This window comes from Flavobacterium sp. ENC (assembly GCF_020991415.1).
In the GTDB taxonomy this organism is placed as follows: Bacteria; Bacteroidota; Bacteroidia; order Flavobacteriales; family Flavobacteriaceae; genus Flavobacterium.
In genome coordinates this window covers 230,686-288,356 of the sequence record NZ_JAJMOY010000006.1, presented here as the reverse complement: position 1 = coordinate 288,356, position 57,671 = coordinate 230,686, and the positions used below count along the sequence as shown (strand labels likewise).

The 57,671-nt window shown below is 40.5% G+C and carries 33 protein-coding genes (2 of these 33 only partly in view); 20 read left to right on the top strand and 13 right to left on the bottom strand.

From position 1 onward, the window contains the following. The 4 genes from LPB89_RS17195 to LPB89_RS17180 all read left to right on the top strand — a co-directional run. A protein-coding gene (locus LPB89_RS17195; RefSeq protein ID WP_230702920.1) for a hypothetical protein crosses the window boundary here: on the top strand, nucleotides 1-822 show its 3' portion. 279 nt of this gene lie to the left of the window's left edge; the window shows 822 of its 1,101 coding nt (coding positions 280-1,101); the start codon falls outside the window, past its left edge; it ends in the stop codon at nucleotides 820-822. Nucleotides 823-841: 19 nt separating this feature from the next. Beyond that, nucleotides 842-1,468: a hypothetical protein gene (locus LPB89_RS17190; protein WP_230702919.1), complete on the top strand. Its 627-nt coding sequence runs from the start codon at nucleotides 842-844 to the stop codon at nucleotides 1,466-1,468. A 59-nt stretch (nucleotides 1,469-1,527) separates the two neighbouring features. After that, nucleotides 1,528-1,872: a helix-turn-helix domain-containing protein gene (locus LPB89_RS17185; protein WP_230702918.1), complete on the top strand. Its 345-nt coding sequence runs from the start codon at nucleotides 1,528-1,530 to the stop codon at nucleotides 1,870-1,872. Between the two features lie 78 nt (nucleotides 1,873-1,950). Then, the gene (locus tag LPB89_RS17180) at nucleotides 1,951-2,967 is read left to right on the top strand and encodes an LLM class flavin-dependent oxidoreductase (RefSeq protein ID WP_127336828.1); all 1,017 of its coding nucleotides are present in this window, start codon (nucleotides 1,951-1,953) and stop codon (nucleotides 2,965-2,967) included. A gap of 23 nt (nucleotides 2,968-2,990) precedes the next feature. On the opposite strand, the gene LPB89_RS17175 is transcribed toward LPB89_RS17180, so the two are convergent. The 4 genes from LPB89_RS17175 to LPB89_RS17160 all read right to left on the bottom strand — a co-directional run bounded on the left by LPB89_RS17175 (nucleotide 2,991) and on the right by LPB89_RS17160 (nucleotide 10,882). Beyond that, complete coding sequence (locus LPB89_RS17175) at nucleotides 2,991-4,592, bottom strand: Na+/H+ antiporter (RefSeq protein ID WP_230702917.1); 1,602 nt, start codon at nucleotides 4,590-4,592, stop codon at nucleotides 2,991-2,993. Between the two features lie 525 nt (nucleotides 4,593-5,117). Continuing rightward, nucleotides 5,118-6,524 carry an efflux transporter outer membrane subunit gene (locus LPB89_RS17170; protein WP_230702916.1) on the bottom strand — a complete coding sequence of 469 codons (1,407 nt, stop codon included), beginning with the start codon at nucleotides 6,522-6,524 and terminating at the stop codon, nucleotides 5,118-5,120. 20 nt (nucleotides 6,525-6,544) lie between these two features. After that, nucleotides 6,545-9,709 (bottom strand): efflux RND transporter permease subunit, encoded by a 3,165-nt coding sequence (locus tag LPB89_RS17165; RefSeq protein WP_230702915.1) that lies wholly within the window; start codon nucleotides 9,707-9,709, stop codon nucleotides 6,545-6,547. Nucleotides 9,710-9,718: 9 nt separating this feature from the next. After that, on the bottom strand, nucleotides 9,719-10,882 hold the full coding sequence (locus LPB89_RS17160; protein ID WP_230702914.1) for an efflux RND transporter periplasmic adaptor subunit: 1,164 nt from the start codon (nucleotides 10,880-10,882) through the stop codon (nucleotides 9,719-9,721). Nucleotides 10,883-11,146: 264 nt separating this feature from the next. Between LPB89_RS17160 and LPB89_RS17155 the strand changes: the two genes are divergently transcribed. The 3 genes from LPB89_RS17155 to LPB89_RS17145 all read left to right on the top strand — a co-directional run bounded on the left by LPB89_RS17155 (nucleotide 11,147) and on the right by LPB89_RS17145 (nucleotide 16,160). After that, nucleotides 11,147-12,196 carry a sensor histidine kinase gene (locus LPB89_RS17155; protein WP_230702913.1) on the top strand — a complete coding sequence of 350 codons (1,050 nt, stop codon included), beginning with the start codon at nucleotides 11,147-11,149 and terminating at the stop codon, nucleotides 12,194-12,196. Beyond that, entirely contained in the window at nucleotides 12,193-12,918 is a 726-nt protein-coding gene (locus LPB89_RS17150; RefSeq protein ID WP_230702912.1) for a LytTR family DNA-binding domain-containing protein, read from the top strand. Before LPB89_RS17155 ends, LPB89_RS17150 begins: the two co-directional genes overlap by 4 nt. 320 nt (nucleotides 12,919-13,238) lie before the next feature. Continuing rightward, nucleotides 13,239-16,160, top strand: coding sequence for a PQQ-dependent sugar dehydrogenase (locus LPB89_RS17145; RefSeq protein WP_230702911.1), 2,922 nt, complete (start codon nucleotides 13,239-13,241; stop codon nucleotides 16,158-16,160). 647 nt (nucleotides 16,161-16,807) lie between these two features. Here the strand turns inward: LPB89_RS17145 and LPB89_RS17140 are convergent. Beyond that, nucleotides 16,808-19,234, bottom strand: a complete 2,427-nt coding sequence (locus LPB89_RS17140) for a TonB-dependent receptor (protein WP_230702910.1) — start codon at nucleotides 19,232-19,234, stop codon at nucleotides 16,808-16,810. 358 nt (nucleotides 19,235-19,592) lie between these two features. Here LPB89_RS17140 and LPB89_RS17135 point away from each other — a divergent pair, with 358 nt between their 5' ends. From LPB89_RS17135 to LPB89_RS17115, 5 genes are all read left to right on the top strand, one after another. Then, nucleotides 19,593-19,943: a hypothetical protein gene (locus tag LPB89_RS17135; RefSeq protein ID WP_230702909.1), complete on the top strand. Its 351-nt coding sequence runs from the start codon at nucleotides 19,593-19,595 to the stop codon at nucleotides 19,941-19,943. 270 nt (nucleotides 19,944-20,213) lie between these two features. Further along, a complete protein-coding gene (locus tag LPB89_RS17130; RefSeq protein ID WP_230702908.1) occupies nucleotides 20,214-20,909 on the top strand; it encodes an ABC transporter ATP-binding protein in 696 nt (231 codons plus the stop codon). Nucleotides 20,910-20,920: 11 nt separating this feature from the next. After that, nucleotides 20,921-23,374: a TonB-dependent siderophore receptor gene (locus LPB89_RS17125; protein ID WP_230702907.1), complete on the top strand. Its 2,454-nt coding sequence runs from the start codon at nucleotides 20,921-20,923 to the stop codon at nucleotides 23,372-23,374. Nucleotides 23,375-23,379: 5 nt separating this feature from the next. Continuing rightward, complete coding sequence (locus LPB89_RS17120; RefSeq protein WP_230702906.1) at nucleotides 23,380-24,831, top strand: DUF3526 domain-containing protein; 1,452 nt, start codon at nucleotides 23,380-23,382, stop codon at nucleotides 24,829-24,831. Nucleotide 24,832: 1 nt separating this feature from the next. After that, nucleotides 24,833-26,188 carry a DUF3526 domain-containing protein gene (locus LPB89_RS17115; RefSeq protein WP_230702905.1) on the top strand — a complete coding sequence of 452 codons (1,356 nt, stop codon included), beginning with the start codon at nucleotides 24,833-24,835 and terminating at the stop codon, nucleotides 26,186-26,188. A gap of 52 nt (nucleotides 26,189-26,240) precedes the next feature. Here the strand turns inward: LPB89_RS17115 and LPB89_RS17110 are convergent, their stop codons facing one another. The 7 genes from LPB89_RS17110 to LPB89_RS17080 all read right to left on the bottom strand — a co-directional run bounded on the left by LPB89_RS17110 (nucleotide 26,241) and on the right by LPB89_RS17080 (nucleotide 43,380). Further along, a complete protein-coding gene (locus LPB89_RS17110; protein ID WP_230702904.1) occupies nucleotides 26,241-29,009 on the bottom strand; it encodes an RICIN domain-containing protein in 2,769 nt (922 codons plus the stop codon). Between the two features lie 570 nt (nucleotides 29,010-29,579). Then, nucleotides 29,580-31,220, bottom strand: coding sequence for a glycosyl hydrolase family 18 protein (locus LPB89_RS17105; RefSeq protein ID WP_230702903.1), 1,641 nt, complete (start codon nucleotides 31,218-31,220; stop codon nucleotides 29,580-29,582). Nucleotides 31,221-31,371: 151 nt separating this feature from the next. Beyond that, nucleotides 31,372-34,035 carry a beta-1,3-glucanase family protein gene (locus LPB89_RS17100; RefSeq protein ID WP_230702902.1) on the bottom strand — a complete coding sequence of 888 codons (2,664 nt, stop codon included), beginning with the start codon at nucleotides 34,033-34,035 and terminating at the stop codon, nucleotides 31,372-31,374. Nucleotides 34,036-34,368: 333 nt separating this feature from the next. After that, nucleotides 34,369-38,337, bottom strand: coding sequence for a family 16 glycosylhydrolase (locus tag LPB89_RS17095; RefSeq protein ID WP_230702901.1), 3,969 nt, complete (start codon nucleotides 38,335-38,337; stop codon nucleotides 34,369-34,371). A gap of 218 nt (nucleotides 38,338-38,555) precedes the next feature. Further along, nucleotides 38,556-41,465 carry a triple tyrosine motif-containing protein gene (locus tag LPB89_RS17090; protein ID WP_230702900.1) on the bottom strand — a complete coding sequence of 970 codons (2,910 nt, stop codon included), beginning with the start codon at nucleotides 41,463-41,465 and terminating at the stop codon, nucleotides 38,556-38,558. A gap of 733 nt (nucleotides 41,466-42,198) precedes the next feature. Continuing rightward, entirely contained in the window at nucleotides 42,199-42,837 is a 639-nt protein-coding gene (locus LPB89_RS17085) for an HAD family phosphatase (protein ID WP_230702899.1), read from the bottom strand. Nucleotides 42,838-42,903: 66 nt separating this feature from the next. Then, nucleotides 42,904-43,380, bottom strand: coding sequence for an NUDIX domain-containing protein (locus LPB89_RS17080; RefSeq protein ID WP_230702898.1), 477 nt, complete (start codon nucleotides 43,378-43,380; stop codon nucleotides 42,904-42,906). A 203-nt stretch (nucleotides 43,381-43,583) separates the two neighbouring features. On the opposite strand from LPB89_RS17080, the gene LPB89_RS17075 reads away from it, so the two are divergent. Next, nucleotides 43,584-44,750 (top strand): DUF4861 family protein, encoded by a 1,167-nt coding sequence (locus LPB89_RS17075; protein WP_230702897.1) that lies wholly within the window; start codon nucleotides 43,584-43,586, stop codon nucleotides 44,748-44,750. 41 nt (nucleotides 44,751-44,791) lie between these two features. Here the strand turns inward: LPB89_RS17075 and LPB89_RS17070 are convergent, their stop codons facing one another. Continuing rightward, a complete protein-coding gene (locus LPB89_RS17070; RefSeq protein WP_230702896.1) occupies nucleotides 44,792-45,883 on the bottom strand; it encodes a LacI family DNA-binding transcriptional regulator in 1,092 nt (363 codons plus the stop codon). A 137-nt stretch (nucleotides 45,884-46,020) separates the two neighbouring features. On the opposite strand from LPB89_RS17070, the gene LPB89_RS17065 reads away from it, so the two are divergent. The 7 genes from LPB89_RS17065 to LPB89_RS17035 form a co-directional block, all read left to right on the top strand. Then, nucleotides 46,021-46,470: a YhcH/YjgK/YiaL family protein gene (locus LPB89_RS17065; protein ID WP_230702895.1), complete on the top strand. Its 450-nt coding sequence runs from the start codon at nucleotides 46,021-46,023 to the stop codon at nucleotides 46,468-46,470. A 3-nt stretch (nucleotides 46,471-46,473) separates the two neighbouring features. Beyond that, nucleotides 46,474-47,139, top strand: coding sequence for a bifunctional 4-hydroxy-2-oxoglutarate aldolase/2-dehydro-3-deoxy-phosphogluconate aldolase (locus LPB89_RS17060; RefSeq protein WP_230702894.1), 666 nt, complete (start codon nucleotides 46,474-46,476; stop codon nucleotides 47,137-47,139). A gap of 17 nt (nucleotides 47,140-47,156) precedes the next feature. Continuing rightward, nucleotides 47,157-47,969, top strand: a complete 813-nt coding sequence (locus LPB89_RS17055) for an SDR family oxidoreductase (RefSeq protein WP_230702893.1) — start codon at nucleotides 47,157-47,159, stop codon at nucleotides 47,967-47,969. 25 nt (nucleotides 47,970-47,994) lie between these two features. Next, nucleotides 47,995-49,179, top strand: coding sequence for a mannonate dehydratase (gene uxuA, locus LPB89_RS17050; RefSeq protein ID WP_230702892.1), 1,185 nt, complete (start codon nucleotides 47,995-47,997; stop codon nucleotides 49,177-49,179). Between the two features lie 564 nt (nucleotides 49,180-49,743). After that, entirely contained in the window at nucleotides 49,744-51,381 is a 1,638-nt protein-coding gene (locus tag LPB89_RS17045; protein WP_230702891.1) for a glycoside hydrolase family 55 protein, read from the top strand. A 176-nt stretch (nucleotides 51,382-51,557) separates the two neighbouring features. Next, complete coding sequence (locus LPB89_RS17040) at nucleotides 51,558-55,652, top strand: two-component regulator propeller domain-containing protein (RefSeq protein ID WP_230702890.1); 4,095 nt, start codon at nucleotides 51,558-51,560, stop codon at nucleotides 55,650-55,652. A 212-nt stretch (nucleotides 55,653-55,864) separates the two neighbouring features. Continuing rightward, nucleotides 55,865-57,671 carry the 5' portion of a TonB-dependent receptor gene (locus LPB89_RS17035; protein ID WP_230702889.1) on the top strand. Its footprint extends 1,196 nt past the window's final position, so the window shows 1,807 of its 3,003 coding nt (coding positions 1-1,807); it begins with the start codon at nucleotides 55,865-55,867; its stop codon lies beyond the right edge, outside the window.

The following is a 57,671-nucleotide window of genomic DNA, read 5'->3' as shown; positions in this document are numbered from 1 at the left end:
ACAATTGATAGTATTACTAAAAAAAGATATTGGATTGGGGAAATTAATAATGTAGAAGTAATCGATGATAATCATGCGCAAAAAATAAAGAACAGATACATTGAGAATAATTGGCATAATGAAATGCAATCTCAAATAATTGATTGCGGAGCAAATGCAAAAGGTTTTTCTGAGTGGAATGGCGTTGATTTATTTAATATAAAATTTTCACCTAGAGATATCAATTTTAATAGTGCATATTTTGAATTACCAAAAAACAGTAAAATCTATGAATTATCGCGCTATACTTTTGCCAATTATAGAGAAGAGTTTAGAACAGATAAACTAGATAACAGTTTTACCTTTATCTCAGATTCAGAAAAAAAACCTAAAAATAATGAAGATGCAATTATAAAAAATTCTCATTATAATAGAACACCAAAAGCAATCGAAGTTACTTACGTACATAAAGCTATTTGCGATGGATTAAAAACAATTTTAAAATCACAATACGGATCTGAAAATATAAGTACAGAGTTAGATACTGGATATTCAAATAATAGAATTGATTTAGTGATTAAAAATAATAATGAATATATTTTCTATGAAATTAAAGCATATAATTCAACCAGAACTTCAATCAGAGAAGCAATTGGTCAATTAATAGAATATTGTTTTTGGATAGATAAGGAAAATGCAAATAAATTAATTATTGTTTCGCAAAAACTTGGAGATTTAGATGATGCTAAAAATTATATCAAACATATAAGGAAAAAGTTATCAATTCCTATATATTTTCAAACTTATGATTTATCAACTAAAGAACTTTCCGAAGAATATTAATTAACTATCTTATTTACAAATGACTCAAGAAGAATTTGTCGAAAAAATACATTTATACACTCAAAATGCTAAAAACTTAATCGAAGGTGACGGAGGTTATAATATTCAAAGAGGAATGGCTCATGTAACTTCTGGTTACGTCGAAGATTTATTTGCACTCTATTTAGCTACAAAAATTAACAGATTGGATTTACAATATTTAGTGGATAAAGTAACTTCAATACGTTTTAGTAAAAATGGAAAAGCTACTACATTTAAACCAGATTTATCTATTATAAATTCTGAAAATGTTTTGACTCATTATTTTGATTTAAAAACAAATTTAGGTTGGAATAGGGATTTAGCATCTTACTTAAAAACCAAAAACGAATTTATTAATAAAATTAAAGGTAAAAATGCCTGGATTCATTTTGATAAAGACAATGTTCAGGGAATTAAAATATCTGAAAAGCTGAAATATAAAATGGTTGTTGTTTATGGATGGAATATCAATAGAGAGCAAATGGCGCAAAATATTAGAATAGCAAAAGAGTATGAAAATGTAGAGCTCTTTGTCTTAAATAATTTAGATGAAAATAAGATCCTCGCAATTGAAAACGAAGATTTTGAAAGATTACACACAGAAACATTAAATCTTTGCAACTAATAAATCAATCATAAATCTCGATTATTGTATTTTTGTTATTGTTTAAAAGAAATAACTCAATGCAAAGAAACCAGAAAGAAGAAGTCCAGGCCCTGCAGGACACCATCTACGTCTTAGGTGGAAAATGGAAACTGCCGATCATCAATTCGATTTGTAATGGCAATCATCGGTTTACGGAGATTCAGCAGAGTATTCCGGGGATTACGTCGCGTATGTTGTCGAAGGAATTAAAGGATATGGAACTTAATAATCTGGTCCAGAGAATAGAAGACCGTGATGCCAAAGTGGCTATCCTTTACGAGTCCACTCCGTACTGCCAATCGTTCGGGCCAATTATAACCGAAATGATCAATTGGGGAAAATCCCACCGTGAGTACATCAAAAAGCAACAGGAAAAAGCCTGACATTTTTATCAAAATTTTAGGGTTTTCAAAACAATTTCGTAACCGTAAAAAGGCTGAATTTAGTATCTTTACGTCATGATCGAAATAGGAATAGACAGTTTTGCGTCGGCGATGTACGGCGATAACAACACACTTAGCAGTGTAGAGGCCATGGAGCAACTGCTTCAGCGAATTGAGTTTGCCGATCAGGTCGGACTTGACGTTTTCGGAATTGGCGAACACCACAAAAAAGAATTTTTAGATTCGGCTACGGCTGTAATACTGAGTGCCGCTGCAGCACGGACGAAACAAATCAGGCTTACGAGTGCCGTGAGCGTCCTGAGCGCCGCAGATCCGGTGCGGGTGTACCAAAGTTTTGCAACGCTGGACCTGATTTCCAAAGGAAGGGCTGAAATTGTCGTAGGCCGTGGCTCTTCGATTGAAGCCTATCCACTCTTCGGATTTGAACTGAACGATTACGATAAACTTTTCAAGGAAAAACTCGAACTGTTACTGCAGGTCCGCGATAATGAATTTGTCACCTGGTCCGGAAAATTCCGTGCCCCTTTGAATAATTTACCCGTTTATCCGAGAGCGATACAGGAAAAATTACCCGTTTGGCTGGGTGTTGGCGGAAGCCCGGAATCGTTTGTCAGAGCCGGAACTTTAGGTTTGCCTTTGATGGTGGCCGTGATTGGCGGACAAACACACCGTTTTCGCCCTTTAATCGATTTGTACCGCGAAGCCGGACAAGCCAACGGTTTTAAACCCGAAGAACTAAAAGTCGGTTTACATTCGCCCGGTTATGTTTCAGCCACAAACGAAAGTGCTGTAGCAGAATATTATCCCGGTTATGCCGAACTCTGGACCAAATTAGGACTGGAACGTGGCTGGCCGCCCGTAACAAAAGAAAAATTCGATTACCTGACCGATGAAAAAGGAGTACTTGTTCTTGGAAATCCCGAGCAGGTAGCTGAGAAAATTTTACGCCACAGCGATGCACTGGGCGGAATTTCGAGATTTACTTTCCAGATGGACAATGCGGGACTTACGCATTCACAATTAATGAACGCCATCGAACTTATAGGCACAAAAGTAAAACCTCTGATTCAGTAAGACATCAGAGGTTTTGTTTATCATTAGTTTTCATACATTTCCATCCACAGGCGGGTTTCTTCTAGATCGAGTTCTTTTTCGATTTTACGGAAAATTTCCTCGTTTACGGAACCTTTTTTGTGCATGACTTCGAGTTTGGAACGCTCTACATTGAGCAGATCAATTTGTAATTTGGTAAAATCATTGAAGATTTCGCCGCCCATGACTTTTCCTTTTCCGAAGAAATTGGCCGGTAATTCGGTTTTCTGCAAACGGTTGAATTTTACCTCGTATTTGCTTTTGATATTGTGCAGCAGATCATCATTCAACAGTGAAAAATTATCTTCGATATGGGCAATTGTTTCCGAAACAATTATATTGCGGATTCCGTATTCTTCTGCCAAAATGGAATAAGGTTCTAATTTTAATTTACGGATCAACCAAGGCAGTGTAAGCCCCTGAATGACTAATGTAGATAAGATCACGCAGAATACCAGATAAATGACCAGATTCCGTAGCGGAAACGCTTCCGTATCATTGATGGTTAACGGCAAAGCCAGAGCAGCAGCCATCGAAACCACCCCGCGCATTCCCGACCATCCGAAAACAATCATGTTGCGGTAATCAAATTCTTCTTTCTCGCGGATTCTTTTACTTAAAAACCTCGGAACCAGCGTGGCCGGAACCACCCACAAAAACCGGACGACAATCACCACAATACTGACCGAAGCACCCCAAATGAACAAAGACATTCCCGAGTAATGGCCTATTCCTTCTATAATAGCACGCAGCTGAAGTCCGATTAAGATAAATATCAAACCGTTTAAAATATTAGTCAGCACGCTCCAGATCGTGTTGGTTATAATGCGGCTTTCGTGCGTGAAAATCGTACCAGATCGTGCCGAAAGATACAACCCTGTTGTCACGACAGCCAGAACACCCGAACATTCAAAATGCTCTGCAATTAAATAAGAGGAAAAAGGCGTCAGTAAAGTAAGCGTTGCTTCAATAATATCGTCACAGACAAATTTTTTATGAATAATACTCATGACATAACCTACTCCTAAACCAATCGCAATCCCCAACGTCGACATGATAAAGAAATTCAGTCCGGCCTGCCAAAGCACAAAATTCCCGGCTGTAATCGCGGTAAGCGCATATTTATAGGCTACAAGTCCGCTGGCATCGTTTAGCAGACTTTCACCTTCGAGAATCGCAATAAGCCTTGGGTGTAAACCCAATCCTTTGGTGATGGCCGTTGCAGAAACCGCATCGGGCGGAGAAACAATGGCACCAAGCAAAAAGGCCAGCGGCCATGAAATATCATCGATCAGCCAGTGTGCCGCAATGGCAACGGCAACCGTGGTAAAAAGAACCAAACCGACAGCCGCAAGCGTGATCGGACGCACCGCCTGCTTAAAATCAGACCAGCTCGTATACCAGGCAGCATGATATAAAAGCGGCGGCAAAAATATAATAAAAACCACGTTGGGATTTAAGGCAATTACAGGAAGTCCCGGTATAATACTAATGGTAACTCCACAAAGTACCAGCACGATTGGAACGGGAAAATTATATCTTTTGCTCAAAAGGCTCAGGAAGGCAACCCCGAACAACAACATGATTATTACTGTAATATTCTCCATTTCAACTTGTTTTTGGCTTTGTTTTTAAAATTGGCGATTGGTTTATCTGGGGTACTAATATAGTAACTCGCAGGTTTAATTCAAAACTGGTGTCAGGGGAGCGGAGTCGAAGCCCTTTTCATGCAAAAAAGCCTTCGACGACACGTGGGTGCCCTTCGACTTCGCTCAGGGTGACAATAATTTCTATAAGAATAAAGATGTCTAATTCAAACGTAGTGTCAGGGGGAGCGTAGTCGAAGCCCTTTTCATTTATAAAAGCCTTCGACTTCGCTCAGGGTGACAATAATTTCTATAAGAATAAAAATGTCTAATTCAAACCTAGTGTCAGGCTGAGCGTAGTCGAAGCCCTTTTCATTTATAAAAGCCTTCGACTCCGCTCAGGGTGACAATAATTTCTATAAGAATAAAGATGTCTAATTCAAAACTGGTGTCAGGGGGAGTGGAGTCGAAGACTAAAAAAAAAACGCCTCAAAAAATTGAGACGTTTTTTAACCAAAAATTAATTAACGACGGCGCTCCGGAAAATTATTTCCATCCGCCACCTAAAGCACGGTACAGGTTAACCAGCGCTTGTAACTTCTGCAGATTGTCATTTACACCGCTTAATTGCGCCGACAACAGATTTTGTTCCGAAGTCAATACATCTGTATAATTCGTTGCAGAACTGTATTCTAAAAGCTGTTGTGTATAATCGACTGCTTTTTCTAATGATTCAATTTGTCTGGCTCTCGATTCCTGTTTTTCAACTGCCATCTGATAGGCGTACAGGGAATTTGAAACTTCCTGACCCGCTACCAAAAGCTTTTGCTGGAAATTATTCAGTGCCTGTAACTGTTTCGATTGTGCCGTTGTCAGTCTGGCTTTGTTTAAACCCTGATTGAAAAGCGGCTGTGTCAATCCTCCAATAATAGAGTAAAAAACAGAGTTACTGAAAAAATCTTTCAATTCTAAATTCGAAAAACCGCCACTTGCCGTAAGCGTCAGACTCGGGTAAAAATAAGTCCTTGCCAGATTAGTAGTTTCGAAAGCCGTTCTGAAATTAAACTCGGCCTGACGGACATCAGGACGGTTTTCCAGTAACTGGGACGATACACCCACTTTAATATTTTCAGGAATTACCTGATCGGCCAAAACCCCTCTTTCGATAGTTCCGGGTCCCTGTCCCATCAAAATGTTCAGGGCGTTTTCGGTTTCGCGAATGCTTTGCTTTAAATCCGGAATGAGCACTTCTGCGGCATAACGGTTGGCTTCACTCTGCACCACAGCGGCACCGGTGACGATGGCCCCTTCTTTCAGGGATTTGATCGTTTCTACGTTTTTAATACGGCTTTCCAGTGTTTTTTCGGTAATCTCCAGCTGTTTGTCCAAAGACAATAACAGGAAATAATTATTGGCAATATCCGAAATCAATTGGGTCTGAACCGCTTGTTTGGCGGCATCTGTAGCCAGATAGGTCGCCAGCGCAGCTCTTTTGGAACTGCTCAGTTTTCCCCAGATATCGGCTTCCCAGGAGGTACTCACACCCAGTTTGTAGGTCGTGGTCAACGTATTGATATTGATTCCCGGTGGGAAGTTAAGACCTGCTTCCGATTGTTTGTTACGTGTTACATTCGCATCCAGGTTTAAGGTCGGATAATACGCCAGTTTGCTCTGACGTAAAGTCGCCTGTGCCTGAATGATATTTTCGATCGCATTTTTCAGGTTCAGGTTCTGATCGAGTCCTTTCTGAATCAAAGCGTTAAGTTTTGCATCTTTAAAAACACTCTGCCACGGCATCGCTGCCAGTGATGTGGTATCGGCCGAAGTCTCATCACGAAACAACTTTTCGGTCGAGACACTTGCGGGGCGTTCGTATTTTTTGGTCACGGAACACGCACTTAAAATCGCGGCTGCCAGTACCAGAAGTATATATTTATTTGAACTGTGAGTCATCTTTTTTCTTAATTTAATTATTACTCCTTGTGAGCGTCTAATAGTGGTTCTTCCTCGTCATCATCTTCGTCATAGCCTTCTTTGGCCGGACCACTTACTTTTTCCTGTAACGTCTGGAAAACGATAAACAAGACCGGAATAACGAATACTCCTAAGATGGTTCCGATTAACATTCCCCCAACAGCTCCTGTTCCGATGGATTTATTCCCCACGGCACCGGCTCCTGAAGCAAACATCAAAGGCACAAGTCCTAAAATAAAGGCAAAAGAGGTCATTAGAATTGGTCGCAGACGCGCTACGGCTCCTTCAACGGCGGCCTGAACAATCGGCAATCCTTTTCTTCTTCGCTCTAAGGCAAACTCCACAATCAAAATTCCGTTCTTGGCCAGCAATCCGATCAGCATGATTAAGGAAATCTGCAGGTAAATATTACTGTTTAATTTGAATATAATCGAGAATAAGTAAGCACCTGCCAATCCAAACGGAATGGAGAATAATACCGCAAACGGTAAAATATAACTTTCGTATTGTGCACTTAACAGGAAGTAAACAAACACCAGACACAGAATAAAAATGAAAATTGTTTCACTTCCTGAAGCCAATTCCTCACGGGTTAATCCGGAGAATTCATAGCCGTAACCTGCCGGTAGATTTTCGGCCGCTACTTCCTGAATCGCCTTAATCGCGTCTCCCGAACTAAAGCCCGGATTTGGCGCACCCGTAATGGCAATCGACGTAAATAAGTTAAACCTTGAAATGGCTTCCGGTCCGAAAACCCTGGTCATTTTTACAAATTCCGTTATCGGCGCCATGGTTCCGGAACTGTTTCTGACAAAGATCTTGTTCAGTCCTTCTGTATTGGTACGGAATTCCGGGGAAGCCTGGATCATTACACGGTATTGTTTTCCGAATTTATTAAAGTTCGAAGCATACAATCCACCGTAATAGCCCTGCATCGTGGACAGAATCGAATTGACGGTCACTCCTGCATCTTTCGCTTTGGCCAAATTAATTTCCATCATATATTGTGGAAAGCCGGGATTAAAAGGTGTTGTTGCATATTGTATTTCAGGACGTTTGGATAACTTTTCCAGGAATTCCGTATTCACTTTAAAGAATTCTGCTGTCGTATGCCCTCCTTTATCCTGCAATTGAAATTCGAATCCGCCACTTTGTCCAAATCCCTGAATCGTTGGCGGAGAAATGAAGAAGATATTGGCTTCGCGAATACCGCTTGTTTTGGCAAAAAGCTGACCAATAACGTCATTGACACTTAAGTCACGTTTGTCCCAGGTTTCCAGTTTTACAATAACCATACTGTAGGCACTACCCGCTCCTGCGGTAAAGTTCTGTCCTACAATACGAAGCGTATTCTTCACTCCCGGAATGGTTTTCGCAATACTGTCGACTTTCTTGGCGATCACGTCGGAACGTTCCATAGAAGCCGATGGCGGCAAACTAATGTTGGCAAAAACAGTTCCCTGATCTTCCGCGGGAACGAAAGCGGACGGTGTGGTTTTCATCATATAAAATAAGGCTGCACCTGCAATAATAATCGCCGCTAATACAATCCATTTTTTTACGGAAAGGAAACTAACCGAACGTTTGTAGCGTTCCGTTACATTGTCGAATGCAACGTTAAACGAAGTATAAAATCGCTGAATAAAACTTTTATGTTTGTGATCGTCAGCATGTGGTTTTAAAAGTAAAGCACACAAAGCCGGACTTAAAGTCAATGCATTAATAGCCGAAAGGATAATTGCTACCGCTAAGGTGATACCAAACTGTTTGTAGAAAACTCCTGTTGATCCGTTGATAAACGTCACTGGAATAAATACGGCCGCCATAACCAGCGTAATTGAGATAATCGCACCTGAAATTTCGTTCATTGCGTCAATCGTTGCTTTTTTAGACGATTTATAGCCATGATCGAGCTTGGCATGCACCGCCTCGACGACGACAATCGCATCATCGACCACAATACCAATCGCCAGTACCATCGCAAAAAGCGTTAACAGGTTTATGGTAAACCCAAATAAATTCAGGAAGAAAAATGTACCTACAATCGCCACCGGAACGGCAATCGCCGGAATCAGTGTGGATCTGAAATCCTGAAGGAAAATAAAAACCACAATAAAAACCAGGATAAAGGCTTCGATCAGGGTGTGGATTACCTTTTCGATAGAAGCATCCAGATTTTCGTTAACGTCAACCAGAATGGTATATTTTACTCCTTTTGGGAAGTTCTTTGCCGCTTCTTCAATCAGTTTTTTGGAATTGTTGATGACATCACGTGCATTCGATCCCGGAGTCTGGCTGATGGCCATCGCTGCTGATTCTACACCGTTTGTTTTAATTGTTGATGTATAACTAAGCGATCCCAACTCCACTTTCGCGACATCTTTCAGGCGTAACATTTGTCCGTTTCCAACCGATTTGATGATGATATCGCCAAATTCCGTGGCACTGGTCAGACGTCCTTTGTATTTAATTACATATTGAAAAGCCTGATTCCCGTTCTCCCCGAATTTACCCGGTGCCGCTTCGATATTTTGTTCGGCCAAAGCAGCCGAAACATCGCTTGGAATCAGTTTGTATTGTTGCATGACATCGGGTTTCAGCCAGATTCTCATGGAGTAATCTTTCGCCCCGAAAACCGTTACGTCTCCCACCCCAACCACACGCTGGATTTGTGGTACCAGGTTGATCTTGGCATAATTCTGAAGAAAGGTCTGATCGTAGGCTTTATTGTCACTGTATAAAGAGAAAATCAGCAGGTTACTACTCTGACTCTTTGTTACCGTTACCCCCGCCTGAGTTACCTCTACCGGCAATAAACTGGTGGCTCTGGAAACCCTGTTCTGAACGTTTACCGCTGCTAAATCGGGGTTTGTCCCTACTTTAAAAAAGATTTTTATGGACGCATTTCCGTCGTTGGTCGCTGAAGAAGTCATGTACGTCATGTTTTCTACACCGTTGATTTGTTCTTCGAGCGGAATTACAATACTTTTAAGTACCACATCTGCATTGGCACCGGTGTAACTCGCCGAAACGTTTACGGTGGGCGGCGCGATATCCGGATATTGGGAAATAGGGAGCTCAATAAGCCCTAAAACCCCCAGAATGACAATAATAACCGATATTACTGTCGAAAGTACAGGTCTTTGTATGAATATTTTAAACATTTTATTTTCTTATTTTAAGTCAGCGTAAACTGTTTCTGCACTTACATTATGGGTTTTAATCTGAGATCCGTCTTTAAGAGCGGCTACGCCTTCCAAAACAATCTGATCGCCGGGTTTTAGTCCGCTCGTTACCACATAATAATTTCCGGCAGCACTGTTCTCTAATACTGTAATATTGGTGTTTTTCGTTTTCCCGTCTTTTCCGACTACGACTGCAAAAAGTTTGTCCTGAAGTTCAAAAGTAGCACTCTGCGGAATTAACAATCCCTCGTTTATGGCTTTCGGAATTCGTACGGTTACACTGCTTCCGCTTCTGATAATTCCCTGTGGATTTGGAAAACGGGCCCTGATGTTTACCGAACCTGTTTCTGTATTGATCAATCCGTTTATGGTTTCAATACTCCCTTTCTTATCATAGGTCGAACCGTCTGAAAGCAATAAGGAAACGGCCGGTAGTTTTTTGATTTTCTGTGCCAGCGATACGCCTGAATCGGTATCCGTAAAATTCAAAAGCATTTTTTCATTCATGGCAAAATACGCATACACATTGCCGATACTGGAAACCGTCGTTAGAGGTTCCGCCGTATTGGAACTTACCAGGCTTCCCAAACGAAACGGAATGGAACCCACCACACCGTTTACCGGACTTGTTACCGTGGTATACCCTAGATTGGTTTTGGCATTGACCAGACTGGCATTGGCCTGGGCTAAAGTTGCCATGGCTGATTCGTAGTTGAACTGGGCAGATTCTAATTCGTATTTGCTGATAATTCCTTTTTCTACTAATGGTTTTACTTTTTGTACCGCTAATTTTGCTGTACTCACCGCTGCCTGAGCGCTTTTTATGCTGGCTGCTGCCGTACGGACTTGTTGTTCGTATTCGGGAGCACTGATTTTAAATAAGGTTTGTCCGGTTTTTACAACCGCACCTTCGTCAACATATATTTTCTCAATATAGCCTTCTACTCTTGGACGGATTTCTATATTTTCCTGTCCCTGAATACTTGCCGGATAGTCTGTATTTAATGTTGCTGATTTTGACTCTAAAACGAGTGTTTTATATTCTTTAACTGGCTGTGCTTCTCCGGCCTGGGCTGGCTTATCACTTTTATTACCACATGATGCGATAAAAACGGATACTGCGAGAATGCTTAAAAAGGATTGCTTATTCATTGGAAATAATAGGTAAATTATCGATTATACAAAACAAAGGAACTAAAATATAACATGTAAAAAATGACCAATAGACGGAGAGCAGTAAACTATCGATAGACACAACATAACACCCGATGGAAATTATAAAAAACTAAACAAGCGTTTAAATTCTGTCTCATCGGCTCTAAAATGGTTTTGAAAGATTCTGATTCTCTATTGAGCGATTGGTTAAAAATAGTATTGATATAAAATGTAATATTGTCTTAAAAATAATAAATTAAAATGAAAACAAACTTCTTTAGACCCTATTTATTTCCCGGAATACATATTCTCAGCTGGTTTTTACTGGGGTTTATCATGCTGTTTTACACGCCTTTAAGCTGGAATATTACCATGCCGACGTTCTTTTGGCTGTGGCAGGCGATCGTACTTTTCTTTATGATTGTTATTTTTTATTCGAATGCGAAAATAGTGGTTCCGAAAACCATTATCAAAGGCAATCTGGCCTCCTATCTCGTCTGGGCTTTTGCAGTCATCTTTGCCATGCAGGTGATCGCTTATTTTTATACGTCGCAAACGGATCTTCATAATAAAATTGCCGCTCTTTTGGGATTCAAGAAATATAGGAGTGACTATTTTGACAATTGGGTATTTACTTTTACCCTTCTGGTTTTGGGAATCAGCACCAGCTGGGCAATGTTACAGTACTGGCAGAAAGCCGCACAGCACAAACAAAAGCTGGAGCAGGACAAAACGATGGCGGAACTGGCGATGTTAAAAGCACAGATTAATCCGCATTTTTTCTTCAATTCCCTGAATAGTATTTATTCCCTGACGTACAGCAATATTGAGGATTCGCGCAATGCGCTTCATACCCTGAGCCGCATGATGCGTTACCTGTTGTACAGCACCGAAGGAGAGAGAACGACATTGCTGAAAGAAGTCGATTTTATGAAAGATTTTATTGCCTTAATGCGGCTTCGTGCCAATAGCAAATTAACTATCGTAACCCATATGCCGGAACAACTCACGGATTATCCGATTGTTCCGATGCTTTTGCTGCCGCTGGTTGAAAATGCATTCAAACATGGGGTACATGCGACGGATAAAAGCGAAATTATCATTACCTTGAAGCAGAAAGAAACCGATCTTGAGTTTAAAGTCGTGAATACTTTTTTCGAAAAAACAGCAAACTCCGATCCGGGAGGAATTGGTTTAACGAATACAAAACGAAGGTTACAGCTTATTTATCCGAACCGCCACTGGATGGATTGCGGTATCAACCAGGACGGTAAATATGAAGTAAACCTCAAAATAACTTTAGAAAAATGACCATACTAAAATGTATAGCAGTAGATGACGAACCTCTGGCGTTACGGCTGGTAGAAACTTTTATCGAACAAACCCCGTTTCTGCAATTAACAAGCAGCTGCGACAATGCCGTGGAAGCCATGAGTGTCATTCGGGAGAAACAGCCTGATCTGGTTTTTTTAGACATCAACATGCCGAACTTAACGGGTATGGAACTCGCCAGGCTTTTACAGGAACAGCCGGGAACGACTCCAAAAATTGTTTTCACAACCGCTTACAATCATTACGCAATCGAAGGTTACCGGGTGAATGCCGTCGATTATCTTTTAAAACCTTTTAGCTACGAAGAATTTTTAAGAGCCGCCAACAAGGTATTGGAATTATGCGAAGAAACCTCCCATCTGCCTACGGTTATTGACGATGAATTCATTTTCTTAAAGGTAGAATACCAATGGATACGGGTCAGCCTGAAGGATGTTTTGTATATTGAAAGTTTAAAAGACTATGTAAAAGTACATCTGGAAGCCCCGCAAAAAGCGTTGTTATCCTTAATTTCCCTAAAAGCATTAGAAGAAAAATTACCTTCTTCCAAATTCATGCGAATACACCGTTCCTACATTGCCTCCCTGGATAAAATAAGCGCCATCAGTAAAAACTCCATCTTTATCGACAAAGCAGAAATAACCGTTGGAGAACAGTATAAGGAAACCTTTAAGGCAATCGTAGATAAGTGGATTAAGTAGTTGTGAGTTATGAGTTATGAGTTGTGAGTTTTTAGTCGCAGTGTTCAGTCGCAGTTGTAGTCTCAGTATTCAGTCTCAGTCACAGTTTTCAGTCGCAGTGTACAGTTTCAGTTTGAATTTTCATATCTCCCCTCTTTACTCTTTATTCTTTATTCTTTATTCTCACAACTCATAACTCACAACTCATAACTCACAACTCATAACTCATAACTCACAACTCCTAACCCATAACTCCCAAAAAAATCTCATACCTAAATTAAGTTTAGTACGTAAAAAAATGTTAAATTTGACTACCCACATCACTAAACCTATCAACAATTATGAGAAAAAAATTATGTTTTAGCTTAGAAAATGTACGATTAAAGGCCACGTTCCTCTCTATTTTCTTTTTATTTATCTCCTGGCAGGGTAACTGTCAGTACATCACCGAAACCCTTGCTCCTACGGCAGTTATTAAGGAAGGGCTTTCTTTAGAACAAGCTTCGGACGGGCGGATTTTTATTGCGGAAAGAGCCGGTATCGTAAAAGTATTCCAGAATAATGCCGTCTCAACGGTTTTTACCGTAACCACGGTTACCGACAACGAACAAGGCTTACTGGGCCTTACCTTACATCCGGATTTTGCCACAAACGGTTACATCTATGTCTTCTATGCCATCAATGACGGAGCGGTGATCAGACACCGAATCGAACGTGTTCAGATCGATAATACCAATCAGGTGGTAGCCCGACAGGAAATTCTTTTGCTGGAACCTATTGGCGGCGGTTTTCACAATGGCGGGGATTTAAAATTCTTTAAAGGATTTCTGTATGTCACGGTTGGAGACAGCCAGCAAAATACCAATTCTCAGGATTTGGATACCTACAAAGGAAAAATATTACGCCTTACCGAAAACGGGCTTCCGGCTCCCGGAAATCCATTCTACGGAAGCGGTTCTGTACAAAGACAAAGTATCTGGGTGTATGGATTCCGAAATCCGTGGAGACTTGTTCCCAATGTAAAAGCCGATAAATTATTTGTGCTGGACGTTGGAACTTCGTGGGAAGAAATAAACGAAATCAGCAACCCGGCCATTCGCAATTATGCGTGGGGACATCCTCAGGGCGGTGACGGAAAACAAACGGAAACCAATTTATTTACCAACCCTATCTTTACTTATGCAACAGGAAGTATCGGAAATGCCCTGACCAATGGCCTGCTTTATAATCCGACAACGCCGCGTTATCCTAATCTGGAAGGGAAATTCATTATTAAAGATTATTTAAGAAATGCGATTCGTTCTTTCGATCCTACTATTGCAGATCCTGTTTCTACAGAGTTTTACAGTGCGCCACAGCAAATGGCATTGGGTATGTTTTTAGGAAACGACGGTTATATTTATTATTGTGCGTATGGAAACAACGGTTCTTTAATCCGACTGAATTATATTGAAACCGAAGCTCCAACCATAGTCAATCATCCGGTATCCAAATCGATAATGGAAACCTACCCTGTTACTTTTAATGTAACAGCCAGTGGTGTTGGATTAACCTATCAATGGCAGTTTAATACTGTTGATATTCCGGGCGCAACCGGGGCGAGTTATACGATTCCAAATGTTACCAATGCCAATGCAGGTGCTTATCGCGTTGTCGTAACCAATACAGCAGGCAATGTAACGAGTAATGCAGCTACGCTGACGGTTACGCCTTTTAGCAATGCACCGACGGTAACGCTGGTTTCTCCTTTACCAACCTTAAAATGGAACGCGGATGATATCATCAATTATGCGGCCACAGCAACCGATACAGAAGACGGAGAATTGCCGGCAAGTGCTTTCTCCTGGAGTATGGATTTATTTCATGAAGATATTCCCGGAGCAGGACATTCACATCCCGGAGCAAGTCCGCAAGGTGTAAAATCAGGTACTTTTGTGGCGTCTAATCAGGGTGAAAAAACACCAAATGTGTGGTACAGATTCACTGTTAAAGTAACAGACAGCAATGGCTTAACGGCTTCCACTTATGTCGATATTTACCCGAATCTTGTCGATGTTACCACCACCAGTTCCCCTGCATTATTAAATTTGGAATTCAATCAAAAACCTATTTTGGCACCGGCTACAAAAAAAGTGGTTGCCAATGCTAAATTACAAACGCTGAACGCTCCGACTCCGCAATATGTTGGAAACATACGATACGATTTTGATCACTGGAGCCAGGGCGGAACGGTCAATCAGAATTTTCAGGCACCGGCGACGGGAACGATTACCTATACGGCTTTTTATACGGCAACTACTTTAGGCAATGCCCCTTATCTGGGAACCATTGCCCAGATTCCGGGTACTATTGAGGCTGAAAATTATGATGTAGGCCCAACTGCGTTTCTGGATACCAATGGCGGCGGAGATACCCCGTACAGACCTGGAGATGGCGTAGGAACCGAGGCTTGCAGCGAAGGCGGTTTTAATATTGCGTATGTAGCCAAAAATGAATGGCTGAAATACACGGCAAAAGTAAATACAACCGGAAATTATGATATTAAATTACGAATTTCAACTCCCTATGCCAACAGAAAAGTACATCTGGAAGTAGATGGTACAGACGCAACCGGAGTTGTTACTATTCCCAATACAACCGGTTTCCAAAACTGGCAGACGGTAACAGTACCCAATATTCCCTTAACGCAGGGCGTGCACACCATTACTTTGTTTTTTGACGAAGCTGACATTAACATCAACAAACTTGAATTCACCTTATCGGCAAATGCGACTGCTCCGGTAGCCGATTTTGAAGTAAGCAGCTCTATGGGATGTTTGAATACGGCCGTTACCTTTACCTCTTTTTCAATCGGAACAGTAGACACGTACAACTGGAGTTTTGGAGAAGGTGCGACACCTGCAACTGCAACAGGAATTGGCCCTCACTCCGTAGTGTATGGTACAGAAGGGGACAAAACTGTTTCCTTAACCGTGACCAATACCGCCGGAAATAATAAAAAAGAAATTACTTATATGGTTCACAATTGCAATCTGGGCATTGACATCCCTACTGAGGAATCCAGAAAGATTGTGGTGTATCCGAATCCTTCGAAAGGAATCTTCCATTTGTCGAAAGAATTAGAATGGAGCGTTTATGCTGCCTCAGGAGCTAAAATAAAACAAGGTTCAGGAACTGTGATTAATATCTCTGATCAGGCCACCGGAATCTATTTCATTAAAAACAATGAAAGCAGTAAAGCGATATCCATAATGAAGCAATAAATAAGTTCAATTTAAAGCACAAAAAGAGGCATACGTTAGCGTATGCCTCTTTTTTGTTAAATAGATTCTGTTTTCGTAGAGCATTGATGATTAGCGTGTGTCATTCCGAGGAACGAGAAATCGCATCCAGTACTCGACAACAGTGTGTAATTAGCATGTGTGATTCCTCGTTCCTCGGAATGGCAAATACCTGGGGTTAGTGCGTTTTATTTCTTGCGTTTTAAACACCGCTTGTCATTCCGAGGAACGAGGAATCGCATCCAGTATTCGACAACAGCGTGCGTGATTAGCATGTGTGATTCCTCGTTCCTCGGAATGACAAATACCTGGGGTTAGTGCGTTTTATTTCTTGCGTTTTACACATTGCTTGTACATACTATTGTGTGAAAACGAAAATAAAAGTTCACTTTCACACGCTTTCTGTGTGAAAACCAAAATAAAAATTCATTTTCACACAACTTCTGTGGGAAAGTGAAAAATAAAATCAACTTTCACACACTTTCTGTGGGAAAACTAAAATCAACTTTCCCACAGCAATAAAAAAACCAGTCAGGAAAAACTGACTGGTTCACAGAACTTTTATTGTTAAACTGTCTGCCTGTTTCAGGAAGACGCAATAAATCAAAAGGCGTATAAAGAATATTTTTTTAGAATTTGTACGTTACTCCAACCCTGAAGTTTCTTGGCTGTTCGGTCTGCCAGTTATAGGTATTTACATTTCTTGAAGCGTAATAAGAGCCACTATATAAATATTTATCAAGAATATTAAACGCATTGGCGGTGAATTTCATTTTTCCGGTTTCATACGATAAACCTCCGTCCAGTTTGAAATATTCCGGAAGTTTCTCTAATCCTACCGCCCATGAATCCGTTTGTCTTCCTGCCAGATATGTTCCTCCTATAGAAGCTCCGAATCCTTTTAATTTGCCGGATACGACCGTATAATTTAACCACGCATTCGCAACATGTTTTGAAAATCCTGTCAGAGCACTTCCTTCAGCAATAGACATTAGATTAGATTCTGTTACAATTGCTTCCGTAAAGGCATAATTGGCGATCAGGTTCAGTCCGTCAAGAAGTTTGCCTCTTACGTCAAACTCAACACCCTGTGCTCTTTTTTCACCCAATACTACTTTCCAGATATCGTTTGGGCCGTTATCAGGATCTCCCGTAAGCTCGTTTTCCTTAATGATTCTGTAAGCTGAAACCGTAGTACTCCACGATCCGTCAAACCAGTCTTTCTTAATACCAAACTCCATATTATTACCCGTAAGCGGTTTGATAGCTTCTCCGCTTTTTATAATACCCGATTGCGGTGTAAAAGCCTGATCGTATAGTCCGTAAACAGAGGTGGTCGGCGTTATCGAATAACTAATTCCTACACGTGGTGTAATGTGACTATCTTCCTGAACGTCTCCCCAGCCTGACTGATTAATCCAGGTGTATCTTGCTGCAAGGGTCAATCTCAGTTTGTTCTCAAAAAAACCAAGCTCGTCCTGAATATAACCTGCTGCATATTCTGAAGTTATCCCTCCAAAAGACCTTTGTTTAAGCGGTGTACTGCGATCAAAATTAGGCAGACCGTTAGACGGAGTTCCATAGTCCGGATGAAAAACATCAAACGGTTTTTCGTAGGTATCTAAATCATGTGACTGATAAAAGTCAGCCTGATATTCTTTATTCCCCAAATCAACACCACCCAATACTTTGTGCGTCACTGATCCTGTTGTAAATTTTCCGTTCAGAAAAATTTGTCCCAGATACATATTGCTTTCGGCATCCCAGATCCCAACGTTACGAATCACCTGACCGTAACCAAGCTGTTCGTCAGCGATATCATCTTCATCCAGGTAAACAGGTCCCGGACCAACAGCTGTGGGCCATGAGCTGTACCCTTCCTGCAGGTATTTAAAATAAGAAGTTTGTGCCGTAAGTTTCCAGTTGTCATCAAACTTATGTTCAAAAGTGAAATATCCGCTGTGATCATTCATTTTCGTATCCGGTAATCCCGGTTGTGTCATCGTAAAATTTCTTGGCAGGGTTGCATATCCGCCGCCATCAGCACCAAAGACATAAAAAGACCCTACTTCAGACATATTCGCGTGCTGGTAATTGTATTCCAGCGTAATTTTAGTTTTATCATCGATCTGGTACGAAAGCACCGGAGCAATTACATAACGGTCATTATGTTCAAAAGGCCTGTGAGAACCTTTCTTTTGTACCGCCCCGTTGAATCGGTATAAAAATTTACCTTTTTTATCCAGTTTCCCGTCAAGGTCAATGCTCGCTCTGTAGAAATCATAGCTTCCTGCCATAACGGTAGCCTCTCCTTTTGTGATTCCGGTTGGTTTTTTGGTCACCACATTGTAAAGTCCGCTTGGATCTCCGTTCGAAAGCATAAATCCTGCCGGGCCTTTTACAAATTCAATATGGTCTACGAAACTCATATCTTCCGTAAGCGGGCCCCAGAAAGAAGAAACAACATTAAAACCATTACGGAACGCCTGAATCTGAGAACCACGCATGGTGATGTTGGTATACATATCGCCCCAGTGTTCCAGACGTACAGCTCCGCTCACATTACGGATCACTCCGTCACTCATGCTGATAATCTGCTGGTCTTTTAAAGTCTGACCGCTTACAATCTGAATGTTTTGGGGAATTTCAAGTACCGGAGTCTGAAGACGCAACGACAAAGAAGGTTTGTCCTGCTTGTATTTATTTTTTGTAATGACCACTTCATCCAGATCTTCCTGATTTTCGGCAAGGGAGAAGTTTTTAGTGGTCGTTTGTTTTGCTGTAACTACAATATTATCCTCAACGGGACGAATTCCTACTGCATGAATACTAATCGTATACGTAGCAGGTTTTACATTTTTTATCTCATATTGCCCTTTTTCATTCGTTACGACATTATGTTTTGTTCCTTTAAGGCTAACAGCAATATTTTCTGCCGGCGTGTTTCCGCTTAAAGTCACTTTTCCGGTTATTTTCCCCGTTTCCTGTCCCATCATATTTAAGGAGATCAGAAACAAAAAACTACACAGAACTTTTTTAATGGTTACTATATTCATTTTGGTATGGAGTTTAAATTCATCGCAAAAGTAAACTCAAATATCTTTTTATCCAAATTATTCTTAATCATTCTAAATAAAAATAATTATTTTATGTAAATCGCTGCTATTGAATTCGAAATCAAAAAAAATGCCTCACTTATTATCGTTATTGAACCAGAGCCCATAAAATAGTCACAATTCAAAAATAATGTTAAAAAAATTGGATTCCTTTTTTGCAAATTATGATGAAAAGAACACAAAAAAATTAAAGCAACTTTGCTGAAATTGCCGTTTAGATTTCTATATTTGCAACCAAGTTGCGTTAAATAAATTCCAGAAACGGACTCAAACAAGCTCAACTCCTTATAAATCACGAATGAAGAGAAAAGTAATTTTAATTAATCTTTTGATGTCTTTTACCGTATTGTTCGCAATGCTGTTTCAGACGCTGCATTCCTATGAGCATATTTACAAGCAACTTACTGAAAAACATTGCGATCATCATTACGCTGCGCATCAAAAGCAGATTACACACAGCCATACTGTAGAGAACAATTGTCCTGTCTGTCATTTTGCTTTTAGCACGTTTATCCCCAATCATTTTCAGCCTTTATCTCTTCATAAAACAAGCGTTGATAATCCGGTTACCTTTACTTTTACAAAAGCTGCTTCGACCTTTTTTAAAGGCAGTCTTTTTGCGCTCAGGGCTCCCCCTTCTTTAGTATAGTTTACTGCTTTTATTTTTTTTCAATATAAATATCTTTCGCCAATTTTTCCGGACGAAATTGAATTTTGCATGCCGTTTATGTGAACTTACGTTTCAGATAAAACATAAAACCTGTTTCTGTTTCGAACTGAAACACGTCCTGCATTTTCAAATTCATAGTAAACTAGCCCTTAGTTTTTTTTCGAATTAAAACTGACTGTTGTCTGAAGTGACAGCAGGAGTTCACTATTTCTGTTTTGTACAATCCAACAAATCCAAATCCATATCATTATGCTTACAGCTGAAAACCTGACCAAAAAATATGGCGATCACATCGCTTTGAATGCCCTGAACCTCACTATAAAAAAAGGAGAAATCTTCGCCCTTTTGGGACAAAACGGAGCAGGGAAAACGACTACCATCAATCTGTTTTTAGGCTTTATACCACCCAGCTGCGGAACGCTGGAAATCAACCATATATCTGTTACTGAAAATCCGCAGGAAACCAAAAAATACGTGGCTTATATCCCTGAAACCGTCATGTTATATCCGAATCTGACAGGACTTGAAAACCTGAAATTCTTTTCGGCACTCGCAGGATTCCGGTATTCGAATGGGGAACTGACTTATTTTCTAACCAAAGCAGGTTTACAAACCAAAGCACACGATCAGCATCTTGGCGGTTACTCCAAAGGAATGCGCCAGAAAGTCGGGATCGCGATCGCTATTGCAAAACAGGCAAAAGTCTTATTGCTGGACGAGCCTACCAGTGGCCTGGACCCCAAAGCGTCCAACGAATTCTCTCAAATCCTAAAAGAACTTTCGGCAGACGGAACAGCCATTTTAATGGCCACACACGATATTTTCAGGGCCAGGGAAGTCGCCACCCATATCGGCATCATGAAACAGGGAAATCTGGTCACGATTATCGAAGCGGCCAAAATTTCGGCAAATGAACTGGAAAACCTGTATTTACAAACCGTCTAAAAGAAAATAAAATGAAACATTTACTAGGCTTTTTATTTTCAATAATTGCCCTGCATGAGGCTTATTCCCAAACAATTTCCGGGAAAATCACAGATCGCAATACAAAAGAAGCTGTCAGTGGAGCCAGCATAAAACTGCTGAATTCGGGAAAAGAAACCACCACCAATGAGGACGGAAATTTTAGTCTTGAAGGCGACGGAATTCTTGAGATCAGTTTTCCGGGCTACAAAACGCAGCAAATAACTGCAACGAATGAATTCCTTACTGTCGCACTGGAAACTGCGCTGAACGAATTGCAAACGGTAGAAATTGTAGGCCGCTCTGTTAAAAAGTACAACAGTGATTATTCATTTGCGGCGACAAAAACAGCATCGCTCAATAAGGATATTCCACAATCTATATCGACCGTAACCAAAGAATTAATCGCCGACAAAGGTGCTTTTTATCTTGCTGATGCGGTAAAAATGGCCAGTGGTGTCATTCCGGCGAGTTATTACAATCAATACACCATTCGCGGCATCAGCCAGAATGAAGAAGGACAGATTATCAACGGAATGCGAACCCGCCAGTATTATTTCCTGCAGCCGCTGACGAGCAATATCGAACGTGTCGAAGTTATCAAAGGCCCTTCGAGTGCTACATTCTCTTCTGTTGATCCGGGCGGAAGCATCAATCTGGTGACCAAAAAGCCTTTGGCCACTGACCGAAAAGAAGTGAGCTTAAGCGTTGGAAGTTTCAGTACTTTAAGAGGGACGTTAGATTTTACAGGACCTCTAAACGAATCCAAAACACTTTTATACCGCGTCAACGGAGCGTATCAGGAGGCGAAATCCTTTCGGGATCTGGTGGGCAATAAATCGTTTTTAGTCTCGCCTTCCTTTACTTATATTCCGAATGAAAAGACAGCCATCAATACCGAATTAATACTGAGCAATATGACGGGAGTCCTGGATCGCGGTCAGCCAATTTTTGGCGCGGTTGCGGGTGTGACTAACCTGAATCAGACGCCGATTAGTTTAAATTTAGGTGCTTCAGGTGATTTTTTCAAATCAAAAGAAATGATCCTGACGACCAATTTTGCGCATAAGTTTAGCTCTAAAATTGGTTTTAATGCCGCTTACATGAAGCAAACCTGGACAGAAGACCTTCAGGAACACCGAACGACAAATGCTTTTGCGGTAGACATTAACAACAAACCCGTAACCAGCCTCGCCATGATGCAGTTTGTACAGCGTCAGCAATATTGGGATGTGGATAATCTTAGTACTTATTTCAACTTTGATTTTAAAACGGGAAAACTTCATCATAAATTACTGACCGGATACGATTTAAGCAGCTGGAATAAAAACAAAGGCAGTGCACAAAATGCGGCCAGAGGTTATTTGTTAAAGAACGGAACCGTAGCCAGCTCATTCGTTGCCGCCAATGCCGATCAATATCAGACTGTCACAATCAACGGCGTCGTTTTGCCCAAACCAAATGTCAGTTTTTTTGATTTGAACAATCCCTCGTATGCGATGAGAAGTCCGGAAGATTATATACTCAATGTGAGAACGGCATTGCCGTCGGCACTGACTACTACCAATGCGGTTTATATTCAGGATCAGGTAAAGTGGGAGAAATTTACCTTTTTGCTGGGTTTGAGAAACGAATGGTTTGAAGACATTACCAATTATGAAACCAACAACGAACTGACTGTTAAAAAAACAGCTTTACTGCCCCGCGTTGGTGTAACGTATGCGGTGAATACCGCCATTAATGTGTATACGACTTATCTTGAAGGGTATCAGCCACAATCGAATACGGTTACTTTAATGCCGCAAACCGGAAGTTTACCTGCCGGAAGTCAGTTTGATCCTTTGGAAAGCAATCTGAAAGAGTTCGGACTGAAAGCCACTTTTCTGGACAACACCATGAGTTTTAATGCTGCGGTTTATGAAATCAACCAGCGCAATATTTTAATGAATGCCAATGACCCTGTAAATCCTGACTTGTTAGTGACCAGAGGAGCGGAACGCAGCCGTGGTTTCGAATGTGACCTGGCGGGTTACCTGACGCCTGACTGGCAGATCAATGCTTCTTACAGTTATATTGATGCGAAAATTACCAATGACCGTGATCTTTCGCTGATTGGTGCCAGAAAACAGAATACGCCAAAAAACAGCGCCAATTTATGGACCCGTTACAACTTTGCTGCCGATTCTGCCCTGAGAGATCTGGGTATCGGTTTTGGAATGCAGTACCAAAGCAGTAAGATTCCGTGGTTTACAAGGGATTTCACACTTCCTGATTTTACCATTTTTGATGCTGCCTTGTATTATAAACCTAACATCAGTAACCTGCAAATTGCGCTGAATGCCGGCAATTTACTGAATAAAACCTATTGGCTGGGCGCACAGAATTATCTGAGGTTATTTCCCGGTGCACCCCGAAATTGCAGCCTTACCGTAACTTATAAATTTTAAGCTGTATGAAGTTCTTTCACATCGAAATTTTAATAGCCCGACATTTGAAAAAATCCGTTTTTCAGAATAAGGCCGTATTTATCATTACCCTTTTTATTGGTGTTTTATTGCTGTACGCCGCTTTTTCAGGCTGGGAAAATTATGCCGGCCAAAATGAAACCAGCGAAAAATACCAGCACGATTCCAGAAAAGACTGGCTCAATAATCCCGATAAAAATCCGCACCGCATGGCGCATTACGGGAACTTTGCATTTCGAAAAAGTACTTCGCTGAGTGTTTTTGAATTTGGAATGGAACCTTTTTTCGGAAACGCCATCTTCCTCGAAGCCCATAAACAAAACACCGCCAATTTTTCTGAGGCCGGGTTTTCCAATAGTATGCTTCGCTTTGGGGAAATAAGTATTGCCATGGTGCTGCAGATTTTATTGCCCTTATTGATTTTCTTCTTAGGTTTTAATTCGGTCGCAGCCGAAAGGGAAAACGGAATCTTAAAACTGCTTTTAAGTCAGGGAATCACCTGGAAACAACTGCTTACAGGCAAAATATTGGGAGTCGCTTCTGTCCTGATGCTGCTTTTCGTTCCGACAATTGTGGTTTTAGTTTTCATTTGGCTGCTATTGCAGGGCTTCACGATCTCACCTGATGAGACGCTGAAAATGTTCTTGTTCGTTCTGTTTCATTTTGTTTACTTACTATTCTTCTGCGTCATTGCCGTTTTGGTTTCCGCTGCCAGTGCAACTTCCAAAAAAGCGTTGATTTCGCTGATCGGAATCTGGCTGGTCTGTACCATCATTTTACCAAGAACCACTCAGGCCATGGGTGCTTATTTGTATAAAGCACCTTCGAAAATACAATTCAACAGTGACATTGAAAAAGATATTCTCAAACAGGGAGACAGCCATAATCCGAATGACCTGCATTATAAAGCGATTAAAGATTCTTTGCTTAGGGCACACAAAGTCGATTCTGTGCAGCAGCTTCCGTTCAACTATTCCGGTTTCATTATGACGGAAGGCGAAAAAATCAGTTCGCGTATTTATAATAAACATCTGGAGGAACTTTTGAAAATGTATGAAAAACAGAACCGTTTTTCGAAAGCAGTCTCTTTTATCAATCCGTATATCGCTATGAAAAACCTCTCGATGGGGTTATCAAATACCGATTATGATTCGTATATCGATTTTCAGAAGCAAGCCGAAGCTTATCGCTACAACATGGCTCAGAAAATGAACGGTCTGCAAATCAAATACATTAGCAATAAGAAATCCGGCCCTACAGGCAAACCGCTTACCATCGATAAAGGACACTGGGCAGACATTGCCGAATTCCATTATGAACCCAAAGGCATCCGGGCTGTTCTGAAAAACGAAATCAGTGCTGTTATTTCACTTATTCTCTGGATAATCCTGTTGTTTTTTTTATTGCGAATCGCAGCTAAAAATCTAAAAGCCATCTAATATGTTAGTACTACTTTTTAAAAATTTCATACGTTCGAAAGGAACAAAAATTGGGTTACTATTCCTTATGTTTATCGGATTCGTGAGTCTTCTGATTGGCAAACAATTTCAGGAAAAACAAAACGATGCGATAAACGAAGCAGCCGTTTATCAGCAGGAACATATTGCGCGGAATGCGGCTTTTCATAAAGATGAAATGGGTCTGCTGCTCTACTATATCAAATTCTCGCTCGTCAATAAAACGATTCCTGTGAACAGCCTGGCGATTGGCCAGCGCGATGTAAATCCGTCGGTTCAGAGTGTAACCATTCGCGGTCTGGAAGCACAGCAATACGATGCAGAACTCAATAATCCGAATAATTTACTATCCGGAAATATCGATTTTAGTTTTGTGCTGGTGTATCTTTTTCCCCTTTTAATTATCGCTTTTACGTACAATATCATTTCAGAGGAAAAAGAAAGCGGCACCTGGAAAATCGTGGCCACCCAAAGTCAGAATACTTTTTTATACATTCTGAAATTGTTTTATATCCGGATTTTAAGTGTAATCGCCCTTCTCACCATTGTACTTTTTGCAGCCGTTTTATTCTTGAATATTCCGATCGACAAATCATTTTTGGTGTTTTGTGGCGTGGGAATTTTGTACCTCCTGTTTTGGTTCGCCGTTTGTTTTTATATCGTTTCATTGCAAAAGAATTCTAATTTTAATGCCGTAATGCTCTTGACGATCTGGCTGTTCCTGATTATCGTTTTACCAGCGACGATCAATACATACATCGTCAGCCAATATCCGGTTCCCGAAGCTTTGGAACTGACACTGAAACAAAGAAATGCTTACCACGAAAAATGGGACATGGATAAAAAGATAACGATGGACAAATTCTACAATCATTATCCACAATTTAAGAGCTATCCTTTACCGGAAGCTGAATTCAGCTGGCTGTGGTACTACGCGATGCAACAGGCAGGTGATGATGATTCGGCAGTACAATCAAAAGAGCTGCAGGCAAAACTGGCGCAACGAAATGAAACCGGTGCTTTTATAGCGCTGTTTATTCCGACGTTGCACACCCAGCTGCAGCTGAATGAAATTGCAAAATCGGATTTGGAAAACCAGCTTTTGTTTCTCAGGGCAACGAGACAATTTCATGAAAAACTGCGCTTGTATTTTTATCCAAAAATATTCGATAATGAAGCGGTAAGTCAGCAAAAATGGGATCAGTTTAAGGTGGAAACTTTTGAAGATACGTCAGCCATACAACTTTCGAAAGCATTTTTACCCCTGCTCTTTTTCAACTTACTATTTATTGTTTTGGGATGGAGTAATTTTAGAAACAATAAACTACAAACCTTTTAAGAAAACAAAAAAAAGGCTGCCATTTACGGCAGCCTTTCTGTTTCTGAAAAACTTATTTCTTTATAAAACGTTTCACCGTTCTTTTGCCGTCCTGATCGAGAACAATCAGATAAATTCCGGTTTTCAGGCCCGAAACGTTCAGGCTGTTGTCACTGCTTTTTTGTACAGCCACCAGACTTCCCGTTTGGGAATCGATAACACTAATATTCCCTCCCGTTACAGCGGTTGTAAAAAACAATACATCTGTAGCCGGATTTGGATATACATTCAGGGCAACTGTTTCAGGGGCTTCCGCAACAATTGCCGAAGCCGGAGCTCCCGCACCGATTTTTGTAATTCGGATCCAGTTGATGTTCATACCCGTATTCTGAATGTAAATACCAAAATTATACGTTCCTGCATTTACATTAACGTTTTGAGTTACTGTTTGCCAGTTCTGCCAGCCTCCGGTATTGGGTACATCTACATTCCCTAATAGAATCGTTCCGCCATTCAGGTCAGAAGATAATTTACCTCCTGTTACCCCGCTGGCGACTCTGTATTCTATTAAATAAGAGCCTGTAGTTGGAAAATTGATATTATTGTAGGCAACCCAGTCCCCTGTTTCGGTATAGCCCACATTGGAGCCTCCTCCGGCATCTGTCGTGGCTTCTACCTGAATTCCGCTCATAGCCGAATAATCCTCGGCCTGAATCAATGTTGTTGTTTGTGCCGTTGTCGTTGTAATCAGTTTCCATTGTCCGCACGTCTGGTTGTTATTGTCCCATTGCTGTACGTTGGCACCATTGGCTGTACTTGCATTGGTAACCTCAACGATTCTTCCGCTGTGACGGGCTACAATCTTATAAAATCCATCACCTGTCGCCACCAGAATAAATTGCTGGTTGGTTGTTCCGTTGTACGGATACTGCTCAACATTGGCACCGTTCGCTGTATTGAAACCATTTACATCTAACGACTGCCCGCTGTGATTGGCGATGATTTTGTACAATCCGTCACCCAGATGCGTAAACGTAAACTTCTGGTTGTTCCCTGTATTGACAGTTCCCTGGGCTACATTGGCTCCATTCGACAAACTGGCACCCCAAACATCCATGTTTAAACCACTGTTTCTGTTTTGCAGAAAGAAGGTCTGATTGCCTAAAGAAGTTGTTCCGTTGGCCAGAATTCGAATGGAAGTCACTTTGTCATTCCAGGTGGTATTCAGACAGGAATTATCCGAATTGATTACCGTTGAAGCTCCTGTGAAATTATCATCCTGATACAAAATAGCCTGAAATCCTTGTGTAATTCTAAGCGAAGAAATATCATCATTCAAAACGCCCAAAGAATTCAGACGCGCCATATTGTAATCGCCAATGGTTAATCCGCCTGAAAATCCGGTATAATTACAATCTTTATACACCGTAATCACATCTGTTGAAGAAGCGATATTTCCGCCGGGAGGAATTGTTCCGGTAATCGAATAACTACCAATCGAACCATAAGCCGAATAGCCGCCATAGCCTGCATTTCCTGCTCCGCTTCCATCAACACCAATAAAGTATTTACCGGCCGGGAGGTTTACATTCAGGGACGCATTTAAAGCAAAAGGATCTGAATTCCAATAGGTCCCCATCTCTGCTCCGGCTGCATTATAGAGTCGGATCAAAAGATGTAAATTTCCGTCTCTTCCGACTGTGTTGGCATTAATTGAAACATTTCCGCCACCGGTCGTAAACGTAAAGAAGTCATAATCGGCTTCACTTGAAATTATTCCGTTTTTTTGGTTAATGGCACCGCTTCCGTTGTAATCTAGATTTGCTGCGGAAGCCGTCGTATTTCCATAATCATCACCGCGGTATCCGACACCAAATTTGGCACCGGCAATAGTTGCGACATCATCCTGAGTATTGTTAGCATAATTGTACTCTCCTTTGCTCCATTGTACCACAGGCCTGTAATAGCCTGCCCCCATAATCGGAGCCCAGGAAGTACCGTCGATTCCAAGGAAATAGCCTTCTGACGGATTGGTACGTCCATCATGACCAAGGTCGAACGTATGACCAACTTCATGCGCTGAGGCATCTCCACCAGATTTACCCGAGGTAATAAATACCCAGCAAGGTACATCATTGTCCCAGTTAAAGGATCCAATATAAGCAACGCCTCCCGCCCCCGGGGCCGCAGTATTGGTTGGAGTTACCACCACGCGCATTCTTCTGTTTCTTGGGTAGGAATTAAAAACCGCCTCGCTTGTAGTTACATTGACGCTGAAGGGTCTGTAATCTTCTGAAACGACTTCCCAATGCTGCTGTACATCTGCATCGCTCATGCCCGATGGTGCTGCATTGATAGCGTTTCCGTTGTTCCAAAGATTTCCGGCCGGCATGTTGTAACCGTCAAAATCCAGCATGACACAGCCTGCTGCACCCGGTAAACTTTGTAAATTCAGCAAAGCGGGTGCAATTGCGGCCGCAGCTGCTTTACTTGTTTTTTTATTGGTGTTCTCAGGAACATTTCGGTAGTCGATACAAATCAGTTTATTAATATCCACTTTTTCGACATATGCATTTCCCTGAGCATCCGAATAGTATTTATAGGCTTCTTTGGACTTTTTGAAAATGATATGCCCTTCCAGCGATTTGTCCATCACCTTCAGGTAGAAAGAAGATTCTGCTACATTTTTAATTTCTCCGATCAAAAACTCACTGGAAGATTTTGACTCTTTGAAATTAATTTTTCCATTGAAGCTTTTGGAATTGGAAACCTGAAGTAAAACTGTTTTTTCGGTACTTTTTGAAGCAGCGGAATTTACCAGTTCTTTTTTTAGATTATTCATAAATGTTTTACTCGAACCTAAAGAGGTCTGCGCAATGGCAAAACTGCTAAATGCTATAAACACGAGAAAACTGAACCGAAATCTGTACTTGTTTTTCATATGATATTTGAGGTATGGGGTTACTGTTAATATGTTGCGTGTTTTTTGAAACACGTAGAAACATAGGGTTCTGAAAAAATGTTTTAAATATTTTTCTCACGCAGATTGGGCAGATTAAGCAGATTTCGTGCTTGTTTTTGTCATCCTGGCGGAGGAAGGATCACTGGAAACTCCTCCAAAAAATGGGCAAACTTTGTCGAAATGACAAATCAGAGTCAATCACAATAATAAAAATCTGATCCATCTGCCAAATCTGCGAGAAAAAAAACTTTTAATCTTATCCTATAGCTATCTGAATTACCTGCTTCGCGGTTAAAAAATAGTAACCGCAAAGCACGCTAAGGTTTTATCTGTGCAATGCTAGAAAACGCAGTGTTCGCAAGGCTTTGTGTCTGCCAATACTACAATACTTAGCGAACATTGCGTTAAACCTTTGCGAACCTTGCGGTTAAACTGCTTTGCGGTTAAAAACTATTTCTTAATAAAACGTCTTACGGTTTTGATGCCGTCTTTTTCTACTAAAATCAGATAGATTCCGCTTTTTAAACCCGCCACATCAACACTGCTGTTAGTGGCTTTTTGTTGTGAAACCGTAGCACCTCCCTGAGAATCTATAATACTCACGTTGGCTCCGGAAACATCTGTACTGAAGAAAAGCGTTTCTGCTGTCGGATTCGGATACACATTAAGCCCCGCAATATCGGTTGATTTTGCATTTTCTGATGAAACTGTTTTTGCGGCCAACGATGCGCCTGATTTTGTGATTCGGAACCAGTTCAGATTCACACCTGAACTTTGAATGTATATTCCGAAGTTGTATGTTCCGGCATTGACATTAACCGTTTGAGTAATGGTCTGCCAATTTTGCCAGCCTCCGGTATTCGGTACATTTACAGCACCCAACTGAATGGTTCCAGCACTTAAATCAGAAGAAATTCTGGCTCCCGAAACAGCGCTTGCCACTCTGTACTCAATTACATAAGCACCCGATGTTGGAAAATTAACATTAAAATATGCCATCCAGTCGCCAGTATCAGCATATCCCACATTTAGACCTCCGCCCGTATCGGTAGTCGCTTCTGTCTGAACACCGCTCATTGAAGAGTAACTCTCTGCCTGAATTAAAGTCCCGCCTCCTACTGGTGGCTGGCTTCCTGTAATTACCTGATTTACGGCTGTTAATAATGATTTTGAACCCACAGCATCCTGTGACAATTCCCAAATCATAACACCGCCGGCATTTTGAATCGCGAATGTGGTTTTGGCTTTAATCGTTGGGATTCCGTTGTAATAAATAGTATTTCCTACCTGATCCTGATTTTCTGAACCGGGATATTGGGCTATGATATTTGCATACGAAATTCCCTGATTGGCTGAAGCCCCAAAACCGTATCCGTAAAACGGAAGACCGATGATGGCTTTACTTGCCGGTAAGCCTCTGCCTGTCCAGTAATTAAACTGGTTGACTGCCATACTGTACGGAGAATGCTGTCCCGGACTGTTTGGTGCCCAAGGACCTGTTGCATCATACGCCATGATGTTGATCCAGTCGTAAGCGGCAAAAGTAGATGCAGGTACATTGGCACCACCATATCCTTCTGAAAGCGCGGCTGAAATCAGTTTACCATTCGCATGTAATTTGGCTGCCAGAGCGATTACGAAACCTCCGTAATCCCCATTGATCGCCGGACCTTCCAAATCTACGTCGACACCATCAAAGTTATGGGCGACCACATAGTCGTAAATTTTCTGAATGAATGCCGTCCTGTTTCCGGGTGTGATCAGATTGAAATAATTGTCACGAATAGCACCGCCTTCAGAAACGGAACCTCCGCCCAGCGAAACAAAAACTTTTACGTTTTGCGAATGTGCGGCATTAATAATCGTGTTGCTTCCGGAATTGAAAGTCAGATAGCCGTTGGCATCGGGATTTTCGAACGCAATATTGATATGCGTTAATTTACTGTACTGGACACTACCTGAAAAGGAATTCAGATCAATCCAGTTTGGGATGTAAGCAATAACTTTTTTTTGGGCCATTGACAGGTTAACAACACCCAGAACGAAAATCAGGATCCATTTCAGCTGGATCGCTTTGTAATTGTTTTTCATAATAATTTTTTAATAGATTAATATTTATAAATTTTGGGGGAGAATTTAAAAAACCTCAAAGGATCGATTTTAGATTTTAGATTTCAGATTTTAGATTGATTTGAAATTTTTGAATTTGAAATTTACCCTTCGAGGCTTTAATCATTTAAAACTATTTTTTAATAAAACGTTTCACCGTTTTCTGGCCGTCTTTTTCTAATACAATCAGATAAACCCCGGCTCTTAAATGTGAAACATCTACACTGTTATTGTTTACTTTTTGTCCGGAAACTACTGCTCCTGTCTGAGAGTCCACAATACTTACATTTCCTGAAACTTCTGCAGTAAAGAAAAGTGTCGTATCTGCCGGACTCGGATAAACGTTTAAGGCAACAGGAGCTACTTTTTCTTCCACTGTTTTTACCTCCGCTATTTTTGCTGCGGCACCTGTTTTTGTGATTTTAATCCAGTTGATGTTCATTCCTGTATTTTGGATGTAGATCCCAAAATTATACGTTCCCGCATTTACGTTTACCGTTTGCGAAACTGTCTGCCAGTTTTGCCAGCCTCCGGTATTTGGGATATCTACATTCCCAAGAACAATAGTTCCGCCATTCAGGTCAGAAGATAATTTACCTCCCGTTACTCCGCTGGCTACTCTGTATTCGATCAGGTAAGAACCTGTAGTTGGGAAATTAATGCTGTTATACGCTAACCAGTCACCTGTTTCCGTATAACCCACATTCGAACCGCCTCCGGTATCTGTTGTTGCTTCCACCTGAATGCCGTTCATAGCCGAATAATCTTCTGCCTGAATTAAAACGGAAGTCTGAGAAGTCGTAGCCGGAATCAGTTTCCATTGTCCGCACGTCTGGTTGTTGTTATCCCATTGCTGTACGTTGGCACCATTTGCCGTGCTGGCATTGGTAACCTCAACAATTCTTCCACTGTGACGCGCTACAATTTTATAAAATCCATCACCAGTTGACACTAAAACAAATTGCTGGTTGGTGGTTGCATTGTATGGATATTGCTCCACATTTGCTCCATTTGCCTTATTGAAGTTATTTACATCTAACGATTGTCCGCTGTGGTTTGCAATGATCTTATACAAACCATCTCCCAAATGCGTAAACGTAAATTTCTGGTTGTTTGCTGAATTTGGAGTTCCCTGTGCCACATTGGCTCCGTTTGCTAAACTGGCAGTCCAGACATCCATATTCAAACCGCTGTTTCTGTTTTGTAAAAAGAAAGTTTGGTTTCCTAAAGTGGTCGTTCCGTTGGCCAGAATTCTGATCGACGTTACTTTGTCATTCCAGGTAGTATTCAGACAGGCATTATCCGAATTGATTACCGTTGAAGCGCCGCCAAAGTTATCGTCCTGATATAAAATCGCCTGAAAACCTTGTGTAATTTTAAGGGAAGAAATGGCGTCATCCTCAATACCTAATGTTTTTAATCGGGCCAAATTATAATCTCCAATCGTTAATCCTCCGGAAAATCCGGTGTAATTACAATCTTTATAAGCCGTAATCACATCTGTAGTAGCGGGAACTGAAGGAACCGTTCCGGCATACCCTCCAAAAGTGGCAATTACTTTGGTCGGTTGTGGCGAATGAAGTGATGGCGACTGATCGGCCACATCATCATAAGCAAATCCGTACGCCAGATTGTCTACGCTAATGCCCGGCAAATGCCAGAATTTAGAATAATGATTCGTTGGATTCACCTGATAAAATTTGGAGGCATCGTACCAGTTTTGCTGTCCCGGATTTGCAGTTGTCGTATTGACAACATGTCTGTTAATTGCCGCTGTAAGTTGCGCCTGAATCACAAGATCCAGATCTCCGTCAACCAGTCTTCGGTCCAGAACACCTTTTCCTTCCAGGGCTTCCTGAGTCGAAGGTCGGTTTTGCACGCGACCTGTGCGGCCCACAAATCCTCCGGATTGTCCCACCATTTCCAGTTGTTCACCAATGACTCTTCCTTTGAAAACTCCGGCATCTCCGGCAAAAAATATTAAATCTTCATTTTTATATTTGTTCCAGATGGCATCGATATACGATTTTAGATAATTGGCCTGAGGTCCTACAGAAGTTCCTCCTGTTCCGTCAGCGAAAGCAGGTGTTTTGGAAGGTGCTGTAATCTCTCCGGTTGTATTGTTTACGCAGCCCTGAAACTCTGCCGGTACATTGGCTTTAAAAGCCGCAACGATATCAGCATGTTTTTTTAATTCGCCCACACGTTTTTGGTATCCGTTTGCACCGAATAATTCCAGTCCCATTGGATATTTATACGAATCGACTCTCGAAGGATTTCCAAAGAAACCATACTGGTTATTGGTCAGTTCGATGATTTCATATAAAATTCCCTGATTCGGATCTGTTGCATTTAAAGGGTTTGGCGAAGTATATCCCGATGGCGCACCACTTGCACCAAAGAAGTAAAAATACAACTGCTGTCCTTTCGCAATAAAAACCCTGCAGCCTGCAATCTGCGGCAAAGTGAAAGTCTTATTTGGAATTTCACTCAGTTTGGTAAAGCAGTTGGCGTATTTGGAGTTTTGGCCCGGTCCGGTGTTTCCGCCAATGGTTGGCCCGGTCACCGTATTGTAAGAAGCACTCATTGGTAAAACCTGACTGGTCTTGGCATTTACCCAAACGTGATTTCCGGTGTTATAATCAATACCAACGATGGCTACATATAACTCGCTGTCATTAAAAGTTGACGTATTACTGATGGTAAAGGGAATAGGGCCCTGACCATGCATCCAATTTGAAAACACTAAAAATAGTGTCATCAGAAAAGAAACTCTTTTAAGTTTAATTATTCTCATATGTAAAGTTTTATGGGGTTACTAAATAAAAATTTAAACGTGCAATCACTTTACTTCAAAAATGATTGTATTAACCCGCCAGGTGTGATGGTATGGTGCTATCCTTAAATTTAAACTCCGGTATATGGAACCGGGACATTTACTTTTAATTCATCACACCCAACGGATTTTTAACTATTATTTTATGACGGTCCGCAACTATGCAGAGCCAAAAAGCAGCCACTCCCAATGGCTATCAGTATCAAAGATTCAGGCAGATTTTTTAATAATGCACTAAAAACCTGTGAAATCTGTGGCTAAAAAAGTCATGCTGCACTTTGCGGACTATCCAGCTTATTTTTTAATCAGCTTCTTCGTCCAGCTCTTTTCATCCGAACTGAAATTCAGGACATAGATTCCTTTTGGAAGTCGGCTGATATCAATAATACTTTCCGTTGCTGTAGTATCAATTTTACTTTTGACTACCAGATTACCGGCCAGATCATGAATCGTAACTTCTTTATTTTTCAGATTCCCCGATACCGAAAGCTGAATATAATCAGTTGCCGGATTTGGATAAAGGGCTAAATCTGTTGTTACGGTTTCGGGCGCTGTTTCTTTAGAAGCCGAAGCTTGTTTGGCAGCTGATGCCGTTCCGTACGCTTCGATCTCAAATAAAGAATAGCCGTAAGGAGCCAAAGCTTTCGCCGTACATAAAATTCGAAGGTATCTTCCTGTACCGCTTACCACCAAATCATCTGTTCCTCCATCACTGGCGGTTTGTGTATTTACGGTTTCATTTTCGGTGAACACAGTATCGGTTGAAAGCTGGACTTTGTATTGTGTTGCAAAAGCCGCTTCCCATTTCAAAACCACACGGTTAAGGTTATAGTTGCTTTGTAAATCCACATAAATCCATTCGCTGGCATTGGCAAAAGAACTGGCCCATCTTGAAACAGTACCGTCTCCATCTGTTGCTTTGGAAGCCGAAAGTGTGGCATTTTCTTCTGTAGAAGCTACCGCGGTTTTCGCTAAAGCTAAATTGACATTGTTCGTCGGAGGCGTAATATTTCTCACAATCACGTCGCTAAAAACTCCCGTCGCCAATGTTCCGTTGGCATGAGAAGTAACGGCCAGTCCGGCGTAAATGGTACTTGCCATTGCAATAGTTCTTGGCGTACCGATTTGTGTCCATGTAGTACCGTTATCCGAAGAATAAGACGTAAATACATTTCCGGATCTTACGATTCGAAGCCATTTTGGGGTAGTCCCAGCGGCTCCCTGACCAATTGTTGGTACGGAAACGGCATCCCTTGATAAAAATTCTACTCCTGCCGTAGCCGTAATATTGCTCATGGCATGTTTAGAAGTTGGCGTAAGCGTTTCACGGAACATCACGCCCGCTTTTGCATACGTATTGGTATTCGTTAGTGAATTTACTTTTGCAATAATTTCAGCATCACCTGTGATTGGCTGATTTACGTATTGAAACTGGTCGCTTGATTCCCAAATATCAGTTCCCGCTCCCTTTACGGTAAATGTTCCACCGGAATAAGTAGCTTTTCCCGCCGGAGTTACAGCACCTAAATCGGTACTTACCCACGGAGACGGCAAGGTGTTTGTCGGATTCTCGGTAGAAACTAAATTCAGACTTCTGATATTATCAAAATAGTAGGTATTTCCGGAGCTTGTTCCCGGTTCAAACAAGAAAACAAAACGATTTACCTCGCTGTCTAATGTGGAAGCATCCGGTGAACTGGCGTAGGTAAAGGTTACGGTATGCCAGGTATTGGTTTGTTTGACAACACCCTGATACACACTGTGTCTTCCCACAGGAAAATTCGACGGAATAGAAGCACTGCTTTCGGCCTGCCAGGAGATTACAGATCCAACCGGAGCCGAAGTGTACACATCCATGGCGAATTTTTTGGTTCCGCTTTTGAAATCTCCCACATTTGTGATCGTAGTATTGAACGAGAAGTTATCGTATAATTCCGTTGCTTTTCTAACGTATTTCCCAACGTTTGAAGAAGTATTGATTCCGCCGGCACTCGGATTTGCAGCATTGGCCGTATACGTTCCGATGGCATCCCTGAACGTGATATTGTGAACGGTCTGATAATCTTCATACACGACTCCCGGCGTAAAAGTATCCGGTAATTTTGTGGTACCAATTCTGATGTTGTCAAAATAATACGTATCGCTCGTATAAGAACCGGAGTTGAATAACAATACCATTTGGTTGACAGCCAGATTTGAAGTTCCTTCGTCAGGGCTTGAGTTATAGTAGAACGTCAGCGTTTCCCATTGGTTTTGTTTGGTCGTGATGGCCACATAATTACTGTTTCTTCCTGTTGGAAAATTTGCCGGAAGCGAAGTGGCACTATTTTCTAAATTCAGACTCACCACCGTTCCAATAGGAGCCGAAGTATACACATCGATCATGATTTTGTTGGTCTGATTTTTCAATAAACCGGCATCTTCAATTGAACTTTGGGTGTTGAAAAACAAGACGTCGTATTGTTCCGTTACGTTTCTTACATACTTCGCTACATTAGCGGAAGCGTTCACTGAATTAGTACCCGGATTCGCTACTATGGAATACGTTCCTGTAGTGGTGCCTTTTATAATTTTATTGATCCCGTCATAATTCTGCAGCACGTCTGTGGCAATAATTGGTTTTTCGGGAGCCGCTTTGGTGAGTAAATTATCAAAATAATACGTAGCACCGGAATTCGAGTTGGACTCAAAAAGGAATACGACATTATTGATTGACAACGCACTGGTATTCGGATCGATTACTTTTTCGAATTCAAATTCTATGGTTTCCCATTTGTTTTGTACGGTCGTAGTCGCTTTGTAGCCGCTATGTCTTCCGGAAGGATAATTGATCGCTGTGGTGACAAGGCTATTTTCCAATTGCATGGAAATTTTAGTCCCCACCGGAGCCGAGGTATAAATATCGAAAGAGAGTTTTTTTCTTCCGTATACATAATCATTCGCGTTTGAAATGGTTACGTTTTTAATGTTTAAAACATCGTATAATTCAGAGGCGTTACGAACATATTTTCCAACCAAAGCAGAAGTATTGACACCCGTAGCCGAAGGATTCGCAACAGCTTCTGTTAAAACACCTGTTTTTAGCGGATACAGCACATTCCTGTTGCTTTGAAAATCTTCGTGGACTTTCTCCACCGGCAAGGGTACTTCTGTCGTTACGGCCAGTTTATAAGTGGTAGCCGTACAGCCCGAAACAGTGGCCACAGCCGAAACATCTCCACCTGTAGTTCCCCAGTTAACGGTAATCGTATTGGTTCCCTGTCCTGAAGTAATCGTTGCTCCTGATGGAACGGTCCAATTGTAACTTGCTCCTGCGATTGCACCCAGCGTATAGGTTTTACCGGTTTCGTTGTGATATACTTTTGCATCCCCGATTACGCCATTTGCAAAACTTCCGTCGTATACACGTACATAATCCACTTGCAATTTCGCCGGAAAATCACCCGGAACTGGTTCCACTCCTGCTCCGTTTACACTGGTGTAAGGAGTTCCTAAACTACCTACGGCCAGATTTAAAATAATGTAAAACTGCTGGTCGTTAAAAGGCCATCCGCCATTTACGGTCGTAGCGGGAGTTGCGGTATGAAATAAATTTCCGTCAATAAACCATTTGATACTGTTTGGTCCCCATTCTACGGCATAAACGTGAAATTCTGTAGACAAATCGGTTGGAGAAGTATAACTTCTTCCGGTATAATGGTAGCCTCCTCCGTCATAATGAATGGTTCCATCGATGGACTTTGGATTTCTGTGTTTGGCTTCCATAATGTCAATTTCACCCGTAAACGGCCAATTCGACTGGCCTGCAGGCAACATCCAGAATGCCGGCCACGCGCCCATTCCTGAAGATAACTTCATACGGGCTTCTACCCTGCCGTATTTTAGCGCATATTTTCCCTGAGTAGTCAGTTTTGCGGAGGAATACGGCTGCTGCGGGAAGGCTGCATTCGGCTCGTACTTGGCCTGAATGTTCAGGTAACTGTTGGATCCTTCTTTGACAATGGTTGCCTGATTCGGATCGTAACGCTGTGCTTCCCCGTTTCCGAAGCCGCAAAGCGAAGGACAGCCGTTTCCGGAAATGCTCTGCCATTTGGCTGCATCAACGGTAGTACCGTTAAACTCATCTTGCCAGACAAGTGTATTACATTGTGCCTGTACTTTTAGAAAAGGAGACAACAGGATTATTGTCAGCATAAAAATCCTTTTCAGGTAATTGAAATTGTCTTTCGGTGGTCGGCCGAAAAAAGAGTCTTTTTGATTCATTTTTTTTGTTTTTTGTTAGTAAAGCGTATTACACCATCAAATAGTCAATTTGTAAAAAACGGACTGTTATTTTTGATAATAATGAACAATATTAACAAATAAACCACGTAGAAGGTCATTTTAGGGATACGGTTTGACTACGGTACAGGCAAAAAAAATGTAGTAAATAGCCGTCAAACCGCGTAAATACACCTAGGATTATACTGAATAATAAAAATTTAAAAATTAAGAATAAACTCCGTAATATTTGCGTCTGAGGGAAGCTGTAATTTTTTCCGAATACGGTATCGGGTATCTTCAACCCCTCTGACCGAAATTCCCAAAAGCGGAGCAATTTCTTTGGTATTGAAATTCATTCGCAGATACGCACACAATCGCATATCGCGTGGTGTTAGTTCGGGGAAACTAGTTTTGAGGCGCTGCATGAAATTATCATGGAGCTGATTGAAGATTTCTTCAAACTCATTCCAATGCTGATCTCCTTGCAGTTCGTGATCGATAATGCGGTTTATTTTGGTCAGTACATTAAAATTCACTGCCGAATCCTTCTCTTTTTTTATTTCTGTAATAAGTTCTTTTATAGACAGCAGGATTTCGTTTAAATGAATCAGATTCACCGTATTCGAAGCTACTTTTGCATTTTTAAGATTTATCGTCGCTTCCAGGTTTTCTTTTTCCAGCAACAGTTTCTGTTCATTAAACTCTGCCCGGGTAAACAGTAATTCTTTTTCCTGATTGATAATCAGCTGGGCACGATTGCGCTCTGCCAGATTTTTTTGGTACCTAATTATCGTATAAATCAAAATTGCAAAAAGTAACAAATACATCACATACGCCCAACTCGTTCTGTACCACGGTGGTAAAATTTCAAACCTGAAAACGGCTTCCTGACTCACCACATCATAAATGTTTTTTGCCCTTACGTGAAAAACATATTCGTTCTCGGGAAGATTGGTATATTCTTTTTCCGTCTGGAGGCTCCAATCAGACCATTTGGGTTCAAAGCCTTCCAGCCAGTATTCGTATTTGGTGGCATCTGCCTCATCATAACACAAGGCGGCAAACGAAAAGTGTAAGGAGTTATTCGAATAAGACAAAACCGGACAAAGCGTATCAGCGTTAGATTCCGTCTTCGCAGGGAGCACATCGTACCGGCTGGAATACAACAGACTGTCTTTTGGGAAAATACATTTTACCTCCGAAATAATCGATTTGTATTTGGTTTGGTAAGCCTTTCTCTTCGTACTGTTATAATGAATTAAACCGTCCTGCGTTCCAAAAAACACGTCACCGCTTGCTGTGGTCTGAATGTTTTCGAAACCCGGAATATATAAGTATCTTAATTTTCGAAAAGGCAATTCTTCCAGATGAAGATTTCCCTGCTTCTTCTGATTTATTTTTCCGGTATTTTCACCCGAAACATACCAGATGTTATTTTCACTGTCGGCTTTAAGAAGACGAATATGATTTTCCATTCCCAGATATTTCCCGAAAACAGGGTCCGGAACCATTTTCTTTGAAGTTAAATCTTGCTTGTAAACGCCTTTTGTAGTTCCAAAAAGAATCTGATTATTAATTTTGAAGGTATTTAAAAACAAACTCGACGGAAAACCATCTGCCTGATTATAAAATACAAGGCTGGAAACGGCCTCAAAGGTTTTATTGAACTTAAGTTTATAGATGCCTTTATAACCGTGGGCAATCCAGATATTTCCCGTCGCATCCGTGACAATGATCCTGCTGCTTTCCTCAAATCCTTTTATTTTATGCTGATACACCCAGACATTATTTATTTTCTTCAACAGATACAATCCGGTATAACCGCCCACAAGCAATAAATCAGGGTGATTCGGAACAATCACGCCCTGCCATGCCCCGTCTATTTTGGCCAGTAATTTTGCTGACGCGCCATTAATTTCAAAGATTCCGTTTTTCTCAAAAGCCAGCAGCGAATTTCCAAAAACACCAATATTCCATACATTTTCCGACATTCCGGCAATATGCTGAAAGTGTGCATTTTCTCTTTTTCCGGCTTTATACGCCTGCCAGTCCAGCCAGAACAAACCGTTATCGGTTGCGATATACAATTTCTCCTGATAAATCTGACTGCAGTATATTTTAGTTTCAGAATTGGAAGTATCCAGTATCCTCGACAAAGGCGAAGAGATCTGAATCAGCGAGATGCCTTCTTTGAGTGTTACCCATAAATTGCCTTCTTTATCGGTTTTCAGGTTCGTGACATATTCATTTTGCAGACCCATTTGCTTGTTGATATGCTGAATCAGGTGTCCTTCACTATCCAGGACTACCAACCCGGTCTGACGTGTTCCGATTCCCAGATATCCGTCAGAAAGCAGAACTGCTGTTGAAATCTGATTTTGCTTCAGTAAATAATCGGCTCCCGTTACAAAAGGTTTGAGCAGATTGTCTTTATAGGTGAAGAGTCCGTTTTTTTGGGTGAGCAGCAGCAAGCCTTTTTTGGTTTCGAAGATTTTTCGAATCTTCATTCCGACAAACTGTTCACTATTCTGAATTGGAACTAAAGCATCCTTTTCCAGTTTCTGTACACCTTTTGCATTGTCTGAAACATAGATATTTTGACCGACTTCAAAAAACTCATCAAAATTAACTTCTGACTTTAATACTTTGATTTTGTTATTCTTATAAATGAATATGCCTTCAATAGCGAAAAAAATCACTTCATCCTTACGAATAACGGTATGCAGCACATCTCCGAAATTTCTGGATGATGCAGGAAGCAAATTCACCAGGGAAGTATATTTGTATTGTCCGTTGGCTAACTGAACTACATACCCAAAATCGCCCTGGGCTCCGACATACATTTTATCTTTTTTATCAATCGCAAGCGAACGGACCATACTTTTGTTGGCCGGTTGGGTTACAATGCTCCATCGCACGCCATCAAACTGCATAATTCCAAAATGGTTGGCAAAAAACATCATTCCTTTAGAATCCTGCAAAACATCCCAATTTTCAGACGCAGCCTTATAGGTTTTCGGATTGTAATTCGTGATGAAAGGAACCCCGATTTTTTTAATTTGGGCGGTACTGATACAGGGCAAAAAGAATATTGATAAAACTAAAAGTCTACGTATATTTTTCGTCATTTTATTTTGGTGTGTAGGTTATTATCATGGCTTGTAAAAACCACAATCGTAAAAACAATCCTTTTGGGAGAAGTCGCTTTTACACAAAACAAATCGTTTGTTTATTAACACTAATATTGACAATATATTATTTTACGTCACAAAAAAAACGAATATCTAAATTCAAATATATAAAAATTTATTTTATTGTAACAAATTACATTCATATATCAATTGGATAATGAGAGAATTAGGGGAATTTGATAATTAGAAAATGTGATGATGCGATAATTTTGGAATGTGGGAGTGTAAAATGTGGGATGTGCTATTTAAGGTTTGAAATGGACTAATGGACCTAAACTTTCCAAAGCCAAATTATTCTAAAGAAATCACAATGTATTATAGTCAATTGTGTGGTTTACTTCGTCTGTTCGCTATCGCTCGGGTCTCCTTCGGTCGAAATGACAAAGCTTCCGCACAAACTGAAAACTGAAAACCTAAAATTTCCAATAGAAACGCGTTTCGACTCCGCTCAACGTGACAAATCTAGTGTAACCCACTGAAAACTGAGACTAAAAACCTAAACTTTACAATAGAAACGCGTTTCGACTCCGCTCAACGTGACAAATGTACCACAGCCCCCTGAAAACTGAGACTGAAAACTTGAAACTTGAAACCTGAAACCTGAAACCTGAAACCTGAAACTTAAAACCTGAAACTTAAAACCTGAAACTTAAAACCTGAAACTTAAAACCTAAACCCCAATCATCGTCGCTAACTCCTCATAACTCCTAAAAAGCACGGCGCCTTCTTTTTCTAAATCCTGATCATTGAATCCATTTGCAAAACCATACACTTTAAAACCGCCTTTCTTTCCTGCCATTACCCCTGCTTTGCTGTCTTCGATTACAATGCAATCTTTTACTTCAAAACCCATTTCTTTGGCGGCGTGCAGAAATATTCCCGGATCCGGTTTCCAGCTTTTAATGTCGTAAGAACTGAATATTTTATTTTCGAATTTGTCCAGTAATCCAGCCACTTCCAGATTCAGCCTGATTTTATCAACCGGACCGCTGGAAGCCACGCAATACGGAATTTTCAAACTATTCAGAAATGAAACAACACCTTCCATAGGTTTCACCTGCGTTCTGAAGGCTTCAAAGCTTCTTTGGCGGTATTCACTCTCAAAACTATCCGGAAGTTTTTTGGCAATGGCTTCTTCTATATGTAAAAAGCATTCTTTTAAATTCCGCCCGTTAAAATCGCGATAGGCGTCTTCCAATTTCATTTCGAAACCATGTTCCGCTGCCATTTCCAGCAAAATTCCGTTACCAATTTTTTCTGTATCTACCAGAACACCGTCACAATCGAAAATTATACCTTTAACTTCCATACTCTTTATTTACATTTTAAAACAAGAATGTAATTTACAAAAAATATGCTCTACTACGGGTATATTTTAAAGGGAAGAAGAAATTTTTGAAACGATCTGTATGATAAAATCAGCCTGTGCGGGATTTATTTTCTTCAATGCTTCGTCGGTTTGAAACCATTCCGCTTTATCAATTTCCGGAAAGTTTTTAATACTTCCGGATTTGGGCGGCCATTCCATTTCAAAATCATTGCTTTTGACCAAAGTCACATCAATGTCAAATTCTAAGGCCCATGCCAAAACCGTTTTGCCGGATTTGAGTTTTACGGATTCCAGGGCAATAAAATCTTCTTCTGATTCTGCTTCCAGTCCGAAACCGGTTTCTTCCTTAAACTCACGCTTCGCCGCAGGCAAAGGTTCTTCGTCAGCTGTGAATTCGCCTTTTGGAATGGACCAGCTTTCCAGATCCTTATTTTTCCAAAAGGGACCTCCCGGATGAACCAGTAAAAAATAAATGGTTTTATCTATGAATTTGTAGAGTAATATGCCGGCGCTTTGTTTCATCGAGATTATTATTGAATTTTTACTTACATAAAGATAAATACTTTATCTTACGTAAATTACAATTATAAACTTTTTAATGTAATACTTTTATTTCGGTCTTCTGTACATTTTTACTCCAATTTTGTATTCTTTTCCGGTAATTGATTTGTAAATTTATAATTCATAAAACATTTTCTTTTAAATAAATTAAAAACAATACTATTTTGAAAAAACACCTTTTATTAACCGCTATACTGGCCTGTAATTTTGCCGCTTACGCTCAGAACAAAATAGTAACCGTTACTAATTTGCTTCCTGCAGACCGAGAATTTGAAACGGTCGAATTAACCAAAAAATCACTGGGACTCCCTTCTTCCGCTAAACTTGAAAATTATGCCGTCAAAGAAACAAAGTCCGGTTTATCTTTAGAAAGCCAGTCTGTCGATAATGATGGCGATGGCAACGCTGATGTTTTATTGTTTCAGCCAAAAATTAGTGCTTCTTCTGAAAAAGAGTATGAAATTGTGCCCTCGGATGCTGCGGACTCCAAAAACATCAATTGTTATTCGAGATTTGTTCCGGAACGTACCGACGATTATGCCTGGGAGAACAACAAAGTGGCTTTCAGGACTTATGGCCCCGTAGCACAAAAAATGGTGGAAGACAAAATTCCGGGCGGAACGCTGACCAGCGGAATTGATGCCTGGCTTAAAAGGGTCGACTATCCAATTATCAATAAATGGTACGAAAAAGCCACTTTAGGAACCGGAACGTACCACAAAGATACGGGTGAAGGTTTAGATAACTTTCATGTGGGAGACAGCCGCGGAATTGGAGGAATTGCTGTGAATGAGAAAAGAAAATATTATTTTTCCAAGAATTTCATCAGCTGGAAAACCATTACCACAGGCCCGATACGAACCAGTTTCATACTAACCTATGCCAAGTGGGATGCCAATGGCCGTAAAATAACCGAATCTAAACTGATCAGTCTGGATTACGGAAGTTATCTTTCGCGTTTTGAAATCTCCATTAAAGGGACCAAAAACATTGCTGCCGGAATAACGCTTCACGATAAAAAGGGTACTATCGGAACGAACGTAGAAGAAGGCTGGCTAAGCCACTGGGAACCTATTGACGACTCTGAAATCGGAACCGGTCTTGTAGCTCCAAAAGGTACGCTGACCGCTTTTGACAATCACATTACTGATGAAGCAGATCTGAGTAATCTGTACGGGAATTTAAAAGTAAAAAAACACAAAGTGGTCTACTACGCAGGTTTTGGATGGAAAAAAGGAAGCCCTTTTAAAACTCAAAAAGAATGGGAAACGTATTTAAGTTCCTTTGCCAAGAAAATAAATAATCCTCTGGTTGTTAAGGTGAAGAAATAATTTTAAACCCGACAGGTTTTAAAAACCTGTCGGGTTTACATTTAAACTGTTTTCTTAACCGGAAAATAGTTTTCCTTCAAAATGATTTCCAGCGGAATATAATGGGTACTTTCTATCGTTTCCTGTAAAACTAATTTTTTATACAAATGATTGATTCCCGTATAGCCCTGTTCTTCGGGTCTTTGGTTGATCAGAAAATCAATTATTCCTTTATTTAAATATTCTATATTTTCTGTCAGCAGATCGTAACCAATAATACGGATTCCTTTGATATTGTTTTTTTCTAAAAACCGGGCCACAATATAAGCCCTGGAATTAGGCACAAAAATGCTGTTAACACCTGAAAACAAATCCATATTCAACTGATCAATCCCCGAATCTTTAATCGTCACTTCCGAGAACTTGAAATTAGTGAGTTCACTGTTGTCCTTAAAGAAAGAATAAAATCCGTCGATACGCTGCAAATAAACCGAAGTGCTTTCTATTTCACGGGTAATCTTAAAAATCAGTACCTGTCTTTCGTTTTTCACTGCAAAACTAATCAGTCTTCCGGCCAGATAACCACTCTGAAAAGCGTCCTGTCCCACGTAAGCATGTTCCTGATTGCTTTTAATATGGGAATCAATCATCACGACCGGAATGTTCTTTTTTTTATATTCATTTAAAAAACGAATGGATTCATCGTAAAATATAGGCGCAAACAACAGTCCGTCACATTCAAAATCCAGGACTTTTTGGACCGATTCCTTAAAAGAAGCCGTATCAAAATCGTAGAAAAAATAATCCAGTACCACTCCGAACTTGCGGAATTCAATTGCTGCTTTTTCGATTCCGGCAATCTGGCTTTTCCAGTATTCGAGATTTTCATACTTGGGCAAAAAGACTGCAAAATGAAATTTTTTATTTAAGGCCAGATTACTCGCCAGAATATTTCTTTTGTAGCCGTATTTTTCAATGATAGCATTTACTTTATCCACATTTTCCTGCGTCACCTGTCCGCGATTATGGATAATCCTGTCCACTGTTCCGGGAGAAACACTGGCTAATTCTGCTATTTTTTTAATCGTTATGATATTGTTTGTCTTTAAGTTAAAAAGATTCCGTAAGTGTGTAAATTTAATTTTTTTTATCAAAGATAAATGGTTTGAGTTAACTTTTTACATACATTTGTAAAAAACCGTGTGCGTACACGAAAGAAACACACCCTGTACTTTTAAAACAGCAGAACGACTTTAACACAAGACAACCAAACCTATATAAAACGGACCAAATGATAATAGATTCATTACACAACGCTACAAAATATTACAGTCTGCATCCGAATTTTAAAAAAGCATTTGATTACGTAAACCAAAATGATCTGTCAAAACTGGAAGAAGGAAGTTTTGAAATTTCGGAAGGTTTAAAAATAATCGTAATTGCCGGTGAAGGAACCACCAGAGAAGAAAGCATAAAAGGTTTTGAATGCCACGATAAAAATATTGACATTCAGATTTCCGTTAAAGGACCGGAAACTTACGCCTGGAAACCGAGAGAAAAATGTACCCATCCAAACGGTGACTACAGTGACGAAAAAGACGTTCGTTTTTTTCATGATGCCCCCGATATGTATTTCCAATTGCAGGAAAAACAGTTCGCCATTTTGTTTCCTGAAGATGTACACGCCGCCATGATTGGCGAAGGAATATTAAAAAAAATCGTTTTTAAAGTAAAAATATAAGCTATGAATACTATTCAGAATACCATAGATGTGATTGTAAAACAAGGAATTCTTCCTTTGTATTTCAATACCAATGAGAGCAAAAGTATCGAAGTATTGCGTGTACTTTACAAATCCGGAATCAAAGCGGTTGAATACACCAACAGAGGTCCGGAAGCAGCCTCCAATTTCCGGAAAATGGTCGAAATACGAAATGCTGAAATGCCGGGAATGCTTTTAGGAATCGGTACCATAAAAAATATCGAACAGGCAGAAGAATTTTACAATATCGGAGCTGATTTTTTTATAAGTCCCGGCTTTGTTGGCGAAGTATCTGATTTCCTCAGAAGCAAAGAAATGTTGTATGCGCCGGGCTGTATGACGCCAACTGAAATTATAACCGCCGAAAATGCCGGAATTAAATTCATTAAACTTTTCCCCGGAAACATCTTAGGGCCGGATTTCCTGAGCGGCATAAAAGATATTTTCCCAAACCTGATTTTTATGCCTACCGGAGGTGTGGACACCACCCTGCAAAGCATTCAAAGCTGGTTTACAGCAGGAGTTTCAGCAGTGGGAATGGGAAGCAGACTGATCAGTAAAAAAGTGATGGAACACGAAGCATATGATACCATCGAAAAAGAAACAGTAAGGGTTTTGTCTTTGATTGAAACCATCAGAAAAAAATAAATTATAGTAACTCAAATATGGATTCAATCTTTAACCTTAAAGGAAAAATTGCCCTTATTACAGGCGGCGCCGGCGTACTGGGAAGCAATATGGCAAACGTGCTGGCCAAACAGGGCGTTATCACCGGAATCGTGTCCCAATCTCTCGAAAAAGCCAATGCTACCGTAGCGGAAATTGAAAAAAACGGAGGAAAAGCATTTGCCATTCAGGCGAATGTACTCAACAAAGAAGACTTAGAAAAAGCCAAAGATTTAATAGTAGAAAAATACGGCCGTCTGGATATTCTGATTAATGCTGCCGGTGGAAATATGCCCGGAGCGACGATTAGTCCGGATCAGGCGATTTATGATTTAAAAACCGAAGACTTACAAAAGGTGGTTGATTTAAACATAATAGGAACCATGCTTCCGTCTCAGGTATTTTCAGCACTTTTTGCGAAACAGAAAGAAGGAATCATTATCAATATTTCATCAGCATCGGCACAAAGACCTTTGACCAGAGTCGTGGGTTACTCAGCTTCAAAAGCAGCAATCGATAATTTCACGCAATGGATGTCGGTCGAACTGGCTACCAAATATGGGGAAGGGATTCGCGTCAATGCCATTTCACCGGGCTTTTTTATCGGAGAACAAAACCGTGCCTTATTGCTTACCCCGGAGGGAAAACTGACACCAAGGGGCGAAAAAATCATCGAACATACTCCAATGGGACGCTTTGGAACCCCTCAGGATATAGACGGCGCATTATTGTTTTTATGCAGTGATATGTCAAAATTTGTAACAGGAACCATCCTGAAAGTGGATGGAGGCTTTGCTGCAACAAGTATTTAAAATAACTACCAAATAATAAAATGGAATGGAACAAACGTTAAGATGGTTCGGACCAAACGATCCGGTTTCTTTACAAGATATTTTACAAACCGGAGCAACCGGAATTGTGACGGCACTGCACCATATCCCAAATGGGGAAGTATGGCAGATAGAGGAAATACTAAAGCGAAAAGTTGAGATTGAACATAAAAATGGAGATCCGAAAGAAGGTCCTTCTGGTTTGGTATGGTCGGTTGTCGAAAGTATTCCGGTGCATGAAGACATTAAAAAACAAACCGGAAAGTACCTGCAGTACATTGAAAACTACAAAGAAAGTATCCGAAATCTTGCCTTGTGCGGCATAAAATGCATTTGTTATAATTTCATGCCGGTTTTAGACTGGTCCAGAACCGATTTGTCTTATGAAATGCCTGACGGATCTAAAGCATTGCGTTTTGACATTAACGCTTTTGCTGCTTTCGAACTGTTTATTTTGAAAAGACCGGGAGCTGAAGAAATATATTCGCAGACACAGATTGAAAAAGCGACGAAATACTTCGAAGCCATGACTGATGCTGATAAGGTAAAGTTACAGCAGAACATTCTGGCCGGACTTCCGGGTGCGGAAGAAGCATATTCAGTAGAAGATTTTCTGGTAACCTTAAGCGGTTACAACCATATCGACAGGCAAAAACTGAAGGATAATCTCTTCTTTTTTTTAAGAGAAATTATTCCTGTTGCAGAAAAAGCAGGTGTACTGATGGCCATCCATCCGGACGATCCGCCCTACCCGATTTTAGGATTACCAAGAGTCGTGAGTACCGAAGAAGATCTGATTGAACTGATGGCCGCCATAGATTCCAAATCAAACGGATTTACGATGTGTACCGGTTCTTATGGCGTACGCGCAGATAATGATTTGCCGGGAATTGTAAGACGTCATGGTGATAAAATGAATTTTATTCACTTAAGAAGTACTGAAAGAGACGAAGAAGGAAGTTTCTACGAAGCCAATCATCTCGAAGGTAATGTCGATATGTACGAAGTGGTCAAAGCTATTTTGGAAGTTGAAAAAAGAAACGGCAGCAATTTACCGATGCGTCCCGATCACGGACACCAGATGCTGGACGATCTGCATAAAAAAACCAATCCCGGATATTCAGGAATTGGCCGTTTAAGAGGTCTTGCTGAATTGAGAGGCCTTGAAATGGGAATTAAAAGAAGTATTTAAGTTTTTTTTTAGCCACAGATTAAAAGGATTGTTTTTAGGAGTGAAGATTTCACGCAAAGGCGCAAAGACGCAAAGTTTATAGTATGACGTTGAAATGACAAAATGCTTGTCCTTTATGAATGTATTGCCACAGATTTCACGGATTAAACGGATTTTTTTTAACCAAAAACGTATAAAACACCATAAAAAACTTTGCGTCTTTGCGACTTTGCGTGAAAATATAAATTAAACCAAAAACTTACAAAACAACATAAAAAACTTTGCGCTTTTGCGACTTTGCGTGAAAATATAAATTAAACCAAAAACTTATAAAACAACATAAAAAAATTTGCGCTTTTGCGACTTTGCGTGAAAATATAAATTAAACCAAAAACGTACAAAACAACATAAAAACTTTCCGCCTTTGCGTGAAATACAATTAAACCAATAAAAAAAACTTTGCGGCTTTGCCTGAAATGCAATTACACAATAAAAAACAAAATAAAAAAACTTTACGCCTGTGACCCAAATATAACTCCCCAAAGAATACCAGCTTTACTAACCACCACAAAAAAACCACAAAACATGACCCGCCAAATCCTCTTCATTGGTTGCAGTCTTTTTATTTATAGCATTGCAACAGCTCAGCAAATCCCTAAAATACTTGCAGATCTCAAAACGAATTACTTACCCGATTTCAGCTACGCAGGCTATCATTTTGGAGAAACCAATCTTCCTGAATTTCAAGGAAAAATAGTCAACGCTGCAGATTTTGGCGTAAAAGCAAATGATGATTTAGATGACTCGAAAGCCTTATTAAAAGCCATACAGGCAGCCAATGCTGTTGAAGGAAATGTAATCCTGCAATTGCCTGCCGGAAGGATTATTTTAAGTGCTGTTTTATATCTTGAAAGAAGCAATTTCGTGCTTCGCGGCGCAGGTTCAGGTGTCAACGGAACAGAAATTTACTGCCCAAGGCCCATGATGTATTTAAAAGATCCCGAATCACTGGCGGAATTGCGCGAGTACCTCACCACTTTCGATAAAAGACAGCGGGAAAACGAAAACAATATCGATTTGCCTTTTTCACAATATGCCTGGTCGGGCGGCTTTATCTGGACCCAGATTCCGGGTGAACGCGTTAAATCATATCTCGATAAATACGAGCCTGCTCCTGCAAGTCTAGCGAAAGTCAGCAGCGGCACTATGGGCGAACATATTATAACGGTTTCAGACGTAAACGGATTGAAAGTGGGTGATGTTGTTGAATTGCAATTATTCAATAAAGACGGTGAAAATGGTGAAATTATCAAAGATTTATACCAAGGCGCTCCTGTAAAACCGGGTTCGCATCACTGGAAATTTCCAAAATTACCTATCGTAAGACAGCAGGTTGAAATTACCAAAATTTCGGGTTCCAAAATCACCTTAAAAACACCTTTGACAATCTCCATCAAACCAGGTTATCAGGCGCAATTAGTGGAATGGAAACATTTAAGCGAAGTAGGCATCGAACAACTGCGTTTTACCTTTCCGGACATTCCGAGAGTGGCGCATCATGTCGAACCCGGAAATAACGCTATTTTCCTAACCCGCGTTTTTAACAGCTGGGTCAGAGATGTTACCATTACCAATGCCGACAGTGGAATTCTGGCCGAAGAAATTGCCAATGTAACGATTCAGGATATTATGACCGACGGAAACCACATGGCACATTATACCGTAACGTTAGGCGGCGTTCATAATGTTTTGGTTAAGAATTTAAAAATCTATAACAAAGCCGTTCACCCGCTGAGCTTCAATACTTTTGCGACTAAAAATGTCTACCAGAATTGTGAAGTTTTTGCCGATCCCGTTTTGGATCAGCATTCCGGTGCAAATCATCAGAATTTATTCGATCATATTACGGTTCATATCACTCCGGATACCAATACGGCTTATGCCCTGTTTGGCGGTGGCGGAGCCGATTACTGGAAGCCTTCACACGGTCCCTACAGCACCTTTTGGAACCTCAACGTACAGGTGATAAATCCGGAGGAAATTCAAAAACCGGTTTTGCTTTACGGCATGAAAGATGGTCCGTTTGCGAGAATCATCGGTGTAAATGGAAACGCTAAATTCGAAGTAAAATACGAACCGGATCCGTATATCGAGTTTTTAAACCAATCAATGGAGAAGGTTCCTTCCTTATATGACTATCAATTAAAAAAGCGATTAAAATAAAGTCAGGGACAAAGGTACATAGGTGCAAAGTTGCAAAGGGACAAAGTAATAAAGTTTCAGAGATGCAGCAATTATTACAAAAAATCGATTACATAAAACTTCAACAATTTGTTCCTCTAAACCTTAGAACCTAAGAACCTTTGCAGCTATGAACCTTTGCACCTAAAAAAAAAGCTATGAAATACAAGATAGTCTTTCTGTTTTTTGTTTTTATTACTGGGAATTTGTTTTCCCAGAATAAATACCGCCTCAAAAATATCTCCACGACCGACGGGCTTTCGCAAAGTTCCGTTATTGCTATCCATCAGGATAAATTGGGGCAAATGTGGTTCGGAACGCGGGACGGACTCAATAAATATGACGGCAGTAAGTTTACCGTTTTCAGAAATGATGTTACTGATAAAGCAACGATCAGCAACAATGATATTCTGGATATAGAAGAAGACAATGCCGGAAAAATATGGGTGGGAACGTACAACGGACTGAATTGCTATGATCCGGTTTCGAATACATTCAAAAGATACCTCCACAACAACACGAACCATACCATCAGCAGTAATGCCGTATGGTGCATCAGGGAAATTGGAGAAGAGCTTTGGTTTGGTACTTCAAAAGGACTGAGTATTTTCAACAAAAAAACAAAGCTTTTTACTTCCGTTTTTCATTCCGATACAGATACTTCCACTTTAGCGAGCAACAATATTCTTAGTGTTTTAAAAACTAAAAAAGGAGTCATCTGGGTTGGAACCACAAAGGGTTTGTGCAAACTGACCAGCCGTAAAAACGGAAAATTATCCTTTCAAAACTATCCGTTAAATCAGACAGACCTCCTGAATGTACAAGCCATTGCAGAAGACGCACAAGGCAATTTATGGATTGGCACCAAAAATAAAGGGCTTTTAAAAATGGACGAGGTGACCCTTCGCTTTGTTTCTTTTCTACCAAATGAAAAATACCGCGAAATCCATACCGATATCCGTTCTCTTGCTATTGACAACGAAGGTGCTTTGTGGATCGGCGCTTATGACGGAATTTATATTTACGGCAAAGACAAAAGTCTGGAGAAAATCAATAACACGAACAATAACAACGGAATTGACAAGGTAAAATCGGTTTTTGTAGATAAAAAAGGTTCCGTATGGATTGGCTGTTATTACAAAGGTGTGAATATCTGGGATGTTTCGAATGTCAATTTTTCGAATTACAACCAGAATTCCAAAAAGATTCCAATGAGTTTTGACGTAGTCAGTTCGATCATTACAGACAAAAATAAAAACATCTATTTTGGTACCGAAGGCGGCGGAATAACTATTTATAATCCCAATACCGCAGCGACCAGTTATATCAACAGCAAAACCGGACAGTACAACAAAAATGATATCAAATCGATGTCGCTTTCTGCCGATAACATATTGTGGATTGGTACTTTTTCTAAAGGGCTATCGGCTTACAATACGCTTTCGAAAAGAATTGAAGACCACCGCATCAGTCCGGAATTACAGGAATTATTAAAAGAAACCGGTGTTTATTCGATCAAAACAGCTGCCAGTGGAATCGTCTGGATCGGCACTTTTGGAAAAGGCCTGATCCGCTACAATTCGACTGACAAAACCTTTACCATCATCGGAAACGATACCGCAAAAGCCAGCTTCCTGACCAACAATATCATTCGAACCCTGCTGATCGACAAAAAAAACATGCTTTGGGTAGGCACTCAAAATGGCCTGAATTGCATTCCCCTGAATACTTTCAAACCCGGACAATATGCCGTAAAACATTACTTTTTTGACAATGCGTCCTTATCGGGAGACGATATTCTTACGTTGTTTCAGGACAGCCAGAACAAAATCTGGGTCGGAACCAAAGCAAAAGGGCTGCATTATTTTGATGGAAAAAAATTCAACAGAGTCAATTTAAGAGCCGGAAATACGATTATCACTTCTATACATTCCATTTTGGAAGATGATGATAAAAACTTATGGATCAGCACCAATCAGGGCATTATAAAATATAGCATTACTCAGAAAAAAGTGGTACTGTACGACCAGAAAGATGGTCTGGCGAGCAACGAATTCAATGACAATTCTTCCTTAAAACTGGACTCGAATAAATTCTACTTTGGCAGTCCCTCCGGTGCGACTTATTTTGATGCCGGAAAAATATCGATCAACACCTATGCCCCTCAGGTTTTAATTACCAATCTGAAAATTAAAAACCAGACCATTCAACCTAATGATCCGGCAGCAATTTTAGCCAAAAGCATCGGGTATACCAAAGACATTACCCTGGATTATGACAAAGCTAATTTTTCGATCAGTTTTGCCATTCCCAATTACATCCGGTCTAAAAACAATCAGTACAGTTATCGTTTAATTGGCCTTGAAAACAACTGGACGATCACCAAAAACAGCGAAGCGATCTTTGCCATTCAGAATCCCGGAACCTATGTTTTTGAAGTCAAAGGCGCCAACAATGACGGCGTCTGGAACTCCACTCCCACTACCCTGACGGTTACGGTAAATCCGGCTCCGTGGCGCAGTGTGTGGGCTTTTTTGTTGTATGGCCTCTTGATTGGTCTTGCCTTATACGGTTTAATCTGGATTATCAAATCGAAAGCCAGACTGAAACAAAAATTAGAACTGGAATACCTCGAAACCAAACGTATCGAAGAAAACAATCGGGCAAAACTGGATTTCTTTACCAACATTTCGCATGAGTTCCGGACACCCTTAACGCTGATTCTTGGCCCTTTACAACAAATACTGGCCGATTATAACGGAACAAACGAAATGTACAAAAAACTGCTGGTCATCGAAGGAAGTGCCAACCATCTGTTAAGCCTGATCAACCGCTTAATGGATTTCAGGAAACTCGAAAACCATCAGGTCACACTCGAATCCGCCAACGGAAATATCGTCAAATTTACCCGGGAAATCTTTTTGTCTTTTATTGAATATGCCAAAGACGGTGGCTACGATTATACTTTTGAAGCGGAAGAAGAGGAAATTCTGGTGTACTTTGACCGCTATAAATTAGAACGAGTTTTTTACAATCTGATTTCAAACGCCTTCCGTTATACGCCAAAAGGCGGCAGTATCCATATTAAAATCAATCACGATCACGAGAACCTTTTCATTGCCGTGGAAGATTCAGGAGTTGGAATTGCCGAGCAGCATATCGATAAAATTTTCGATTTGTTTTTTGAAATTCCGATGCACAACAACGTACAGAAAAACTACAATAAAGGAACCGGAATTGGTTTGTCGATCGTGAAAAACATTGTAAAACTGCATAAAGGAACCATCGATGTGGTCAATAAAAAATCAGAAGGCGTTATTTTTACCGTGACACTTCCGATGGGCAGGGCACATCTGCAGGAAGAAGAAATTATCCAGGATTTCAGAATAAGTGATGATATCGAACAATACACCGCCCAACTGGAAACCGGTGAAGCTACTGAACCCGAGGATATTGATGATTTCGTCGTGAATGCCGAAAAACCAACTATCCTTATCGTTGAAGATCATAAGGTGTTGCGGAACTTCATGAAAAATCTCCTCAAAAAAGACTACAATATTATGGTGGCCGACAATGGGAAAACGGCTCTGGAAAAAGCCCTGCGCCATGTTCCGAATTTAATAATCAGCGATGTCATTATGCCGGAAATGGTGGGTACAGAACTGTGTTCGAGAATAAAAGAAAATTTAAAAACCAGTCATATTCCGGTCATCTTACTGACTTCGAGATCATCTCTGGTCTATAAATTTGAAGGCCTCGAAAGCGGTGCTGACGATTATATCAGTAAGCCTTTCAATCTGACTGAATTTAAACTCCGGGTCAAAAACCTGCTGAATTCCACCGAAAGATTAAAAGCAAGGTTTTCCAGTCAAGACAGTTTTGTGCCATCCGAAATAACGGTTTCTTCACTGGATGAGGAATTATTAAAAAAGGCATTCAAAATAGTAGAAGACAATATCTCGAACGAGCAGTTTGACATTCCGTTTTTCTGTTCCGAATTAGGGGTGAGCCGCACGATGTTATTTTTAAAAGTAAAAGCCTGGACGAACTTTACGCCAAACGAATTCATCCATGAGATACGGTTAAAACGTGCCGCCCAGTTATTAGAACAAAATAAATTAAACGTTTCAGAAGTAAGTTATAAAGTCGGTTTCAACAATCCGAAATACTTCAGTAAATGTTTCCAGAAAAGATATGGGGAAACTCCGTCACAATTTGCTGACAAATTTTCAAAACCGCTCTCCATACTATAAAAAATCCACTGTTTTCAAGGCTTAAAAAAGGGTATCTGTATTTTTAGATACCCTTTTTTGTACTTCTATATCGTTTTCGGCGTATACATTTGTCGTATGAAATTCAAAAAAACAAAATTCATATTACTGCAGATTCTGTTTATGATTCTGATAATCGGAATGAGTTTATTGCTTTTTTATTTGATCTAACATTAACCTTAAACCAAAAATGAATGTTTACAAACCAAAAAATTAAGTCGCTTAAATGGTGTTTTCTGGTAGTCTTTTTACTGGGAAACATTATTGTGAATGCACAGGAGAGAAAAGTCACCGGAAAAATCACTTCCAGTGAAGACTTGCTCGGGCTTCCCGGTGCCAATGTTTATGTCAAAGGATCGTCTGTGGGAGGCAGTTCAGATATGGACGGAAATTACTCTGTTTTTGTTTCGGAAAAAAATGCAGTCCTTGTTTTTAACTTTGTCGGATACCAGACTGTTGAAATTCCGGTCGGAAACAAAACCGTGATCAATATCAGCCTGAAACCCGATACCAAAAACCTTGAAGAAGTAATTGTAGTGGGTTACGGTACCCGTAAAAAGAGTGATATTACCGGTTCTGTGTCTTCTGTCACAGCAAAAGAACTTACTGCTTATCCTTTATTAAATGCAGAACAGGCTTTACAGGGACGCGCTGCGGGTGTAGCCGTTCAGTCGAATAATGGTGGTGAGCCGGGAGCTCCTGTTAAAATCAGGGTTCGTGGAGGAACGTCTATCAATGCCAGTGGAGATGCCCTTATTGTAGTCGACGGTTTTGCAGGTGTTTCGATGCCAGCACCTCAGGATATTGCTTCTATTGAAGTTTTAAAAGATGCTTCGGCAACGGCGATCTACGGATCAAGAGGGTCCAACGGAGTGATCATGGTAACGACCAAAAAAGGAAAACCCGGAAAACCGGTAATTGAATTCAGCAATTCGACTTCGACACAATCGGTAAACAATAAATTGCATTTACTGAATGCAGATCAGTTTGCCGCATACCGAAAAAGTTTTACGACGCATACACAAGGACCGGCAGATACGGACTGGCAGGATGTCATTTACCGTGACGGACTGGTTTCGAATACGGCGCTGTCTTTTTCAGGCGGATCCGATAAAATCAAATATTATGTATCCGGGAATTATTTCAACCAAAACGGAGTAGTTATCAATTCCGGAATAGATAAATATTCGATCGTAAGCAATCTGGAAGCGGACTTAACGGACAGGCTTAAAGTCGGACTGAATACTTTTCAAAGCAAGCAAAACAAAGAAGGAATTATCTCCCAGACCGGTGCCGGTGGTACAGGAGCGGCAGGTGTTATTGCGGCAGCCTACCGTTTTATGCCTGATTTAGGAATATATAAAGCAGACGGCAGTTACACCTCTACGGCTCCGATTGGTGACGATATCGATAATCCGTACGCAACAGCGATGGACAATATTCTGGAAACAGTTTCGGTGGTCAGCAGAAATAATTTCTTTGCCAACTATAAAATCACAAAAGATCTTGAATTCAAAACTACTTTAGGCTTATCCGATTCTAATTCACAGACAGGAAGATTCCTTCCGTCCACTTTAATTGCAGGAAAAAATATCAAAGGAGAAGCTTCTGTCAACAACAACAGAAATTCCTCTTTCCTGACAGAAAATTACCTGACGTATAAAAAAGAAATCATTTCTAAAGGAATCCTGACGGTTCTTGGAGGGTATTCGTACCAAAAGAATAAAAACGAAAGCTCTTTTGCCGCTTCAAGAGGATTTCTGACCAATACCAATTCGTATCATAATTTAGGAGCCGGAACGGTTTTCCTAAAACCGGATTCCTCTTTGTCAGAAACAGAACTGATTTCTGCATTTGGAAGGTTAAACTTTGATTATGATGATAAATATTTGCTAACGTTTACAGCCAGACGTGATGGTTCTTCGAGCTTTAGTGAAAACTACAAATACGGAACTTTCCCTTCGGGAGCGATTGGCTGGAATATCAGCAAAGAACAGTTTT

Coding starts and splice junctions, on each gene's coding strand:
- LPB89_RS17190 (WP_230702919.1), top strand. CDS start 842: ATGACTCAAGAAGAATTTGTCGAAAAAATACATTTATACACTCAAAAT.
- LPB89_RS17185 (WP_230702918.1), top strand. CDS start 1,528: ATGCAAAGAAACCAGAAAGAAGAAGTCCAGGCCCTGCAGGACACCATC.
- LPB89_RS17175 (WP_230702917.1), bottom strand. CDS start 4,592: ATGGAGAATATTACAGTAATAATCATGTTGTTGTTCGGGGTTGCCTTC.
- LPB89_RS17170 (WP_230702916.1), bottom strand. CDS start 6,524: ATGACTCACAGTTCAAATAAATATATACTTCTGGTACTGGCAGCCGCG.
- LPB89_RS17165 (WP_230702915.1), bottom strand. CDS start 9,709: ATGTTTAAAATATTCATACAAAGACCTGTACTTTCGACAGTAATATCG.
- LPB89_RS17160 (WP_230702914.1), bottom strand. CDS start 10,882: ATGAATAAGCAATCCTTTTTAAGCATTCTCGCAGTATCCGTTTTTATC.
- LPB89_RS17155 (WP_230702913.1), top strand. CDS start 11,147: ATGAAAACAAACTTCTTTAGACCCTATTTATTTCCCGGAATACATATT.
- LPB89_RS17150 (WP_230702912.1), top strand. CDS start 12,193: ATGACCATACTAAAATGTATAGCAGTAGATGACGAACCTCTGGCGTTA.
- LPB89_RS17145 (WP_230702911.1), top strand. CDS start 13,239: ATGAGAAAAAAATTATGTTTTAGCTTAGAAAATGTACGATTAAAGGCC.
- LPB89_RS17140 (WP_230702910.1), bottom strand. CDS start 19,234: ATGAATATAGTAACCATTAAAAAAGTTCTGTGTAGTTTTTTGTTTCTG.
- LPB89_RS17135 (WP_230702909.1), top strand. CDS start 19,593: ATGAAGAGAAAAGTAATTTTAATTAATCTTTTGATGTCTTTTACCGTA.
- LPB89_RS17130 (WP_230702908.1), top strand. CDS start 20,214: ATGCTTACAGCTGAAAACCTGACCAAAAAATATGGCGATCACATCGCT.
- LPB89_RS17125 (WP_230702907.1), top strand. CDS start 20,921: ATGAAACATTTACTAGGCTTTTTATTTTCAATAATTGCCCTGCATGAG.
- LPB89_RS17120 (WP_230702906.1), top strand. CDS start 23,380: ATGAAGTTCTTTCACATCGAAATTTTAATAGCCCGACATTTGAAAAAA.
- LPB89_RS17115 (WP_230702905.1), top strand. CDS start 24,833: ATGTTAGTACTACTTTTTAAAAATTTCATACGTTCGAAAGGAACAAAA.
- LPB89_RS17110 (WP_230702904.1), bottom strand. CDS start 29,009: ATGAATAATCTAAAAAAAGAACTGGTAAATTCCGCTGCTTCAAAAAGT.
- LPB89_RS17105 (WP_230702903.1), bottom strand. CDS start 31,220: ATGAAAAACAATTACAAAGCGATCCAGCTGAAATGGATCCTGATTTTC.
- LPB89_RS17100 (WP_230702902.1), bottom strand. CDS start 34,035: ATGAGAATAATTAAACTTAAAAGAGTTTCTTTTCTGATGACACTATTT.
- LPB89_RS17095 (WP_230702901.1), bottom strand. CDS start 38,337: ATGAATCAAAAAGACTCTTTTTTCGGCCGACCACCGAAAGACAATTTC.
- LPB89_RS17090 (WP_230702900.1), bottom strand. CDS start 41,465: ATGACGAAAAATATACGTAGACTTTTAGTTTTATCAATATTCTTTTTG.
- LPB89_RS17085 (WP_230702899.1), bottom strand. CDS start 42,837: ATGGAAGTTAAAGGTATAATTTTCGATTGTGACGGTGTTCTGGTAGAT.
- LPB89_RS17080 (WP_230702898.1), bottom strand. CDS start 43,380: ATGAAACAAAGCGCCGGCATATTACTCTACAAATTCATAGATAAAACC.
- LPB89_RS17065 (WP_230702895.1), top strand. CDS start 46,021: ATGATAATAGATTCATTACACAACGCTACAAAATATTACAGTCTGCAT.
- LPB89_RS17060 (WP_230702894.1), top strand. CDS start 46,474: ATGAATACTATTCAGAATACCATAGATGTGATTGTAAAACAAGGAATT.
- LPB89_RS17055 (WP_230702893.1), top strand. CDS start 47,157: ATGGATTCAATCTTTAACCTTAAAGGAAAAATTGCCCTTATTACAGGC.
- uxuA (WP_230702892.1), top strand. CDS start 47,995: ATGGAACAAACGTTAAGATGGTTCGGACCAAACGATCCGGTTTCTTTA.
- LPB89_RS17045 (WP_230702891.1), top strand. CDS start 49,744: ATGACCCGCCAAATCCTCTTCATTGGTTGCAGTCTTTTTATTTATAGC.
- LPB89_RS17040 (WP_230702890.1), top strand. CDS start 51,558: ATGAAATACAAGATAGTCTTTCTGTTTTTTGTTTTTATTACTGGGAAT.